Annotated in this window: 45 protein-coding genes, 1 other RNA gene and 1 pseudogene (1 of these 47 running past the window's edge); 12 read left to right on the top strand and 35 right to left on the bottom strand. The window is 44.7% G+C overall.

Annotation, left to right across the window (positions count from 1 at the left end):
* The 3 genes in view from BHV83_RS01265 to BHV83_RS01255 are tightly spaced (at most 34 nt apart) and all read left to right on the top strand, a layout consistent with a single transcriptional unit that may run on beyond the window.
* On the top strand, positions 1–1,806 hold the 3' portion of the coding sequence (locus BHV83_RS01265; RefSeq protein WP_181987541.1) for a SusC/RagA family TonB-linked outer membrane protein. 1,389 nt of this gene lie to the left of the window's left edge; the window shows 1,806 of its 3,195 coding nt (coding positions 1,390–3,195); its start codon lies off the left edge, out of view; it ends in the stop codon at positions 1,804–1,806.
* A gap of 13 nt (positions 1,807–1,819) precedes the next feature.
* The gene (locus BHV83_RS01260) at positions 1,820–3,331 is read left to right on the top strand and encodes a RagB/SusD family nutrient uptake outer membrane protein (RefSeq protein WP_005865202.1); all 1,512 of its coding nucleotides are present in this window, start codon (positions 1,820–1,822) and stop codon (positions 3,329–3,331) included.
* 34 nt (positions 3,332–3,365) lie between these two features.
* Positions 3,366–4,922 (top strand): M81 family metallopeptidase, encoded by a 1,557-nt coding sequence (locus BHV83_RS01255; RefSeq protein ID WP_005865200.1) that lies wholly within the window; start codon positions 3,366–3,368, stop codon positions 4,920–4,922.
* Positions 4,923–5,041: 119 nt separating this feature from the next.
* Here BHV83_RS01255 and metH read toward each other — a convergent pair whose 3' ends face one another.
* The 19 genes and pseudogenes from metH to BHV83_RS01160 form a co-directional block, all read right to left on the bottom strand.
* Positions 5,042–8,734, bottom strand: coding sequence for a methionine synthase (metH, locus tag BHV83_RS01250; RefSeq protein ID WP_005865197.1), 3,693 nt, complete (start codon positions 8,732–8,734; stop codon positions 5,042–5,044).
* On the bottom strand, positions 8,727–9,686 hold the full coding sequence (locus BHV83_RS01245) for a nucleoside recognition domain-containing protein (protein ID WP_005855462.1): 960 nt from the start codon (positions 9,684–9,686) through the stop codon (positions 8,727–8,729). The genes metH and BHV83_RS01245 overlap by 8 nt, the downstream gene beginning before the upstream one ends.
* Before the next feature lie 6 nt (positions 9,687–9,692).
* Positions 9,693–10,154 carry an SsrA-binding protein SmpB gene (smpB, locus tag BHV83_RS01240; protein ID WP_005855460.1) on the bottom strand — a complete coding sequence of 154 codons (462 nt, stop codon included), beginning with the start codon at positions 10,152–10,154 and terminating at the stop codon, positions 9,693–9,695.
* Between the two features lie 14 nt (positions 10,155–10,168).
* Entirely contained in the window at positions 10,169–10,735 is a 567-nt protein-coding gene (locus tag BHV83_RS01235) for a YIP1 family protein (RefSeq protein WP_087346671.1), read from the bottom strand.
* A gap of 33 nt (positions 10,736–10,768) precedes the next feature.
* Positions 10,769–11,518, bottom strand: coding sequence for a BFO_2992 family lipoprotein (locus BHV83_RS01230; RefSeq protein WP_121961072.1), 750 nt, complete (start codon positions 11,516–11,518; stop codon positions 10,769–10,771).
* Positions 11,519–11,523: 5 nt separating this feature from the next.
* On the bottom strand, positions 11,524–12,285 hold the full coding sequence (locus tag BHV83_RS01225) for a BFO_2992 family lipoprotein (protein ID WP_048927726.1): 762 nt from the start codon (positions 12,283–12,285) through the stop codon (positions 11,524–11,526).
* 128 nt (positions 12,286–12,413) lie between these two features.
* Entirely contained in the window at positions 12,414–13,187 is a 774-nt protein-coding gene (locus tag BHV83_RS01220) for a BFO_2992 family lipoprotein (RefSeq protein WP_286755552.1), read from the bottom strand.
* A 55-nt stretch (positions 13,188–13,242) separates the two neighbouring features.
* Positions 13,243–14,511, bottom strand: coding sequence for a porin family protein (locus BHV83_RS01215; protein ID WP_005865185.1), 1,269 nt, complete (start codon positions 14,509–14,511; stop codon positions 13,243–13,245).
* A 6-nt stretch (positions 14,512–14,517) separates the two neighbouring features.
* The gene (locus BHV83_RS01210; protein WP_005865183.1) at positions 14,518–15,045 is read right to left on the bottom strand and encodes an RNA polymerase sigma factor; all 528 of its coding nucleotides are present in this window, start codon (positions 15,043–15,045) and stop codon (positions 14,518–14,520) included.
* A 168-nt stretch (positions 15,046–15,213) separates the two neighbouring features.
* Positions 15,214–15,564 carry a cation transporter gene (locus tag BHV83_RS01205; protein WP_286755550.1) on the bottom strand — a complete coding sequence of 117 codons (351 nt, stop codon included), beginning with the start codon at positions 15,562–15,564 and terminating at the stop codon, positions 15,214–15,216.
* Between the two features lie 165 nt (positions 15,565–15,729).
* Positions 15,730–17,967 (bottom strand): TonB-dependent receptor plug domain-containing protein, encoded by a 2,238-nt coding sequence (locus BHV83_RS01200; protein WP_022193095.1) that lies wholly within the window; start codon positions 17,965–17,967, stop codon positions 15,730–15,732.
* A gap of 113 nt (positions 17,968–18,080) precedes the next feature.
* Positions 18,081–18,509, bottom strand: a complete 429-nt coding sequence (locus tag BHV83_RS01195; RefSeq protein WP_008771636.1) for a hypothetical protein — start codon at positions 18,507–18,509, stop codon at positions 18,081–18,083.
* Positions 18,510–18,554: 45 nt separating this feature from the next.
* On the bottom strand, positions 18,555–20,042 hold the full coding sequence (locus BHV83_RS01190) for a glycoside hydrolase family 10-like protein (protein ID WP_022193094.1): 1,488 nt from the start codon (positions 20,040–20,042) through the stop codon (positions 18,555–18,557).
* Between the two features lie 12 nt (positions 20,043–20,054).
* Positions 20,055–20,831, bottom strand: a complete 777-nt coding sequence (locus BHV83_RS01185) for a glycerophosphodiester phosphodiesterase (RefSeq protein WP_009017543.1) — start codon at positions 20,829–20,831, stop codon at positions 20,055–20,057.
* A gap of 111 nt (positions 20,832–20,942) precedes the next feature.
* A complete protein-coding gene (trxB, locus tag BHV83_RS01180; protein WP_005865171.1) occupies positions 20,943–21,896 on the bottom strand; it encodes a thioredoxin-disulfide reductase in 954 nt (317 codons plus the stop codon).
* A gap of 37 nt (positions 21,897–21,933) precedes the next feature.
* Positions 21,934–22,608: an outer membrane lipoprotein periplasmic chaperone LolA1 gene (lolA1, locus tag BHV83_RS01175; protein WP_022193093.1), complete on the bottom strand. Its 675-nt coding sequence runs from the start codon at positions 22,606–22,608 to the stop codon at positions 21,934–21,936.
* A 2-nt stretch (positions 22,609–22,610) separates the two neighbouring features.
* Positions 22,611–25,139: an FtsK/SpoIIIE family DNA translocase gene (locus BHV83_RS01170; RefSeq protein WP_022193092.1), complete on the bottom strand. Its 2,529-nt coding sequence runs from the start codon at positions 25,137–25,139 to the stop codon at positions 22,611–22,613.
* A 156-nt stretch (positions 25,140–25,295) separates the two neighbouring features.
* Positions 25,296–26,816: pseudogene (locus BHV83_RS01165) on the bottom strand (4Fe-4S dicluster domain-containing protein).
* Between the two features lie 21 nt (positions 26,817–26,837).
* On the bottom strand, positions 26,838–28,223 hold the full coding sequence (locus BHV83_RS01160; protein WP_005865158.1) for an aldo/keto reductase: 1,386 nt from the start codon (positions 28,221–28,223) through the stop codon (positions 26,838–26,840).
* A gap of 211 nt (positions 28,224–28,434) precedes the next feature.
* Here BHV83_RS01160 and BHV83_RS01155 point away from each other — a divergent pair, with 211 nt between their 5' ends.
* From BHV83_RS01155 to BHV83_RS01145, 3 genes are read left to right on the top strand one after another with little or no spacing between them, the layout of a single operon-like run.
* The gene (locus BHV83_RS01155) at positions 28,435–28,983 is read left to right on the top strand and encodes a DUF5063 domain-containing protein (protein WP_005865156.1); all 549 of its coding nucleotides are present in this window, start codon (positions 28,435–28,437) and stop codon (positions 28,981–28,983) included.
* On the top strand, positions 28,980–29,561 hold the full coding sequence (locus BHV83_RS01150; RefSeq protein ID WP_005855416.1) for a 3'-5' exonuclease: 582 nt from the start codon (positions 28,980–28,982) through the stop codon (positions 29,559–29,561). The genes BHV83_RS01155 and BHV83_RS01150 overlap by 4 nt, the downstream gene beginning before the upstream one ends.
* On the top strand, positions 29,562–30,746 hold the full coding sequence (locus BHV83_RS01145) for a class I SAM-dependent rRNA methyltransferase (RefSeq protein WP_005865154.1): 1,185 nt from the start codon (positions 29,562–29,564) through the stop codon (positions 30,744–30,746).
* 41 nt (positions 30,747–30,787) lie between these two features.
* Here the strand turns inward: BHV83_RS01145 and BHV83_RS01140 are convergent, their stop codons facing one another.
* From BHV83_RS01140 to BHV83_RS01125, 4 genes are all read right to left on the bottom strand, one after another.
* Complete coding sequence (locus BHV83_RS01140) at positions 30,788–31,168, bottom strand: HepT-like ribonuclease domain-containing protein (RefSeq protein WP_170104864.1); 381 nt, start codon at positions 31,166–31,168, stop codon at positions 30,788–30,790.
* A complete protein-coding gene (locus BHV83_RS01135) occupies positions 31,161–31,454 on the bottom strand; it encodes a nucleotidyltransferase family protein (protein WP_048927716.1) in 294 nt (97 codons plus the stop codon). Before BHV83_RS01135 ends, BHV83_RS01140 begins: the two co-directional genes overlap by 8 nt.
* 89 nt (positions 31,455–31,543) lie before the next feature.
* Complete coding sequence (locus BHV83_RS01130) at positions 31,544–33,169, bottom strand: RagB/SusD family nutrient uptake outer membrane protein (RefSeq protein WP_286755530.1); 1,626 nt, start codon at positions 33,167–33,169, stop codon at positions 31,544–31,546.
* Positions 33,170–33,181: 12 nt separating this feature from the next.
* Positions 33,182–35,959 carry a SusC/RagA family TonB-linked outer membrane protein gene (locus tag BHV83_RS01125; RefSeq protein ID WP_286755528.1) on the bottom strand — a complete coding sequence of 926 codons (2,778 nt, stop codon included), beginning with the start codon at positions 35,957–35,959 and terminating at the stop codon, positions 33,182–33,184.
* A gap of 272 nt (positions 35,960–36,231) precedes the next feature.
* Here BHV83_RS01125 and mdh point away from each other — a divergent pair, with 272 nt between their 5' ends.
* Positions 36,232–37,173: a malate dehydrogenase gene (gene mdh / locus BHV83_RS01120; RefSeq protein WP_286755527.1), complete on the top strand. Its 942-nt coding sequence runs from the start codon at positions 36,232–36,234 to the stop codon at positions 37,171–37,173.
* Positions 37,174–37,443: 270 nt separating this feature from the next.
* Here mdh and BHV83_RS01115 read toward each other — a convergent pair whose 3' ends face one another.
* From BHV83_RS01115 to BHV83_RS01095, 5 genes are all read right to left on the bottom strand, one after another.
* Positions 37,444–37,905: a hypothetical protein gene (locus BHV83_RS01115; RefSeq protein WP_286755525.1), complete on the bottom strand. Its 462-nt coding sequence runs from the start codon at positions 37,903–37,905 to the stop codon at positions 37,444–37,446.
* Positions 37,906–38,088: 183 nt separating this feature from the next.
* On the bottom strand, positions 38,089–38,856 hold the full coding sequence (gene lpxA / locus BHV83_RS01110) for an acyl-ACP--UDP-N-acetylglucosamine O-acyltransferase (protein WP_008780868.1): 768 nt from the start codon (positions 38,854–38,856) through the stop codon (positions 38,089–38,091).
* A 23-nt stretch (positions 38,857–38,879) separates the two neighbouring features.
* Positions 38,880–40,271 (bottom strand): TolC family protein, encoded by a 1,392-nt coding sequence (locus BHV83_RS01105; protein WP_286755522.1) that lies wholly within the window; start codon positions 40,269–40,271, stop codon positions 38,880–38,882.
* A 3-nt stretch (positions 40,272–40,274) separates the two neighbouring features.
* Positions 40,275–43,496 (bottom strand): efflux RND transporter permease subunit, encoded by a 3,222-nt coding sequence (locus BHV83_RS01100; RefSeq protein WP_057327087.1) that lies wholly within the window; start codon positions 43,494–43,496, stop codon positions 40,275–40,277.
* 53 nt (positions 43,497–43,549) lie between these two features.
* Positions 43,550–44,761, bottom strand: a complete 1,212-nt coding sequence (locus BHV83_RS01095; RefSeq protein WP_057327086.1) for an efflux RND transporter periplasmic adaptor subunit — start codon at positions 44,759–44,761, stop codon at positions 43,550–43,552.
* Between the two features lie 300 nt (positions 44,762–45,061).
* Between BHV83_RS01095 and BHV83_RS01090 the strand changes: the two genes are divergently transcribed.
* The 4 genes from BHV83_RS01090 to uxuA all read left to right on the top strand — a co-directional run bounded on the left by BHV83_RS01090 (position 45,062) and on the right by uxuA (position 48,857).
* The gene (locus BHV83_RS01090; protein WP_008780866.1) at positions 45,062–45,688 is read left to right on the top strand and encodes a DUF7847 domain-containing protein; all 627 of its coding nucleotides are present in this window, start codon (positions 45,062–45,064) and stop codon (positions 45,686–45,688) included.
* 34 nt (positions 45,689–45,722) lie between these two features.
* Positions 45,723–46,784, top strand: coding sequence for a LacI family DNA-binding transcriptional regulator (locus tag BHV83_RS01085; protein WP_008780865.1), 1,062 nt, complete (start codon positions 45,723–45,725; stop codon positions 46,782–46,784).
* A complete protein-coding gene (locus BHV83_RS01080) occupies positions 46,784–47,596 on the top strand; it encodes an SDR family oxidoreductase (protein ID WP_270645809.1) in 813 nt (270 codons plus the stop codon). Before BHV83_RS01085 ends, BHV83_RS01080 begins: the two co-directional genes overlap by 1 nt.
* An 82-nt stretch (positions 47,597–47,678) precedes the next feature.
* On the top strand, positions 47,679–48,857 hold the full coding sequence (gene uxuA, locus BHV83_RS01075; RefSeq protein WP_005855384.1) for a mannonate dehydratase: 1,179 nt from the start codon (positions 47,679–47,681) through the stop codon (positions 48,855–48,857).
* Positions 48,858–49,035: 178 nt separating this feature from the next.
* Here uxuA and BHV83_RS01070 read toward each other — a convergent pair whose 3' ends face one another.
* The 4 genes from BHV83_RS01070 to BHV83_RS01055 all read right to left on the bottom strand — a co-directional run bounded on the left by BHV83_RS01070 (position 49,036) and on the right by BHV83_RS01055 (position 52,348).
* Positions 49,036–50,334, bottom strand: a complete 1,299-nt coding sequence (locus BHV83_RS01070; RefSeq protein ID WP_008780864.1) for a TRAP transporter large permease — start codon at positions 50,332–50,334, stop codon at positions 49,036–49,038.
* 12 nt (positions 50,335–50,346) lie between these two features.
* Positions 50,347–50,817, bottom strand: a complete 471-nt coding sequence (locus BHV83_RS01065; RefSeq protein ID WP_048927709.1) for a TRAP transporter small permease — start codon at positions 50,815–50,817, stop codon at positions 50,347–50,349.
* Entirely contained in the window at positions 50,801–51,796 is a 996-nt protein-coding gene (locus BHV83_RS01060) for a TRAP transporter substrate-binding protein (protein ID WP_005855377.1), read from the bottom strand. The genes BHV83_RS01065 and BHV83_RS01060 overlap by 17 nt, the downstream gene beginning before the upstream one ends.
* Before the next feature lie 249 nt (positions 51,797–52,045).
* The gene (locus tag BHV83_RS01055; RefSeq protein WP_005865121.1) at positions 52,046–52,348 is read right to left on the bottom strand and encodes a helix-turn-helix transcriptional regulator; all 303 of its coding nucleotides are present in this window, start codon (positions 52,346–52,348) and stop codon (positions 52,046–52,048) included.
* Between the two features lie 423 nt (positions 52,349–52,771).
* On the opposite strand from BHV83_RS01055, the gene BHV83_RS01050 reads away from it, so the two are divergent.
* Positions 52,772–53,593 carry a M23 family metallopeptidase gene (locus BHV83_RS01050; RefSeq protein WP_008771615.1) on the top strand — a complete coding sequence of 274 codons (822 nt, stop codon included), beginning with the start codon at positions 52,772–52,774 and terminating at the stop codon, positions 53,591–53,593.
* Between the two features lie 40 nt (positions 53,594–53,633).
* Here the strand turns inward: BHV83_RS01050 and ssrA are convergent.
* From ssrA to BHV83_RS01035, 3 genes are all read right to left on the bottom strand, one after another.
* Positions 53,634–54,006: a transfer-messenger RNA gene (gene ssrA / locus BHV83_RS01045) on the bottom strand.
* A gap of 84 nt (positions 54,007–54,090) precedes the next feature.
* A complete protein-coding gene (gene bglX / locus BHV83_RS01040; protein WP_158532507.1) occupies positions 54,091–56,403 on the bottom strand; it encodes a beta-glucosidase BglX in 2,313 nt (770 codons plus the stop codon).
* Between the two features lie 206 nt (positions 56,404–56,609).
* Positions 56,610–57,491 (bottom strand): alpha/beta hydrolase, encoded by an 882-nt coding sequence (locus BHV83_RS01035; protein ID WP_005865072.1) that lies wholly within the window; start codon positions 57,489–57,491, stop codon positions 56,610–56,612.
* Between the last annotated feature and the right edge of the window lie 180 nt (positions 57,492–57,671).

Below are 57,671 nucleotides of genomic sequence, written 5' to 3'. Positions count from 1 at the left end.
AATCAACGGGAGAAACTTGCTTTCATCGGCAATATGTATGGGGAATGGCAGATTATAAAAGGATTGAAGTTCAAGAGTAGCTTCGGAGCGGAAATCAGAAGGGTAGACAATAAAACCTTCTCGCCTGTCTATGAGGTATCCTCAAGCCAAAGAAATTTAGAGAGTAGTTTATCGAAGTCGCAGACCAAAGGGCATTACTATACGTTCGAGAATACCCTTTCGTATGAGAAAACGTTTGCCGAGAAGCACTCCATATCCGCTCTCGTAGGTTATACCAATGAATGGGGTAAGCAGGAAACCTTGAGCGTAAATGCGAGAGATCTTATCGGAGAGTCGGATAACCTGCATTATATAGACGCTACGCTGGACAAGAACAAGACCACGGCCAGCAATAGCGCTACGGAATATGGTTTGATGTCTTATCTGGGCCGCCTACACTACGATTACAATAACAAATACCTTATTACAGCCACTTTCCGGCGAGACGGCTCCTCTAAATTCTCTTCCAAGAATCGCTGGGGTAACTTCCCCTCGTTCGCTCTAGGTTGGAGAATCGACAACGAACCGTTCTTCCAGAAATTGAACGCCGAATGGGTTTCCTCCTTGAAACTCCGCGGGGGTTGGGGACAGATCGGAAATCAGAATATCACCAATTATGTGGATCGTAGTTTGCTGTCATTGAGTACGCAATACGGTGCTTTATTCGGAGCGAGAGAGAATGAGACCTTGTATCAAGGTATTGCCGTGAGCAGATTGGGCAATCCGGATATTAAATGGGAGACCACGGAATCTCTGAATATCGGTCTTGACGCAAGCTTCTTTAACACCCGCATGGTCTTCAGCTTCGAGTATTATTACAAGACAACGAAGGACATGCTGCTGGCCGCTCCTATGCCTATCTATATGGGATATGCCAGCAACACCTACACCAATATCGGCGAGGCGAACAACCGCGGTATCGAGATGAATCTCGAGTGGAGAGACAAGACCGAAAGCGGTTTCGAATACAACGTGGGAGTAAATATGTCGACCATCCGTAACCGCATGACGAAATTGAATGGTGGCACACCAATCTCCGATGGACCATTCCGAAACGGAAGCATGTACCTCACCTATACGAATGAAGGTATGCCTATCGGCGCGTTCTGGGGCTATAAGACAGACGGGCTTATCCAAACACAGGAACAGTTGAATGCCGTTAAGCGGGCGGATTTCCAACCTAATGCCGAATTGGGCGATGTATTGTTCGTAGATACGAATGGCGATGGCAAGTTAGACTCAAGTGATAGATGCATGATCGGTAATCCTATTCCGGATATCATATACGGTATCAACATGGGTATGGCGTGGAAAGGCTTCGACCTCAATTTGCAGTTTGGTGGAACAATCGGTAATCAGATATTCAACGCGATGCGTTATTACACCTACTTCCCGAACGATATAACGAACAAGGATAGAGCGTTAATGAACTATTGGACGCCAAATAATACAAATACGGACATCCCTCGCCTGACGGCTACGGACGTAAACGACAATGACCGCTTCTCGGACATGTACGTAGAAAACGGGACTTATTTCCGCTTGAGAAACGCCCAGCTAGGTTATACCCTGCCCGCTTCTCTCACGCAGAGGATAAAACTACAAAAAGTACGTTTTTATGTAAGCGGCCAGAACTTGTTTACGATATCCAGTTACTCGGGTATGGATCCGGAAGTGGGTCAGTCCAGCTCTTTGTCTAGAGGCATAGATTACGGTATCTATCCTCAGAACATTTCATTCACCGGAGGTATTAATGTTACTTTTTAAAATTTATAATGTCATGTTTAAAAACAAATATATCATAGGAATCGTACTAGCGATTTTAACAGGATTCAGCAGTTGTGCAGATTTGGATTTAGCTCCGTTAGGAAGTCCGGAGGCTGGAGAGATATCAGAGGAAAGACAAGCTTTCTTGCGTCTGACCGCTGTCTATTCCGTCATGAAGGACTTCCGTTACACATGGTCAATGCAATGTTTCGGCGACGTGTTGTCGAATGACGCGACCTACAGCGGTTCTTCGAACGACGCACAAACCTTCACGTTGCTGGAGAATTATCAGTATCAAGCGGATCATACCGAGATCTTGAACAAATATCGGTATTCTTACCAATGTATTAATAAGGCCAATTTGTTTATACGGGATATGGAAATGGCAGACGATGCCCTATTCTCGAAATATAACAGGGAACAGATGATCGGTGAGGCCAAGTTTATTCGCGCCTATACTTATTTCGAGCTTGTGAAAACCTTTGGTGGTGTTCCTTGCTATACGGGAGTCTTGGATCTCGATCATGAGAGACTCGGACGTGCGTCTGTCGAAGAGATATACTCGGTTATCGAGCAAGACCTAAACGATGCGGTTAGCGTATTACCTAAGAAAAGTGAGGTGGCTAACTACGAGTCAAGCTATGCGGGAAGGATTACCAAAGGCGCGGCCATCGCCATGCAAACACGTATTTATCTGTATGAGAAAAAATACGATGAGGTAAAAAAGGCATTCGAGAAATTCCAGAATGAGTGCGGGGGTGAGTATAGCTTGGTCGCTCCGGAGGATTACGCTTGGCAATTCTCACTGGACGGCGAGCACTGCTCTTCTTCAATCCTTGAAGTAAATATGTATACCTCCACAACCCAAAGCGGGTATGGCGTTAATAACGGCAACCGTCACGTGCTGATGTCTATGCCCCGAAACATGACGATCGGCTTCGGTTGCGCACAACCTACACAGGCCTTGGCAGACGCTTATGATGCCGAGGGGGATATCATACGAAAGAAGACCACTCTCCTTTCCACGGAAGAGGCCATAGAGATCGAGACCGCGGCCAAAGGCGATGTGGCACCCGTTACGGACGACCGAACCGGTTGGTACAATCGCAAACTATATCTCGCGCCCGGGCAAAGAGAGGAGAATCGGGGAAATAATCAACCCACGAACCTCAGGCTTATCCGCCTCGCGGAGGTATATTTGAACTATGCCGAGGCTTGCTATTTCAGCGGCGATATCGCTAATGCGCAAAAGTATCTGAATGAGGTAAGAAGCCATGTCAACTTGGCTCCTAAAAACCATACAGGAAGCCAATTGTTTGAAGACATCATGAACGAGCGTCATCTGGAGTTTGGAATGGAAGGTTTCCGGTTCTTTGACGTGGTACGTGTAGGATGGGGCGAGAAAGTATTTAACGGAACCAAGAAGGCGGAATTTGGAGCTAAGACTCCTTTCAGCGCCGGTGCGGAAGTATTGCCTATACCTCAAACCGAGATTGATATTAGTGACGGTTTAATAACTAATTAATAAGGAAATAACAATTCGCAAAAATCATAATAGTATGAATAGGAATTTAGTATTGCTCGGAATCTGTCTCTTGGCCGTATCGTTCGTTGGAGAGGTCTTTGGACAGAAGAAAAAACCTCGTATCGGTATTGCCGGTATACAGATAGAAAACAGCGTGTTCGTCCCGAATAGGCAGCCGCTCGTAGGACACCCCGTAAGAATGCCGGACTATCTCAGCCCAGACTCCGCAATGGGACAGGCGGCCACTTGGCTTCCCACGCAGATTGGCTATGGCGGTGGAAGAGGCCCCGTGACAAAAGAATCGTACGACGCATTTGTGGAAAAAACATTGGAGATGATCAAGGCCAATATGCCCTATGACGCTTTCTGGTTTTATAACCACGGAGCTTGTAGCGTGGAAGGCGTAGCCGATCCCGAGGGCGAATTCATGGAGAAGGTGCGTAGCTTGATCGGAAACGATGTCTTGACTACCACCACGATGGACCTTCACGGAAATACGTCTTGGTTGGTAGCTCTCAACTCCGATTTGATTACGACTTATCGTCAAGCACCGCATGCGGATTCTCGCGAATCACATCGGCGAGGGGTCGTCAATTTGTTGGAACGTCTTGAGTCGGGGAAAGGACGTCCGGCATACAAGGCATGGGTTGCTGTTCCTGTCCTAGTTTCCGGCGAATGGTCGAGTACCCGTGTCGAGCCTGCGAAATCGCTGTACGCATTGGTTCCCGAGGTTGAAGCCATGCCCGGAGTGATAGACGCAGGGATCTGGATCGGTTATGTTTGGGGAGACAACCCACGGAACCAAGGAACCGTGATGGTTTACGGTGACGATGAGGAACAGGTAAAAGCCGGGGCGAAGAAACTCGCCCAGAAATTCTGGGATGTCCGTAAGCAGTTCTCGCTGGAAGCTCCGGGATATTCGCTCGAGAAATGTATCGATTTGGCAATAGCAAGCAAAAAGAAGCCTTTCTTTATCAGTGATATGGGAGATAATCCCGGCGGAGGCGGCTCAGGCGAGGTCACTTGGACTTTGGCGAGACTCTTGAAGCGTCCGGAATTCCAGACTGATAAGGGAAAGAGCGTTCTTTATTGCTCCATCCCGGGAGAAGAAGTGGTTAAGCAGGCACGTAAGGTCGGCGTAGGCGGACACGTAGAAGGCATGGTAGGTGCCATGGTCGATAATTCCTACGAAGGTCCCGTGAAATTGTCGGGTACCGTGGTTTATGTGAGTCCGGAAGAAGACAAGAACGCGGAATCATGGAGACGGAAAAGAGATATCGCTATCGTAAAGACCGGAAGCGTTTATGTGGTAGTAGGCACATCGTCTCCCACTCCAAACCTAGAGGGTTCAGGAATTGACCCGAAGGAAATGGATATCGTAATGGTTAAACAGGGTTACCTTGTAACCCAATGGTACAATATACAAGCGGATTGGGTGATGGCTTTTACAAGGGGAGGCGTGGATCAGGACTTCAAGAAGCTTCCCTATAAGAATATCGTGAGACCGATGTTCCCGATCGATCCAGACATGGCTGATCCGGAATTGAACGTTATCATGGTTCCTTCCGCCAAGCATTACTATGGCAGATAGATCGTATTGATCGATTTTTTACTGCAATGCCTATGCAGTGTTACTGCAATAGGTGTTGCAGTATTACTGCACAGGCATTGCAGCATCACTGCAACCCGGGTTGCAGTGATGCTACTAAATTATCCTATATTCCTACTCAATAACTTTCGGACTTGCTCCTCCGTTAAATTCCGGCGGCTCGCATAATCTCTCATCTGCTCCTCATCGATAGAACCGATCATGAAATATTGAGAAGAGGGATGGGCAATATAAATCCCACTAACCGAAGCCGTAGGATACATGGCACCATTCTCGGTTAACGAAACACCAATTCGCGACATATCGAGCAATCCATCCAATGTGAAATTCAATAATTGATCCGGTAGAGAAGGGTAACCGATAGCCGGACGGATTCCTTGGTATTTCACCTTGTAAAGATCCGGGATAGACAAGGATTCGTCTTTAGCATATCCCCAATATTCTTTACGTACTTTCTCATGAAGATATTCGGCTGTAGCTTCCGCTAGGCGATCGGTCAAGGTTTGCAGCAACATTGAATTATAGGTATCGCCTTCTTCCTCAAATTTATCCTTCAAACAATCAGCGCCAGCTCCAGCGGTAACGACAAACGCCCCTACATAATCAGTTCGCTCCTCGGAAACCGGTATTACATAATCGGAAAGACATTTATAAATATTTTCCTCTTTTTTTACTTGCTGACGTAATAAAGGCAGCGCTATATCACCCATTCGGATCGTATCCCCTTCACTATTCGCTGAGAAAAATCCGTAAATCGCTTTACAATATTCAACCTTCATATTGACCAGCCGATCCAATAACCTAACAGCATCCTTGTATAATTGCATCGCCTCGGTAGCCTTCGCACGATCTTTTTCCGGGAATCCGGCCAACCAAGAGGCACGACAAGAATCGCAACCATGTATCTGGGAGATTTCCGAGAAACGGCCATTCAATTTCCATGCGCTAAAAAAGAAGGTCCAGTGGATATAAGGAATCACTTCTTCCAAGGGGATATAAGGGATAACATGTACCCCCATCCGGGCCGGAACAACCGGTGTATACCCGGTCCAATCTATTTCTATCGGATGCTTACGAGCCTCTGAAAGAGAAGCCAAGGTCTCTTTCTTCTGCCCTAAAGAGGCACGCAAGGCTTCTTGTTCTTGTTCCAACTCCCTGATATAAGCGTCACGGGTATCTGGATTCAATAGTTTGGCGGCGATCAACGGATTCTGTGAGGCATCCAGCACATGAATCACCGGATAATCATAATGCGGAGCGATCTTCACCGCCGTATGCAATTTGGAGGTCGTAGCGCCACCCACCATCATAGGAATCGTAAGTCCCGCTTTCTGCATCTCGTCCGCAACATGCGCCATCTCTTCTAAAGAAGGGGTTATCAGGCCGGATAAGCAAACCAGATCCGGTTTCTCCTCGATCGCTTTCTTTATGATCACATCTGCGGGAACCATTACCCCTAAATCAATCACCTCGTAGTTATTACAAGACAATACGATAGAGACGATATTCTTACCGATATCATGTACATCCCCTTTTACCGTAGCGAAAATCACTTTACCGGCCTTCGCAGAGCCGGAAGCTTTCTTTTCAGATTCAATGGCCGGTTGTAAAATAGCCACGGCCTTTTTCATCGTACGTGCGGTCTTCACGACTTGAGGGAGAAACATCTTTCCGGCACCGAATAACTCGCCGACCTTATTCATTCCGCTCATTAACGGACCGTCAATTATATCCACGGCATGCGAATAAGTCCGCAAGGCTTCTTGTAAATCATCCTCCAAATAGTCTCCGATCCCTTTAATTAAGGCATGCTCCAAACGCTCCTTCAATGAAAGCTCACGCCAAGCCTCATGCTTCTCCGGAGTTTCTCCGGAAGCTTGAACATGTAAATTTTGAGCATAAGTAATTAATTCCTCGGCAGCTTCCGGACGGCGTGCCAAGATCACGTCTTCCAACAAGGTACGGAACTCCGGCTCTATATCCTCATAAAGTACGGAGGTAGACGGATTCACGATACCCATATCCATCCCCTTCCCAATCGCATGATATAGAAATACGGAATGCATAGCCTCGCGTACATGATTGTTCCCCCGGAAAGAGAAAGATAAATTACTTACACCACCACTCACCTTCGCACCCGGCAAGTTCTTCTTGATCCATTCAACGGCACGGATAAACGCCAGACCATAGCCATTATGTTCCTCCATACCGGTAGCGATCGCCAATACGTTCGGGTCAAAAATAATATCTTGGAGATTGAAATCGATCTTCTCGATCAATAGGCGATAGGCCCGTTCACAAATCTCAATCTTTCTTTCATAGGTATCCGCCTGCCCCTTCTCGTCGAAAGCCATCACGACCGCAGCCGCACCCAGTTGCTTAATACGGGCGGCATGTTTAAGGAAGACCTCCTCTCCTTCTTTCAAGGAGATGGAATTCACGATGCTCTTTCCTTGCACGCACATCAAGCCTTCCTCGATCACTTCCCATTTAGAAGAATCGATCATGACGGGTACACGGGCAATATCCGGTTCGGAGGCGATCAAGTTTAAGAATGTCTTCATTTCTTTCACGGCATCCAACATACCATCGTCCATATTGATATCGATCACTTGGGCGCCATCCTCCACTTGCTTACGAGCGATCGTCAACGCTTCCTCATAACTGCCTTCTTTTATCAAGCGTAAGAATTTCCGAGAACCGGCCACATTACAACGCTCTCCCACGTTCACGAAATTATTCTCCGGTTTCACCTCCAGCAGTTCCAAGCCCGACAGCCACAGGCAATCCGGTTTCAAAGCCGGGATATGCGGTTTAGCTCCTTTCACCAACTCCGGATACCGGGAGATATGCGCTGGAGTCGTTCCGCAACAGCCTCCGATAATGTTCACTAATCCCTCTTCCACAAAAGGCTTCACATGTTGGGCCATTTTATCCGGCGTCTCGTCATAGGTACCAAAACTATTCGGCAATCCGGCGTTCGGATAAGCGCTGATATAATAGGGGGCATACTTCGCCAACTCTTGTAAATAGGGCTTCATATCCGCCGCTCCGAAAGAGCAGTTTAAGCCAACCGAAACAATATGTGTATGCTGTATGGAAGCTAAGAAGGCCAATAAAGTCTGTCCGGAAAATGTTCGTCCACCTTGCGCAGACAAAGTCAAAGACAACATAATCGGCAGGTCTTTTTCTTTCTCTTTCAACACGACCTCAGCCGCTTCCAATCCCGCTTTTACGTTCAACGTATCGAAAGTAGTCTCGAAAAGGATGATATCCACCCCGCCATCAACAAGTCCCTCGACTTGCTCCTTGTAGGCATTATACAAATCTTTATAAGTTACGGCACGATAAGCGGGATCGCTTACATCCGGACTCATGGAAGCTGTCTTATTGGTAGGACCGATCGATCCGGCCACGAAGATCGTACGATCCGGATGCTCTGCCATATAGGTATCCGCCACTTCCCTCGACAATCGGCCGGCGGCCAGATTTATCTCACGTACATAGGCCTCCATCGCATAATCTGCCATGGAAATAGCATTCGCATTAAACGTATTCGTAGCGAAGATATCCGCTCCCGCATCCAAATACTGACGATGAATAGACTGGATTACATCCGGGCGGGTGATACACAATAAATCATTGTTCCCCTTCAACTGTCCCGGAAAATCGGCGAAACGTTCGCCTCGGTAATCTTGTTCGTTTAGTTTGAAACTTTGGATCATGGTACCCATACCACCATCCAAGATCAAAATGCGCTCATTCAAGAGTCGCAGAAATCGTTCCTTATTCATAAATATGTTTTACCTTTCTTGCGTACATATAACTATATCCCCGGAGGATCCATACCACAGCGATGGCGAAAAACAGACGGGTAGGCACCACCCAAAGAACGGGTACCCCTATCGCGGCAAAGATGATCGTATCTTCCAACAGGGAATGGCACACGGCCAAATGATGGTTCAGCAAGTTGCCGTCACCGTAAGACAACTTCCTCTGCTCCATTTGCTCTACCATAATAGCCCCGCCATAAGCCAGTCCGACCACATTACCTACCAACCACAAAAAAGCGGCATCTTGAGGCAAGCCAAATAATCGCATCAGCGGAGAAAAGACCGAGGACAATCCTTTCATTAGATTAAACTCTTCCAATATATAATGAAGGATCATTAAAGCCGTAACAATTATCAAAATAGAAATCACCACCTTCATCGAGCTGGTAAACCAAAGTACGAATACTTCCAACCAATTATCGCATACAGCCGCACTTTGAGCGATCCCGACCTGTCCCCATCCTTCATGGGGCATTACCCAATTCAAAGAAAAGGCGATCACGAAACTCATGATCAAACGGAGCAGCGTCATCTCCCAGAAAGAAGACCCGGTCTTTGCCTGTACGGAGGATTCTACCATTAGATTATGGGAAGTAAGGCACATCAATGCCAATATCGTAGCTTCACGGACTCCTAAAGACATCGAGGTGATCAAAGCGATCGGAGCATATAATGGGGAGAATATACTGGTTATAAAAACAATGGCTGTCTCCCCCGGCAGACCCACCAACGAGAACACGGGCACTAACCAATCCGAGATCTGACCTAATATTCCGGAATATTGCAATATACGGACCAATAAAGAAATAGGCAAAATAATCTTTAGCAGCCATAAACACGTCTTGCCTGCTTTAGGCAGAGCTTTCAGGATACATCCCCAAACCCTACCGATCACGCCTTGCCCTGTTTCCATCTCGACTTATCGTTTGAAAGCCCGATCCATCTCCCGTCGGTCGTCACGTTCCCGGATGGAGTCTCGCTTATCATATTCCTTTTTACCTCGTGCGATCGCGACGACTACTTTCGCCAATCCTTTCTCATTGATAAACAAACGAGTGGGAACGATCGTAAAACCACTGGCACGAACGGCGCCCTCGATCTTTCGTAATTCCTTTTTGGTAAGAAGTAATTTCCGGTCCCGCCGTGCGTTGTGATTATTGTACGTACCGTAAAAATATTCGGCGATGTACATATTCTTCACCCACAGTTCCCCTTTTTCCACGATACAAAACGTATCTACCAAACTCGCCTTCCCTAAACGGATCGATTTAATCTCCGTTCCGGTCAGTACGATCCCGGCCGTAAAAGTGTCGAGCAACTCGTAGTCGAACGTCGCCCGCTTATTCTTTATCTGTATGTTATTACTAATCTTCTCTTTCATCTTGTGTTATTCTGTCAAAAACTCAAACCGGGCATCAGCATCGATAACAAAATCTCGATAACTACCGGAGTCAGTAATATTATGGCGGTTGTAAATCCTACGAACTTCAAGCGGATCTTCTCCTCGACTCCCATATAAGGACCAGCGCCTTCCCAAACAATATAAAATGTATAAAGGATAAATATCCGCAAGAAGAAAAACTCGGGAAGCAACATCAATACGATATTCAAAGCGAACATCAACGACGAGGAATACCCGACGAAGCGCAACCACAGTTTCAAATCCTTCTCCCGTTTAAATATACCTTGCCATATCTCGTTCATCAGATAAGCCCCGAGGTAAAAACCACCGAACGAGGACACCAATGTCCGGATAGACGACTTCAAGGCCAGCTCTAAATCAAACTCCTTCCGCGTAAACAATACGCCCAGAAAAGCCGCGACAGTAACGAAGCCGATCAAAGGATACACGAATCGGGATAAGAACTCCTCCTGCTTCTCTCCTTTTTTCGCTAACAAGACCCACGCCTTCGCCGGCTGTGAGATGATAGCGATTACCCACCTAAATATCTCCTTATACATCTCTGTTTACTTTTAAATAGCAAAAGTATATATTTAATTCGTAAAACGCAACGTAAATACGTCGGTAGCCCCCCAAACACATGCGGTTGTATCCGCATTATAGCGTTCGGCATAATTTATTTTAAAGTTTATCTCATTTTGCCCCTCCCTGCTCTCTATCGCTTTGGCTTGGTCCAAAAACTTATCGATCGTAAAAGCGGTCGTATTGATCCATTTAGTGGAATCGCCGGTACCCCCCTCTTGGGTTACCCGGAGATATAGGTTATAGATCCGTTGTCCGTCATCATCTTTTTCCACCTCCTGATCAGGGTTATAGGATAAATTGAAAATATCCTTTTGGTCTACCTGATGATTTACATGTTGGGTTTGCAAGAAGAAACGTCCTTCCAAATAAATACTTTTCTTAAAGTCCAGCGTAACCAGACGCTCCTTGTCCAATACAACCGTAGTATCAGTCAATGTCTCATGCAAAGGCCATACAGCGACCGAATCATACTTATAAATCTCAGCGTTGTAAACACCATTGCCCAATTCCTCGCTAAAATTCGTCTTGAAATCAACCACACAGCAGTCGCCATCTTTCAAATCCGTCCGATTCTCAAACTCAGAGGAAGAGACGATAAAGATCTCCCCTTGATCATCCGCCGTGTAGATACATCGCATAGGATTCTCACGTATCACTCCTACTCGATGATAATTGATGGAATTACTTCCATCCCCCATACAAGAGGTCATTAAGAAAAATAAGGATAAAAATAAGCCGTATAAAATTCGCTTTCTCATCTTCTTTAGTTTATAAGTAAAGGATCTGTTACTCCCCATGTAAACTGGGTACTATCTTTCGGATTAATTTGATCGATATAATGAATCCGAACATACATATCCGCGTCGCGTCCACCTTGTTCTCGCATATCCTTGATAAAATTCGCCAGATTAAAGGCATTGATAACCGCGATAGCCTCCTCTGCCTTATCCTCCGGCTTTCCGGTCGTAGCGGCAGCCCGTAAATATAAGGAATAAATTGATTTCCGATTTTCAACAACTGGTTGTTGAGTCGGATCATAAGTCAGTTGCCAATTTAAAGCCCGGTCTTTTGTTGTCCAACAGGCGGAAGGCAAAAACAAATAATCTTCCAATTTGACGTACAGAACAGAGTCGTTCGGATTAACCGCAAGTATCGGTTGCTCATTTGTCAATAGTTTATGCGTATCCGTAAGAGGACTCTCAGCGTTTTGCTGGTTAACGGCGGTTTCCCCTTGTATCGTCACCGTATAATACCCTTTTTGTTCCGCACCCGTATTTTCCGGCAAGCTAGGATCATAATCAAAACTCACCAACAAGCATTTACCCTCTGAGTATGAGCTCAGCTTCGTCGCATAGATCCAACCGAACCGGGTATTAGCCATCATCAACGCGCTATCTCCATGTTGACGAACCACAGCGGCGGTCGTTCCCGGATTATAGACGTTATTTATGTCTTTTAGGCAAGAGGTAAACAGACCCATGATAACCGCCACCCAGACAAAACCTATTAAATTCTTGTATCTCATTTCACAATACTCCTCTTAAAGTACGCAAAGATACGATCTTTACCCATATACATAAAAAAAACGGCAAAAAAATAGGGCGTATCGATAATCTTCTTATCGGTACGCCCTCAACTTCTATACTAATTTCTTTATGAGTTTTTCACGACTTGGAATAGAACGGTATAAGAAGCCCATTTCAAATCCGTACTATCTTTTTCATTAATCGTATTTAGATAATTGACCTTAAGATTAAAAGACTTTGAATCTTTATTAGCCTCAGCGCTATTCACAGACTCCAATACAGACTTAACATTAAACGCACGGACTTCTCCTATGGATGATGCAGCAGAACCTGTTCCGTCCGCTACTTTAGCGACACGCAAGAACAAGTCATATGTCGGGACATTATCCACCATAGTAGGCTCCTTTGAACGATCCCAATATAAAGTATAAGAATTTTTCTGATCCTTAAACATATCCATTGTTATAAAGAAGAATAAATAACCGTCTACATACACCCCATAGTCGCCATTGCTAAATAGGTTTTTTACAGGTATCTCATTCTGAAGTAAGCTGGCCGAATCTGGCACATTATAAAAGACTGGCTGTCCTTTTGTTATCTCATCTGCCACAGAGATTGTCGCTGTTAAATAACCATTTGTCGCCGCATTCGCATTCTCCGGAGAATTTAGGTCTAATTCATAGTTGATCAAGTAACAAGCTCCGTCAACTACTTGTGCCGATAAAGACGGAGAGTATAATGCTCCCATATTTGTATTCAGTACCGTTTTATATGTCTTTTCAGAAAGACCTGCGACACCAAAGCCGGCACGAGTCACCGTATTATTCGATTCTCCAAGACAAGAGGTCAACAACAATAATGACGCAGCCGCCGATGCTCCAATTAATTTAAATGCTTTCATAATTCAATTTTTCTATTTTTAAGTATTTGTATTTACACTGTTAATCTATCGAGTATTAAAAACCAAAACGAAATCCGAACTGAAGGCTCATGTTAAACGGCTTCTCCGAATGGATGGTTTCGATCTCGCTACCATTATCAAAATAATAGCTGGCTCCCACCTCAGCGAAAGCGCTTACAAAACGGATAATCGGATAACTTACACCCGCACGGGCATTTACAGACCATAGCCATTCTTTCATTCGAATATGTTCGCTTTGCTTTGCGATCTCTACCTCATCCGAGAATAATTTCATTCTACGTTTGCCTGCGACATTCACTTCCGCCATACCTCCGGCAGAGGCGTAAAACATAAAACGATTCCATTCCGCGATCTTATAAGTCAATGATAATGGAATTCCTATAAAATGCAATCGCTGATCATTCTCTATATGATACGTATTATTCGTACTCCACTCCGATCTTAAGTAAGAATAAGTTAATCCAGTCTGCAAAGAAAAACGATTATTCAAATAACGACTAATTGAGATCCCCACCCCAATAGGCGTCTTATGATGAATATCCGTCTTAGCAGGATCTTTCTTCTCCGCATCGAACGAATTTAAGCTCATCAGATTCTCACTCTTAAGCACGCTGCTATTCGTCACATACTGAGGGACCAGATTATCAGCGCCCATAGAAAGACCTCCACCTCCCATACCGAACCCCCATTTCCGGGACGCAGTCTTCTCCGGCTTCTTTTTAGCAACAGGAGTAGCATCCGCGACAAGTACATCATTCTTGAGAACAACTATCTCATCATTATTCCTTTCAACCTCCGGCTCAACGGTATCTTTCTCATTCGCCGGTATATCAGCAGACATTACCTCCGACTCAGAAATAGGCCGATCCTCTGCGCTCTCTACATTTTGCCGGAACGCTGCCATCCTAGCCTTAGCTCCCACTTTAACCGCTCCAGATGCCGCTTTTGCCTTCACGACCGCAGCAGCAGGAATAGTCGCTAATACGGGTGCTTGCTCCATCGTTTTCTCTACCGGAACAACCGGGGTATCCACGGATGTCGACTCTTGTGAAGACTGTATTTCTTGGGCTATAGGTAGATCTTCCATCTCCCTGTCATATAAATAGATACCACCCGATACGACCAATAAGGAGATCACGGCGGCGGCAACCCAGTAGCGAAGCGTACGACGCAAAGGAACCGGAGCCTTTCCGGGCAATCGATCGGCTATAGCCTCCCAGTCGCCGGGTAGCGTATCCATCTCGAAATCCTCTAGCTTCGATCGGATCGCGTCATCCCATATATCTCTTTCCTTTTTACTCATCTTATCTCAATACAATGCGTTAATTCTACGTTGTAATAACTGCTTGGCACGGGTATATTGGGAACGGGAAGTACTCTCTGTTATGTTCAACATCTCACTGATCTCCTTATGAGAATATCCCTCTATCGCGAACATATTGAATACGGTACGGAAGCCAACCGGCAACTCCTTCACTAGATTCATCAACTCAGCCGCCGACATGTCCGAGATAGCCGAACTATCGGGTTGAATCAGTTCCGCCGTATTGTCAAGATCGGTCGCTTCACGCAACACATCCGACTTTCGCAGATATTCCAACGCACAATTAACAAAGATCTTCCGCATCCACCCCTCAAATGAACCACTCCCTGTATAGGAATCCATACTGGTAAAGATTTTCACGAAGCCATCCTGCAACAAATCACGAGCCGTTTCCCTGTCGTTCACATAACGAAGGCAAACTCCCATCATTTTTCGGGAATACGCATCATAAAGCTCTTTTTGAGCTCGTCTCTCCCCCTTCCGACAACCCTCTATCAGTTGTAGCTCATTCATTCAGTCGTGCCTTGAACGTCTCCCTTCTGGAGACTGTACAATATTAGGATGTAAATAATTAAACAAACGCTGCATTCCGTAGAAAAATTATTTCATAAACAGGGCGGACACTCCGGCCCGCCCTCACGGAACATCTGCAAAGATAAGATGTTCTTATGAATTTCCATGTTAATGAGCGTGAGTATGCTCACTTTTTTTCGCCGGAGGTACCGGACAGCCGGTGCCATTATCTACCGGAACCGCTTCCATACCGATCTTTTTGAAGGCCGCGGCCAAGCGGGTCTTCGAAGTCTTATCCGTCTTGTAAGTCACAATGGCCGTACGGGTGCTCAGATCACATTTCAAGTCGGTCACTCCTTTCTCGAAAGCGATATTTTTCTCGATCTTCTTGATACAGTGATCACAATCCATCGCTTCGATAAAGAATGTCACAGAGTCCTTCTTCTTTTTCGCTTCTTGGGCGAATGTCATCGATACCGTACATACGGCACAAAATAGCAACATAATTAATCGTCTCATAATCAATTGTTTTTTTTAATATTAACAGTTCTAATTATCCATTCATATCTACCAAAAGAAAAGCACCACTATAGGCATCGGGCTACACGTATATAGGCGTAGGGGCACACCAGTATACGCATAGGCCTACACGTATATACGTACGGGCTTATACGTATATACGTGTCAATCCCTGCTTATATTAAAGCGGATACCCGCATAAATTTTCCGTCCATGCACCGGTCCCCACACCATAGATCCATCGAAGTTATCCCCTCTGGGATTGCTGGCATCGATAATCGGATTCGGTTGTTTGTAATTAAACAGGTTCTCCGCTCCCACGTAAATAGACCATTGACGGAAATATTTCGTAATCTGCGCATTCACAACCGTATAAGCCTTAAAATTCGGCTCCCATAACGGATTAGACGCATCCGGTGTCGGCATACGACCGCCTCCATTAAACTGGCCGGTCAAATCAAACTGCCATTTTTTCAACGGGGTTTGATAAGAAGCGGTCAATAAACCTTTATAATCACTAACCAACGGCTTTTTCAATCGATGCGCCACACCCTCCTCATTCCGGTAATCGGTCTTCGCGTCCGTATAACGATAAGCGGCCGTTAACGTAAATCCCCGGAAAAAAGGATAGGAAGCCTCCACTTGGAAGCTATTCGAATAGGAACGCCCATCCAGATTGTAGAAACGAACCGCATGAGGATCACTATCCATATCCACCACGATTTGCTTCAAGAAATCGGTATAATACCATTCCCCGCTCAAGCTCAGTTCCTTCCCGAACAAAGGTATATAAAATGACAGATTCAGACCGGTATTCCACGCTTCTTCTTGATCCAGATTGTCGGCGATATACATTTTTCGACTACTGGATAACAAAAAGTTGTTCTCTGCCAGCACATTCGCTGTCCGGAATCCTTTACCTGCCGAAGCCCGGATATGGAACCAGTCAAAAGGATTATATTTAATATGTACACGAGGGGTTACAAAGAAATCATACAACGTACTATAATCCGCACGTACACCCGCCAATAAGATCAGTTTATCATTCAGATTGAACGTATATTGGGCATAAGCTCCCGGCACGACTTCCGTACGGTCATAGGCATGACGGACCGACTCTCCTCCCGCATATTGAACCAGATTCTCGTCGAAACCATCATAGTTCATACTTAATCCGGTACTCAAGCTATGCATCGGCGTAAACTCCTTTTCATACAGCAAACTGGCATATACATTATTCTGATATACATTATAGGGCGTACGGTCATATCTTGATTTTTGCTCATGATAAGAACCGGAAAGTATCAATGCCACGCTCTCTACCTTTTCCTTATCGATAATATAGGCCTGCTTCGTAAATAATTCGGCCCGGTTCGTATTTAAATGAATCCGATACGGGTCGGTGAAATCATGGTGTTTCGTATCCTGCCCACCGGTACGGCTCTCATGCAGATAGCGAACTCCGTATTGAGCCACGTATTTATCCAATTTATGATACCAACGATTCATTACGTTCACCTGTTCCCTTAGCGGCGTATCGAGAAAACCATCGTCATTACCGTCATGTTGCATTTTATCATTCGAGTAGTGTACCAATAAACCGGTAGAGAGCTTGTCGTTGATATGCCAAGAAGCATCCGCATTCCCTTCATAACGTCCGGCATCACTAGCGAACACATTAGCAGAGAAAATATCCGCCGTAGGGGGCTTCTTGAATTCCACGTTGATTTGTCCGGCCAACGCCTCATACCCATTCTTAACCGAAGAGGTTCCTTTAGACACCTGAATACTTTCCATCCAAGCTCCCGGAACATAATCCAAGCCATATAAGGAAGCGGCCCCCCGGAAATTCGGGTAATTCTCGGTCAACATTTGTACGTAGGTTCCCGCCAATCCCAACAGCTTAATTTGCCGGGCACCTGTAGCCGCATCCGAGTACGATACATCGACAGACGGATTTGTCTCAAAGCTCTCCGCCAGATTACAGCAGGCCGCACGGCAAATCTCATCGTACGTAATTTTCTGAGTTTGCAATACGCTCGTACGGGAAGCGATGGTTCCCATCTTGCGCTCACTAACCACGACCTCATCCAAGGCGATCTCACCTTTTAAGAAAATCTGCATAGCATCGTCCTTCTCATCCACAGGGGTGACCTCAGTCATATAACCGATATAGCTAACCACCAGATTCTTGGAGTCACCTTTTCGTTCTAACTCGAAATTTCCATCCACATCGGACGTGGTTCCATTTTGGGTTCCTTCCCAATATACATTTGCACCGATAATAGGTTGTTTGTTTTCATCACATACACGTCCTTTCACTTTCTTGCCGGAATCCTCGGCCCAAGTCAAAGTAAAAGTCAAACAGGGCAGTAAAAATATCAGATATAATTGTCTTAACATGATAGTTGTTATTTGATTGAATCGTTAAATACAGTTTCCGCAGGGATAGAGCATCCCCTACCTTAAAAAACCAAAGGGTATTCAGCGAGCAGCTTCCACCCTCACGAATACAATCAAATCAAAAGCGTAGTCAATAAAGAAAGGTACACACGAGGACAGGCTACGGGAGGACCTGTCACCCTAATCTCATAGGAATCAGCAAATAAGGAAGCGATTTGTAAACTCTCGAAAATAGAGGAGAAGAGCAAATCATGTACGACTGGTTGCAGATCCGGTACTTGTATATTTACAGAATTCCAATCAAAATCAACCCGTTCAATGCCACAGCCGTTCATGCCACAACACTCCACCGTATTATTCGCAAGATTATCACGACTATGATCATGTCCATGAATCTCACAGCACTTAGCTTCCAATAAAGCCTCCACTCCCTCTTTCTCGCAAACGCCACAACAATAAGATACGAAATTAACCCCCGCTCCCCCATAAAAGATTAAGGAAGCAAGAATTACAAGAAACAAGGATGTGGCAAATCGTCTCATATGCCGCAAAAATAAGCAAAAAAACTCGAAATCAAAATACCCCCTTTACTTGATAAATTTAGACAGGTAATAATAGGTATCCGGAGAAGGTTCACTCTCTATCCGGTAACGGGTGGAAGCCGTTACAGAAAATGTATACCCACGTTCAGACTCTACATCGATAGGAAGAAAAAGCTCGTTGCCATAAATATTTGTAGCTAATATGGATTTTGCCGAAGCCGTATCGATCGAATCTGTCAATGAATAATAAACGGTATAAGTTAAGTCCTGCTTTTCCGACACAGGTTTCTCCCAAGTTAAGTGCAACTCATCGTCCAAACGTTCCACTTTGATCCCCTCCGGTGCGGCAGGTACCGAATCATTCAGCCAAGTCAATGGAGGCAATTGGGCCGGATATTTATAGTAATTGTCTCTCAACTCTTTATAAAGTCCCTTGTCATTATACAGGACATTTCCACAACGAAAGAACGCACAGCCGGCTCCTCCGTAATAACGGCTATAATCGATCTGGTCCGTTATATCATTCACGGCCCAGTCCGCCTCACTCTTATCCATTCGATAAGCTCCCAAGCCGGGTACGACCAAACGCCCGTTACAATTATCCACCCAATTATCCACGAAAGGAAAGAAATTCTTATGCAGGTAATACATCATCGGAACAATCATATCTTGTTTACCTTGTTGCATCCACATCTTAGGGTCTTGGAAGACACTTTCGTAAGCGGTCCAACCCGCATTAGGTACCCGTTCAATACGATTATATTTCCCGAGTGGCGAACTGCTAACCTGCACCCAAGGTTTCGTTTGCTTTACCCAATCGTAAATACGGTAAACCATCCGGTTGATATTCTCCCTACGCCAGTCTGCCAGAGACTTTTTCTTACCGGATCTATTATACAGCGTTTTATCCGGGAATGTTTTCGCCTCTTCGGGATAGCGGATATAATCAAAATGGATGCCATCTATATCGTAGCCATTCACGATCTCCTTGACCAAGGATAAAATATAATCGGCGGTCTCCGGTACGCCGGGGTCCAAATACCACTCTCCATTATGCCGTTTGCAAAGTTCTGGTTTCTTTTTAACCACGGAAAGCTTTCCTTGCTCCTTCACGCTTTTTTCCGTTCCCAACGGGAAAGTCACGAACCACGCATGGCATTCCATTCCTCGCTTATGGCATTCATCAACGACAAAAGCGAGCGGATCATATCCCGGTAATACCCCATACTTACCAGAGAATGTCTTAGTGGCCGGTTCGATAGCCGAACGATAAATCACGTCTCCCCTCAAGCGAGCCTGAATGAAGACCATATTAAAATTCGCTTCTTGAAGCCGGTCCAAGATATCAAGCAATGCCTGTTGCTGGGCTTTTCGTCCCGCCTCGGTAGTAGCCGGTTTATGAGGCCAATCCAGACCATAAACCGTAGTCAACCAAACCGCACGAATTTCCTTTTTGGGAGGCTCTACCGCTTGTAACAGACAAAAAACGGGTAAAGCCAGCGACAGGATAAGCAACAGACAAAACTTTCTCATCTTTATAATGCCTTATTGAGCCCGCGAATGTAGTATTTTTTGAGTCTCTTCCGGTAAATCAGTCGTAATAAAATCGACTCCCATATCGATCATCTCTTCCATTAATTTAGGGTCATCTACGGTCCAGACATTCGAAGTCATGCCTAGGACTTTACAATCCTTCACCCAATCCGGATGAGATTGCAAGACTTTATAATGGTAGTCTAATCCTGTAAAACCAAGCTCTTTCAATTCCATCGGGGATAATTCTCCATTCAGATAAGAAACCTCAGATTTCGGACATAGACGGATGAATTCTTTACAAGCATCCATATTAAAAGATATATAATCCGTACGTTTCGCTAATTTCATACGCTTCACCATATCTACAACAGCTTTAGCAGCCTCACGGTTGCGTTCCGGGGTCTCATGAGCTTTCAGTTCTAAAATTAACCGGACATTCTTCAATTTCTTCGCACGTTTCAAATATTGCTCTAAAGTAGGGAGCTTTTCGCCGTTGCTCAATTGCAAATCTTTCAATTCATCATAAGTACAGGATTGAATATGTTTTCCTTGGATATCATTATCATGGAATATTACCAGCACATTGTCCGCCGTAAGATGTACGTCGAATTCCGAGCCATAGGCACCAATCTCGCTGGCACGTTCCAAAGAACGGATAGAGTTCTGAGCAGAGCCCTCCGTTTTCCAATACCCCCGATGGGCGATCACTTTCGTGTTATCCTTTGCCGCTACCATTCCTGCCATCATCAGGCAAAGTAGCAAAAGAAGAGTAGATTTTAAATTCATGGAAATTAAATTAGTTGACAAATGACAAGTGACAGTTGATAGTTGACAAGTGACAGTTGACAGTTAAATACCGCTTGTCGCAACTGTCAACTATCAATTGTCAACTGTCAACTATTTTCCGATCTCTGATAAATAACGTTCAGCCTCGATAGCAGCCTTACAACCACTTCCCGCAGCGGTAATAGCTTGACGATAATGGGGATCAGCGACATCTCCAGCGGCAAACACACCCGGAACTTTCGTTCGGGGAGTTCCCGGAACTGTCTCGATATAACCGATCTCGTCCGTATCTATCCATGGCTTGAAGATATCCGAATTAGGTTTATGGCCAATCGCCAAGAAGAAACCATCGATAGCGATATCCACTTTCTCCTCATCCGGCTCTCCCATACGTTTTACCAAATGAGCACCTTCCACGCCATTCTCACCAAATAAACCCAGGGTGTTATGTTCGAAAAGCACCGTGATATTCGGAGTCTTGAAAACACGTTCTTGCATTACTTTTGAAGCACGCAAATAGGGTTTACGCACGATCAAGTAAACCTGCTTCGCCAAACCAGCCAAGTAAATCGCTTCCTCACAGGCCGTATCCCCACCACCTACTACCGCTACCGTCTTTTTACGATAGAAGAAACCATCGCAAGTAGCGCAAGCGGATACACCCATACCCGCATATTTATGCTCATCCGGAAGACCCAGATACTTCGCGGAAGCACCCGTAGCGATAATCAAAGTCTCCGTCTCGATCACTTTCTCACCATCAATCGTAATTTTATAAGGAGCCTCGCCCAAATCAGCGGCGGTAGCGATACCGAAACGGATATCCGCACCAAAACGGACGGCTTGTTTTTTTAAATCTTCCATTAACTCAGGACCGGTTATACCGTCCGGATATCCCGGGAAATTCTCCACCTCCGTAGTTGTCGTTAATTGTCCCCCCGGCTGTATTCCTTCATAAAGCACCGGAGATAAATTCGCACGGGAAGCATAAATCGCTGCCGTATAACCTGCTGGACCCGAGCCTATAATAAGGCAACGTACTTTCTCATTCACTGAATCGCTCATAGTATCTAAGTATTAATTATCAATTTTCAATTCTCTATTATCGAAGGTCTATCACCTCTACGTCCGGATAATCCCCTTCGTTAAAAACAAAAAAACGATCCGGTTGGTTTATACCTGTTTTCAATTGGCTGATCTGGATCGTACTGCTAACGCCGTTTTTAGAAGTAACCGTGATACGAGCCGGGAAATTTGAATATTTCTCGATTTGCAACTCCACTTTCACGATATCCCCTTTTTTCTTCGGTGTCAATTCCACATCGTAAGCGGCTTTTCCGTTCGGTGCCGTACTCTCGCCTTTATAAGCCGCCGTGAATCCCTTCTTATAACTATTTAATAAAAGAGCGGGATTTGTAAATTGCAACTCTTCTCCCGTAGGATTCGTCACGTTCACCTCATCGTTCCGTTCCACATACGTCCATTGCGTCGTACCATTAAACCAAATAAGCGCATCCGGCGTGACTAATGTAAACTTATCACCTTTCATCTGGATGGTTCCCTCAAAACTCTCTCCCGCATTCTGACCGGCAGAACGGGTAAACATCGTAAAAGAAGCGCTTATCCCGTTCGAATTCTCATAAGCAGCGGCCGCCTTCCCCAAGATATCATTCGCATTCTGGGCATGCGCCCCCACTCCTAACCCCAACAGGAAGCACAAGAATAATCCGACAAACGCGATACACCGCCACACTCTTATTTTATGTTCTCTTCTCATATTTATTTCAAAGCATTTAATACTTGCTCCAACGAATACTCATCTTGCACCAATACTTGACGGGCCTTACTTCCCTCAAACGGGCCAACAATACCGGCAGCCTCCAATTGATCCATCAAACGTCCGGCACGATTATAACCGATAGCAAATTTACGCTGGATCAAAGAAGTAGAACCTTGTTGCTGAATCACGATCAAACGAGCCGCCTCGTCAAATAAGGGATCTCGATCTGATAAATCGACTGCTCCCGAAGTTGATGCCTCCCCACCTTCCGGCACATAGTCCGGAAGCAAATAAGCGGTTTGGAAACCAGTCTGCTCACCGATATAATCCACGATATCCTCCACCTCGGGCGTATCTACGAAAGCGCACTGCACACGAACCGGCTCTTGTCCCGCCACGACAATCAACATATCGCCCCGTCCGATCAAACGGTTAGCGCCCGGAGCATCCAGAATCGTACGTGAATCGATCATAGAAGCAACCTTAAAGGCAATACGGCTCGGAAAGTTACTCTTGATCGTACCGGTAATCACCTTTGTATCCGGGCGTTGCGTAGCCAAGATCATATGGATACCTACCGCACGGGCCTTCGCCGCAATACGAGAGATAGGCAACTCGATCTCACGTCCGGCCACCGCGATCAAGTCGGCAAACTCATCCACTACCGCCACGATATAGGGTAAGAAGCGATGTCCCTTCTGCGGGTTCAACCGCCGTTCGATAAACTTAGCGTTGTATTCCTTTATATTACGAACATTCGCGTTCACCAGTAAACGGTACCGGTCTTCCATCTCGATCACCAACGAGTTCAATGTAGCGACAGCGTCAGCTGGCTCCGTAACGATCGGCTTCTCCGCATTCGGAAGTTTCGCCAGATAATGACGTTCTATCTTGGAATAGATACTAAACTCAACCATTTTCGGGTCTACCATCACGAATTTCAACTCCGATGGATGCTTCTTATATAATAAGGAAGTGATGATCGCATTTAGACCGACAGACTTACCTTGTCCCGTAGCACCGGCTACCAATAGATGCGGTGTCTTACAAAGATCGAACATGAACACCTCGTTCGTAATCGTCTTACCCATCGCCACAGGCAACTCATACTTACCCTCAATGAATCGGCGTGAAGCGATAACAGATTGCATCGATACCGTCTGAGGATTCTTATTCGGCACCTCGATACCGATCGTTCCCTTTCCGGGCATCGGGGCGATAATACGGATCTGCAAAGCGGATAAACTCAAGGCGATATCATCCTCCAAGTTCTTGATCTTAGAAATACGGACACCCGCCTCGGGTACAATCTCATAAAGCGTAACCGTAGGTCCGACTGTCGCTTTGATCGAAGCGATCTTTATATTGAAATCTTCCAAGGCTTGCTTGATCAAGCGTTGGTTTTCCGCCAATTCGTCCCGATTGATCTCCATGCTCCCACTATCATACGCTTTCAGCAAGTCCAAGGTAGGGAATACATAACGGGAAAGATCCAAACGGGGATCATACGTACCCAAGGCCGAGGCATCGTAGGTCTCATCATTACCAGCGGCAACTTCCACCGTGAATCCGGCATCCTCCTCATCCCCTAATTCCGGGGTATTTATCTCCTCTGTCTTTTCGTTTATCGGATCATCGTCACCTTTTGCGATCGTAACGACTAAATCATCAGCAGCAGCGACCTCTTCCTCCTCATATTCTGGTACTGTTTTACGGTTTTCTTTCGCTTCGGCCTTCAACAATTCAGCCTCCGTATCAAACTCTTCGTAATCATCCATTTCCGGTTGTTCATCCGGTTGCTCTACGACAGGCTTAGAGCGAGGAATTACAATATCCTCTTTTTCCGTCTGATCCACTTCAACCTCATCTTCTCGGCCTTCACGTTTCAAACGATTTTTCACCCAACCTAAAGAGAACATACGCTGCAAGAACGGAATAGTCTTCTTACTGGTAAAAATAGCGATGATTAAGAATGAGCCTAATAAAAGCAAGATCGTTCCGGGAATTCCGATATTGGTAATAAACATCTCCGAGATGTAATATCCGTGTTGACCGCCTAGATAAATAAACGTATCCTCATATCCCTTGATAAATATGAAAGCAAAAAACACAGATCCCCAGATCAACGCCGAAGCACTGAACAAGAAACGTCTCAACAAGGATACTTTATTTAAATTCATGAGTTTCGCCCCAACCGATCCCAAGAAAAAGAGGATCATAAAAGAAGAGATGCCAAACCAACGGTTCATCAACAGATCAGACAAATACGCCCCGCGTACGCCCGTCCAATTCTCTACCGATCCTCGATTGGTCAACAAATCCCCTAAAGGAACATTCTCTATTTTACTTTGATCGGCGGCTCCTGTAAAGAAAAACGAAATCAAGGCAAGCCCTACGTAAATGGTTAGTATAGAGATAATCAAACCTGTAATGAAACGGGTCCGTTCATTTGTAAAAAAAGTCTTCAAGGCTGCGAACCAGCTCGGCTCTGTATGATTTTGCTTCGTTGTTGTTGTCTTCTTTGCCATAAATAGTTTCTCAATAATTCTTTTATAACACGCAAATGTACATAGAAAAATCGAGTCTGACGAACCTTTGAAAAAAAGACGTACGTGTTTTCTGAAAAACATGTACATGTTTTCGCAGAAACACGTACATGTTTTTAGGGATAGATTTTAACGGCATTAAATAGATCTGTGCATCTCATGCCCTTCCACATAGATCGCGCTATAAGGACGAGACGGACAAAGATGCTCGCAAGCACCACAACCAATACAAGTTTCCGTATTGATCACCGGGATCTTTAACGACTTTGGATCTGCCGGATCTTTCGCCACCATCTGGATCGATTTTGTCGGGCAATGGCGTTCACAATTACCACAACTCATACCGTCCGTATTGACAATACAAAGATCTCTTACCCATACGGCATGACCGATCTGTATAGCAGATTTGTCTTCTTTCGTAATAGGTTTGATCGCTCCCGTCGGGCAAACCTCCGAACATTTCACACATTCCGGACGGCAATACCCTCTATCGAATGCCATCTTCGGCTGCATCAGTTTCATCAGATCCGTAGACGGGCGCAGGACATGATTCTCGCAGACAGATACACAAAGCTGACACCCCGTGCAATGTTGCGCCAGATTCCCGATACTCAAAGCTCCGGGAGGAACCAATGGCGCCAAACGATTCGGCTCTTTACGTTCTTTAATCGGCGCAAAGCCTCCGTCTTTCTTCATCTCCACATAATCCTCCAGTTTTTTCTGCTGAGCATGCAAAACGGAAGACATGGCTACCAATGCCGTAGCCGACAAGGCTCGACGGCGGGAAACATCCGTAGTGTCCTTCGTTAAGGATTCTTTTACCGAAGTAGCTTTATCAGCCTTGCGTGCCCTCGTATACGAAATCGCGCCTTGACGGCAATTATCCAAGCAGTCCATACAAGTCACGCAACGGCTATAATCGATCGCATGATTCTTAGAATCGATACAGGAAGCCTTGCATTTACGTGCGCATAATCCGCAACCATTACATTTATCGGTATCAATGCGAGGTTTAAGTAAAGCATACTTCGACAAAAAACCGAGAACCGTACCTACCGGACAGATCGTATTACAATACGTACGTCCATTTCTCCAAGCTAAAATCGCCAATATGACAAAGCTCAGAATAGCGATTCCCATCGTAGCCAGACTACGCACCCATACGTCCACCGAATAGAAAGCGTAACTATCCATACGTTCCGCGAAATAGGCCAATAGATTGTTGCCCTCTTGATAGATTGGCGCAAATAAATTAGAAGCGATACGCCCATAAGCGCTATAAGGCGAAATCAACGCTACCAAGGAACCGACACCAGCAATACAAGCCACTATAAAAACAACCAAGGTACCATAACGTACCCACTTCAATGCGGGAGAATAGGAAAAGCGGTATTTCTTCCGTTTACAAGCAAACCACGAAATAATATCTTGCAATACCCCTAAAGGGCAGATAACGGAGCAATATACACGCCCCAATAAAAGAGTCTAGATTACCAACCCTACCACAACACCGACATTCAAAGCCAACAACGCAGGCCAAAACTGTATCTTTGCCAACCATCCGAACCAAGTGTGAATCGTACCCGTGAAATCAAGAAATAACAGGGTTATCAGCACAAAGCAAAAGGTGGCGGCGAATATTCTTATTTTTCGTAACATAATTTTCCGTTTGTTTAAAGGTTAACCATTCACTTTCAACTCTTCCACGAATTTATCGATACGCTGCATCTCTTTGGGGATATCGATACCCTGCGGACAATGAGGATTACATTGCTCACACCCTGTACAATGGTTCGCTTGACGCAACTTTGGGACACTCCGGTCATAACCGACTAAGAAGGCACGACGAGCTTTCGCGTAATTTTCGTCTTGCGCACTTTTCGGAACATTTCCTTCGTTCACACATTTATTATAATGTAAAAGAATGCCCGGAATATCCAACGCATATGGACAAGGCATACAATATTTGCAATCATTGCAAGGTATTGTCGGATATTTCATCATAAGCTGGGCCGTCTCTTCCAAAAAGTCTTTCTCCTCGTCCGTTACCGGAATAAGCGGGGAATAGGTACGGATATTATCTTGCAAATGCTCCATATACGTCATGCCGCTTAACACCGTCAAGACCCCATCCGGAGAGCCGGCGAAACGAAAAGCCCATGAAGCCACGCTATTCTCAGGCCGTTGCTGTTTCAAACGAGCAACGATATGATCCGGAACATTCGATAAGCGACCTCCTAATAGCGGTTCCATGATAACCGCCGGAATACCTCGCTTCTCTAATTCGCCATACAGATAATCAGCGTTTACGTTACGCCCCGAGGCATGTTTCCAGTCCAGATAATTCAGCTGGATCTGAACGAAATCCCATTTCACGCCCATATCCAACACATAATCAAACACTTTTACATCCCCATGAAAAGACCAACCTAGGTTACGGATACGTCCCGCTTCCCGTTCTTTCACCAAGAAATCAAGCATTCCATTATTTATATAGCGGTCATTGAAAAGCTCGATACCATTCCCCCCACCGATAGAGTGAAGCAAATAATAATCCAGATAATCGGTTTGCAAATCACGGAACGACTGCCGATACATCGCCAACGAGTTTTCTCTCGTATAGTTCTGGAAGTTTGACAGTTTAGTGGCCAAATAATAGGAGTTCCTAGGATGGCGTGCCAATGCGATACCGGTCGCTTTCTCGGACATACCTTGTACATAAACAGGAGAAGTATCAAAGTAATTCACCCCATGTTCTATCGCATAATCCACTAAACGATTCACGGCTTCTTGATCAATCTGGTCTTTACCGTCCGATCCTTGTTTCAAGGGCCAACGCATACAACCATATCCTAAAATAGAAACCTTATCGCCATTCGTAGGATGTTGGCGATAGGTCATTTTATCGGTAGGAACCTCACCTAACGCCACAGCCGCCCCCGGCTCATTCTTGGGAGCGCAACCGTAAAGCGCCGCCGAAGAGGCGACAGCCCCACCCCCAAATACCTTCAAGAATTTACGGCGATTCATCTCTTGAGGGTTCTCATTCTTTCCACATGAACTCATAACTCGATCGGTTTTTTTATCCTAATTAGTATATCCAACATTAGTCTATCATTAACATTCCTTCTATTAATTGCACAAAAATAATAAAACAGGAAATATATAGGAGAGCAATCCCCGACTAAAAAGAATATTCGGGACTTTATCACGAAAAAAACGGATTTTTGTTGTATTTTTGCGAATTGTTATCAAGAATGATTAGACGAACAGGCACATGGAAAAAGAAGAAAATCCGATATACGAGCGCAACACGCTAGAATTTGTTACGGTAGCACTGGAATATTGTACCTTTGTTGAGACCGCCGGAAATACCGGGCTTTTCGACTTCGTAGATAAGGCGACAAAACTCCTGCCTCTATTATACTTAAAGGCCAGCCTGTTGCCCGAAGTGGAATCTGAAGAGGAAACCGAACTCGAGCTTTCCGTTTCAGAAGACATGTACGAGTCGGTTCGTTCACGGATAGCCGGTTTGCTTGGCGAACGAGATTCCTATTTGGAAACATTTCATGCGGATATGCGGTATAGCGATACTCCTATCGCAGCGTTTATTTCCGAGAACTTGGCTGATGTCTATCAAGATACAGGAAATTTCGTATCTTTATTCCGTCAAGGAAACGAGGAAGTTATGCAAGAGGCTATCGCTTTGTGCCGCACGAACTTCCAAGAATACTGGGGACAGCAATTATTGAATGCCTTGAAAGCGTTGCACGCTGTGCGTTACAGTGGTGATGAGGATTTGGAAAAGAATGAAGAGGAAGAATGATACAACAATTTATACATACAATTGCTAAAGAGGAAATAGCGAAACTTACCGTAGAGGAATTCAAGGGACGTATCATTACGATCCTTAGTAAAGAGGAGGCAGACAAGGCCGTAGAGTACTTGCTGCGTTTTCCGATCGTCGGTTTTGACACGGAGACCCGTCCCAGCTTTAAGAAAGGACAGCGTTACAAGATCTCATTGATGCAGATATCAACGGATGATACTTGTTTCTTGTTCCGCTTGAATCATATCGGTATACCGGAATCTCTGGAGAAATTCCTGAAAAGCAGTTCGACCTTAAAGATCGGGTTATCTTTACGGGATGATTTCGGGGCGATACGGAAGCGTTCGGATATAGAACCCGCCAATTTCCTTGATTTACAGAATTACGTAGGCCAGTTCGGCATCGAGGATGCCAGCCTGCAAAAGATATATGCGATACTTTTCCAAAAAAAGATATCAAAAGGACAACGCCTCACGAATTGGGAGGCGGATGTATTGACAGACTCACAAAAGAAATATGCGGCCCTCGATGCTTGGGCCTGCCTAAGAATATATAATTTATTGAATCAAGCATAAATGGAGTATTGTAAAGTTTTTCTCAAGCCTAAGAAAGAAGAATCGCTATTGCGTTTCCATCCATGGGTATTTTCCGGAGCGATCCAATCTGTTGAAGGCGACCCGGAAGAGGGTGACTTGGTAGAGGTATACGGAGCGAACCAGCGTTTTTTGGCGATCGGCCATTACCAAATCGGCAGTATCGCCGTACGTGTGTTATCTTTCACCCCAATCGCCATCGACGATGCTTTTTGGGTTGAACGTATCCGTATCGCTTACGAACTCAGAAAGACCTTGCGGCTGGCTGGGGTAGAAAATAATAATACGTTCCGCCTGATTCACGGCGAAGGCGATAACTTACCGGGATTGGTGATCGATATGTATGCGCATACGGCGGTTATGCAAGCACATTCGGTAGGAATGCATTATGCCCGTCATCAGATCGCGGAGGCTTTGAAAGCGGTATTGGGCGATACTTTACAAAACATCTACTATAAATCGGAAGCGACTTTACCTTATAAAGCGAATTTAGGTAGCGAAGATGGTTACTTATTCGGAGGCGAAGTGGAAGATATCGCTATAGAAAACGGACTGAAATTCTGTGTAGACTGGCAGAAAGGCCAAAAGACAGGTTTCTTCGTGGATCAACGGGAGAATCGCTCTTTGTTGGAGTATTACGCAAAAGATCGCTCCGTATTGAATATGTTCTGTTATACGGGCGGTTTCTCTTTCTATGCGATGAGAGGAGGCGCTAAGGTGGTTCATTCCGTAGATAGTTCGGCGAAAGCGATTTCTTTGACGAAAAAGAATGTCGAGTTGAATTTCCCGGGAGATCCCCGTCATGAGGCATATGCGGAAGACGCGTTTAAGTATTTGGAAAAAATGGGAAGTAATTATGATTTAATCATATTGGACCCTCCTGCGTTCGCTAAACATAAGAATGTACTACGTAACGCCTTACAAGGGTATCGCAAATTAAACGCGATCGCTTTCGAGAAGATCAAGCCGGGAGGAATCTTGTTTACCTTCTCCTGCTCACAGGTTGTCAGCAAGGAAAACTTCCGTTTAGCTGTATTTAGCGCCGCCGCCCAATCCGGCCGTAGCGTTCGTATCTTGCATCAATTAACCCAACCCGCAGACCATCCGGTGAATATCTACCATCCGGAAGGTGAATATTTAAAGGGATTGGTATTGTATATAGAGTAAAATAGATATTAAGGGTGAGAAATTGAATATTATTTTCACCCTTAATTTATTGTCTCTAAATCCATTTTCATTTGCCGAATTATTTTCAAAAGAGAAATTAAGTCTTTATTCACAACCGCAAAGATCTCTTCCTCATCAATACGATGATACTCATGAGCTATAATATCCCTTAATCCCATAATAGCAGTCCAAGGTATATCTGTATATTTTATTAAATAACTATGATTAGTTTTATTATCAATAGTCTTGACACTTTCTCCAATAAAAACCAACTGCATACAGATGCCACTTAAAATGAACATACCATCTTGACTCAAAAGGAAATCATCCGGACAATTTATCTCCCCCGATTTACTCTGTATTAAGAGAATCGAATTTTCTATTCGATCTAACAATGAGCCAATCCGTACCTTATCAAACATAAATCAAATCATTTTCGATATTTTGTCCAAATACACTATCAACAAGTTGTTTGCGAAGACGAATGATATCGACTCTACATCCAAACAAAGACTCTAACTCTTGTTTCATTCGGCTACGTAATAATAGATTAGCTTCCCCTTCGTAAGCAATATCTACGTCACTCTCCTCTGTTTGTTCATTTCGCACGACTGAACCAAAAAGGGCCATACGAACAATGCCATAATCTTTAGCCTTATTTTGAAAATAGCCACGTAGCAATTCTATACACTCTTTTTGTGATCTCATAGACAAACGTTTTACTTTTTACACAAAGAAAAATAAAATCTTCCTATATTCCAAATTATTACATAATTGATAAATACAATCCAAATCTACTAATATCCCGGATTCTGTATCAAATTAGGATTCAAGGAACGGACTTTATCGGGAATTGGGAAAACGGTGGTATAGCCATTCGATTCATGGGGCAATTGAGGGCGATCCGTATAAGGGCGGGTAAACTTTCCAAAACGTACCAAATCCTGCCTCCTCCAGCCTTCCCAAGCCAATTCCAGTTGACGCTCAGCCAAAATATTTTCTAATGTCGCCTTACGAGACAACATTCCCACACGGAAACGAACGGCATTCAACTCTTCATCCCCATTCTCTCCATTACGCACTTTCGCTTCCGATCTCATTAACAAGACATCCGCATAACGGAATAATACGATATCATTATCCGATAGCTTTCCATCTTTCGTCCCCATCTTATCGATCTCGTATTTCTTCATGCGGGCACCCGCCGTTTTCTCGGCAGGCAACCTAGACAAATCCAACCTAACCTCTAGAGGTAAATATACCAAAGGAGTCCCATTATCTAACCGAATCGTATCACCATTGAGGTCAAACATCGTATCGGCGTAATAATTCTCATAAAACCGGGTATCGACCGAGTCCGTCCCATACGCAAATACCCGAAGGGCCTCTATCGTTGCGCAAGAGCCGTTCTCTCCCCCCAATCCATATGCTTTGGCATGATTATAGTGGCGGGAGCGGAAAAGATATTGCATTTGGTTCGTATATAAGTTCTTATCCATCGGAATCGTGAAAATATTCTCTCCGGACGATTCATTAAATACAGAAAAATTATCCGCATAGTTCTGAGATAAGCTATAGTTTAAGTCCGTTATTGAATCACAGTACGCCACAACCGTTTGCCAAGCGTTCAACTTCCTCTCGCCTACCCTAAAATAGATTTCCCGTCCATTCGGACGCAGACCATCCGTCCAGTCGTTATCCGTAAACACTTCTGCGTTTAAAGCCAACTTCGCCAATAAGAAATAAACAACCGGTCTCGTAATCCTTCCATAATAATCGCCGGGCGAATTACTATGCGCCGTACTCAATAACAAAAGGGATTCTTGTAATTCTTTTACAACAAAATCAAAGACCTCTTTCCGGTCACTCTGCCGCACGTCTTTCACCGGAATGGAAGAAGATACGATAAGAGGGACACGGCCAAACATATCGACTAAATAATAATAATACATCGCACGCAAGGCACGAACCTCCGCCTCATACCGATCTAAATCGTTATAATCCGTTTTTTGCCGCAACTCGCCTAATATCTCTAAAGATTGATTGCTTAATACGATTACTTTATACAGATATTCCCAAGTAGCTTGGATAGCGTCACTATTCGTTCCCCACTTATGCAAGAAGAGACCTTGCCAGAAACCACCGTCATACCAGTCGCCGCCACGAGTCGGGAGCATGGCCTCGTCAGTCGTAAAGGTATTCAAGTCGTAGACACCCCGGTACGTTCCCTGCAATCCTTGGCTATCGCTATAACCTCCGATATAATTATATAAGGAAGCAACCGTATTTAGATAGACATTCTGAGGGGTATCGTACGCATCCTCCGGATAAAGCTGATCACGAGGGTCCTCTTTCAGATAGCCATCGCACGACGATAACATCAAACCCGCAAATATATAGGATAAAATAGAAAGCTTTCTCATACGAACACCTTTTTAAAAATTAAAACTCAACCCCATCGTATAGGAACGAACCACCGGATAAGATCGCTTATCGTCTATACCTAACGTATTATTTACGATAGAGCTATTTATCATCGGAGTCAATCCCGAATAACCTGTAATTGTCGCCAAATTATTTACGGAAACCGAAAGCCGTACGTTTCTTACATATTTCCTTAAATTACCAAGAGGCACGTTCCAACCCAACGTCAAATAATCAAAATTGATATAATCCCCTTTCTCCAACCAATAATCCGTAGCCGTCTGATCTTGGATATTCCGGGATGGGGCTTCTCGCAACACGTTATAATCCGGGAATATATCCATATTCATATAAGTTAGCGATGTTCCATTATAAATCTTATGCCCAAAGGCTCCGTTAATCTGTACTGATAGATCGAATTGTTTATACCGGAAACTGATGTTCGAGCCTAAAAGCGTTTTCGGCATGGCTTGTCCCGCAATATAACGATCCTCACCATCCTCCAAACTCACCCCGTTTCCATTCAAGTCCTCAATCTCATACTTATAGCCGCCGTTCCCATCGGAAACCAAACCTGTACATTTCGGTAAATAAAAAATACCCAAAGGCTGTCCGACCATTTGATAAACGATATGATTATACCCTCCATGGAAACCAGCCCCATTTAAATCCGAGATGCTGGTATATTCCGGGGCGGACATATATTCCCCTTTATAGTAACCGCTCAAGGAGAGCAATTTATTCCGTTGGAAAGTTACGTTTACGTTTATATTCAATTCCATATCTTTCGTACGCAAGGGCGTGACGCCAATACCCAATTCCACACCACTATTCCGCATCGACCCCAGATTCGCCAACATTTTATTATAAGCGAAAGGCGGAACGCTTACATCGTATAAATACAACATATCATCCGTCTTGGAATTATAATAATCTACGGCGAGAATAAAACGATTGTCGAAAAACCCGGCATCGATACCAGCATTGAACGTACGTTTTACCTCCCATTTCAAGTCCGGATTCGCATTACGGATCGTACCCAAGGTAACGGTGGGCGCACCATTTACGGAAACAACCCCATTAGGCTTCATCAATCGCAAAGAATTGTAAGAATCGATCGCGTCTTGATTACCGGAAAGGCCATATCCCGAACGAATCTTTAAATTCCTTACCCACGAGATACCTTCCATAAACTCCTCTTCGGTCAACACCCAAGCGACAGAAGCCGAAGGGAAAAAACCCCATTTATTATTGGCCCCCACTTTCGAAGAGGCATCCGCTCGGGCATTCACGGTAGCGATATACTTTCCATCATAAATATAATTCACACGTCCAAGGAAAGAAGCCAGATGAGGAGCCTCATAGTAAGAACCGGTCCCCTCCCATAAACGTACCGCACCTGCCTGTAAATTATCATAACCAAAACGATCGGTACTGAAATTCGTCGCAGTCGTATAAAAACCTCTCGTTATCATTTTCTGAGCTTCCGCCAATCCCAATACATTTAGCTGATGCAAACCAAAGTCTTTTTTATAGGCCAACATGAAATCTCCCAATAAAGATTCTGTTTTCCGCTCCCCCCGATAAGCCTGCCCATGTGCCCAAACCGAAGTAGGGAGGTATTGGGCGTTATCTACTACATTATAGGTATACGAACCGAAAGCCGTAAACATTAAATGCTTACTCAAGTTAAAAACCAGTTTTAAGTGCGTATTTATATGAGCATTCGAATCATCATCCTTCACCTCCAACCAAGCCAAAGGATTCGTGATCTGGCTAGCGTTAGTTATTTGATCCCAGCTACCCGTCTCCATATTCTTATGATTCGGAAATGTCGGGTTGAAAGTAGCGGCGGAATAGAACATCTTCTGTACGTCATTTAAATAAGCATTTTTCAGCAAGGAACCAAATATGCCTAAATCAAAGACTAGAAGATCATTGAACGCATGCTGTGTAATATTCAACTTGGTCGTAAAATTACGTGAGTTCGTATTTCGGATAACCCCTTCCCTTTCCACAAATCCCAAGGAGGCACGATAACTGGAAGTCTCTGAACCACCCCCAAAAGCGATATGATGATTCTGCACCAACCCCAACCGGGTGACCTCATCCTGAAAGTCCGTATTATTCCCTAAATCTAAAATACCGATATTACGTTCCTCCGCCAGTTTCCGGAAACCATTCGCCGATAACATATCCAAACTTTTATAAGCCGCTTCCACACCGAAACTCCCATCATAACTGATACTAAAAGCTCCCTGCCGCCCTTTCTTTGTCGTTACCTCGATAACACCGGAAGCGCCACGAGAACCATATTGAGCAGTCTCCGAGGCATCTTTCAAGATCGTGAAGTTCTCGATATCCGCCGGATAGATCGAGCTAAGCAAATTAAGATCGGCAAAAACCCCATCAATAATCACCAACGGATCATTACCTCCCGTTAAGGAAGTTGTACCCCGGACCCGGACGGCAGCCAAGGCAGCGGCGCTATTTCCTCCAACCGGGATACTAACGCCGGATACCCTTCCCCGAAGAGCGTCCAAGGGTGTAGAGATCAATCCCTCATTCATCCCCCCTTCATTCACCCGATTTACGGAACCGGATAAAGTACTACGATTGCCCGTAGCATATCCGACAGTGATCAACTCATCTATCAAATTGGAATCCGACAAGAGAGGCTTGATCGTATCCGGCAGAAGCGGTAGCTCCTGACCGTAGCCGTAAGAGAAAGACAAGGCCCCGCAGAGAAACAAAAACAGGACTTTTCGGATATATATAAGAACTTTCATAAGTACGTTGGATTTAAGATTAATAACCCATGTAAATAAAACTTCCCTCGGTTAAGTTTTGTTCGCACCCAAGATACAACATTTCCTCAAGATCTTAAAAATAAAAGCGTACCAAGTTGTCAAGAAGCCTCGACAAGGCTTTAGCGATATTTAATAATGTCCCTCAAAAATATATACGGAAATATTTCTTTATTCCGTAATAGATTGTACCTTTGCCATCGTTAAAAAACATAGCGTATTATTAAGTAATAACATACTAAAACTTATTTATTATGTCAAAAGTAACAGTTGTTGGTGCCGGAAATGTAGGCGCTACTTGCGCAAATGTTCTTGCCTTCAATGAAGTGGCAGACGAAGTTGTAATGCTAGACGTAAAGGAAGGCGTATCCGAAGGTAAAGCGATGGATATGATGCAGACCGCTCAATTGCTAGGTTTCGATACTAAGGTTGTAGGTTGCACAAACGATTATGAGAAGACAGCTAACTCTGACGTTGTAGTTATCACTTCTGGTATTCCTCGTAAACCGGGTATGACTCGCGAAGAACTGATCGGTGTTAACGCTGGTATCGTTAAGAGCGTAGCTCAAAACATCTTGAAATACTCTCCGAACGCAATCTTGGTAGTTATCTCTAACCCGATGGATACAATGACTTATTTGTCATTGAAGTCTTTAGGCTTGCCGAAGAACCGTATCATCGGTATGGGTGGTGCTTTGGATAGCTCTCGTTTCAAATATTTCTTGTCTCAGGCTCTAGGCTGTAACGCTAACGAGGTTGAGGGTATGGTAATCGGTGGTCACGGTGACACTACAATGATTCCGTTGGCTCGCTTGGCTACTTACAAAGGTATCCCTGTTAGCAAATTGTTAAGCGCAGAGAAATTGCAAGAGGTTGTTGCTTCCACAATGGTTGGTGGCGCTACATTAACTAAATTGTTAGGTACTTCTGCTTGGTATGCACCGGGTGCTGCTGGAGCATTCGTTGTTGAGTCTATCATCCACAACCAAGGCAAGATGGTTCCTTGCTCTGTTTACTTGGAAGGTGAGTACGGTGAATCTGATCTTTGCATCGGTGTTCCAGTTATCCTTGGCAAGAACGGTATCGAGAAGATCGTTGAGTTGGAATTGACAGCTGAGGAGAAAGAGTTGTTCGCTAAGAGCGTTGCCGCTGTTCATAAGACTAACGAGGCTTTGAAAGAAGTGGGTGCACTTTAATTTGAATTTCTATTAAAGCGATAAAAGAGGCTGGTCCTTCGGGGTTGGCCTCTTTCTTTTTATGTGGATACGGACAGTTACGACGGAACGAAGATAATATTCGTATTTTTCAATCTCTGAAGATACATACGTATCTCCATTGATTTATTTCAAAAGATCACGGTAAAGCATTTATGACAAAAGTACAGTTTTTGTTTGAATATGAAAAGCCTTCACTAGTTCAATACGAGCTTCACTAAGTTTATTCGTTTCATCCCAAACCGGTAATCACTACTTCAACTTTCCAGCCTCATTCAATACTTTCAGGAAGTTGCTCCAAGCTTTCTCTATCTTTTGCATGTTTTCGTCCCTTTCCTCTTGGTTCCTTACCTCATTTTGTAGAACATCTACAACAGGATATCCATCATATAAATAATATCTCTGATAATCCCCTAATAAGACTGGGGCATTATAGATAACGGAACTTATCGAAGAGATACTGCCTACCGTGAAGTGACCGTTTCCAGCTATCCGGAATTCAACCTTCTCATTGCCTCGCACGTCTTGCTTGATAGAAATATTCTTCTCGAAAACGATTTCTTTTGTAACTGAATTAAAAGATTTGATATCATCCGGGACTTTGATCACTTGTCCGGTAGTAGCCGTATCAAAATTTTCCTCATCATTATCGCAAGCGCAATAACCGATGAGAAATACAGAGATGATAAGATATAATAAAAATGACTTTTTCATATTAAACCTCCTTTATTGGATTTCATTGTGTGTTGTCTTATTAGTAAGACACTTAAAAAGAGACAAATGCTGCACGTTTACCATTATTTAACAAACATTATTAACCAAACCGTCCTTCCATTACATAAAAAAGCCGGAGGAAATGATTTCCTTCGGCTTTTACCTATCGTTTGTTATTGGTATTTATTTGACAATACCTAATTTAGACTCACCAACGAAATCTATAATATGTTGGATCTCCTTACTCATCGGAACCTGATCCTTGATCATTAACAAGGCATCCGTAAGGCTGCTGTTTCCTTGGAAGATGATCCGGTACGCATGACTGATGTGCTTGATAACCTTTTCACTGAATCCCTCATGAGACATGATGAAAGAGTTCACGCCATAATACGTGGTAGGCTCTTGAGCCGCTACGATAAAAGGAGGTATATCCTTACGGAAACGACAGCCGGTTTGAATCATCGCCCAAGCCCCAACCCGGGATCCTTGGCTCATCAATACATTGCCTCCGAAGATCACATAATCTTCCAAGATACAATTTCCGGAAATCTTACTACCATAGCCGAATACACTACGGTTTCCGATCCGCGTATCATGAGAAACATGGACCCCCTCATGCAAGAAATTACCATTACCGATACTAGTACGTCCTTCCGCTGTCGAGGAACGGTTAATCACCACATTCTCACGGATCACGTTGTCATCTCCGATTACGGCGATCGTATCACCTCCCTTATAAAAGAAATCCTGAGGCTCAGCAGCGATAACAGCCCCGTTAAATACACGGTTGCGATTTCCCATGCGTGTACCGCTCATCAAGCTGGCATGAGGCATGATCTCGCAATCATCCCCGATCTCCACGTTCTTATCAATGTACGCAAAAGGATGAATCGTAACGTTCTTCCCGATCTTTGCGCTTGAATCTACATATGCTAATGGACTAATCATAACTTTACTACATTTAAAGGTTATTATTCTCTACCACCACCGATGGCACTGTATAAACTGACAACCGCTTGCATACGTTGCACATTGTCGGACACTTCCGTCAACTGAGCACTCAAAAGGCTCTGCTGTGCGGAAAGGATTTCCAAATAAGTAGATTGAGCCGACTGGAACAAGGCGCTGGTATAAGCCACCGCTTTCTCTAGCTGCTCGATCTGCGCTCTATCTTGGACAAGCTTCTTGCTCGTGGCATCATACTGATGTAAAGCATCACTCACCTCCTTACCTGCTTCCAGAATTGTCTGCTGATAATTCATTTGAGCGATCTTCTCTTCTGCCTTAGATACCTTCAAGTTAGCGACCAACTTACCATTGTTGAAGATCGGTTGGGCCAACGAAGCCAAAGCTTGAAACATAAATTGGCCCGGATTGGCGACAGAGATGCCTGAACCATTCGTCCAGCCTGCTGTCGCCGTGATATTCAATCCCGGATAAAAAGCGGCACGGGCTTTGTTCGTCGTATAATAGGCACTAGCAAGTGTCATCTCTGCGATCTTCACGTCCGGACGATTCTCCAACAATTGCAAAGGCACACCCACCATGATATCCTCCGGCATTACTTGTTCCTCCAAAGTACCCCGATCAATCTGTTGAGGGGCCTTAGCCAATAACACGGACAATGAGTTTTCCACGCTACGCACCTGGCTCTCCAACTCGATCAACGAGCCGGAAACCTGATGGTAAGCCGCACGCATTTGCGTCACGGCAGCCTCGGTAGCCATACCCGCTATCTTCATAGCCTCCATGACACGAACATTCTCTTTATAGATATCAACCGTCTTAGCGGTAATTTCCACCTGCCGATCAAGCATCAACAAGGAATAATAAGTATTCGCTATACCACCGATCAATTGAGAGCGCACGGCCTGTCTTGAATACTGGCTCTGTAAGTAGGAGGCTTTTTGGCCACGGCTCGCGTTCAAGAGCTTTCCGAATAGGTCAACCTCCCAGCTAGCGGCCAAAGGCGTTGAGTAAGCCTTTACGTATTCGCTATTTCCAATCGATGTAATCGTCCCTTGGGGAGCGAAATTAATAGAAGGCAAGAAAGACAGACGGGCGGAAGTCAACAATACTTTCGCTTCCTCTACCCGAAGAACGGCTGCCTGCATATCTACATTATTGGCTAATCCCTCCTCAATTAACGCCTGTAACTTCGGATCACGAAAAACTTCCTTCCAAGGAAGGTTTCCCATATTGGTCGTATCCGCGGAGGCTAATGTATCAGTCTCGGAAACCGGATCACGATAAATTCCCGTCGCATCGATGGAATCCGGACGCTCGTATGCCTTATAGATATGGCAACTGCTTAACAAAGCAGTCGCACATACCATATATATAATTTGTTTCTTCATTGTCATCTCTTATTTTATTTTAGCGTACTGTTCTATTTCCGTACTCATATCGCTGTTATCCAAATCTTCCCATTCGATCGGCTTGAATTTCTCCTGTAAGTACTGGAATACCACGAACAAAACCGGAACAATAAAGATCTGGAAGATCATACCGATGAACATACCGCCGATAGCCGCTGTACCCAATGTACGGTTACCGTGCGCTCCTACTCCGAACGCGAACATCATAGGCAACAATCCGACCACCATCGCCAATGAGGTCATCAAGATCGGACGCAAACGGGCGGCGGCTCCTAATACGGCAGCCCATGTGATACTCATACCCATACGACGACGTTCCAAAGCGAACTCTACGATCAAGATAGCGTTCTTCGCCAACAAACCTACCAACATGATCAAGGCGATCTGCATATAGATATTGTTAGACATGGTTCCTACGATCATCTTCAACGCCGGGATATTTCCCAAAGCGGCCCAACCTTGGACGAACAAAAAGCTACCCATCAAACCGAACGGCACGGAGAGCAATACGGACAAAGGAAGGATGTAACTCTCATACTGCGCGCTCAACAGCAAGTAAACGAATACGAAACACAACAAGAAGATCAAAGCCGTCGTGCTGCCACTCGTACTTGCCTCCTCACGTGCCATACCACCTAACTCATAGTCGAAACCTGCCGGAAGCGTTGTCTTAGCCACCTCGTCAATCGCTTTCAACGCCTGACCACTGGTATAACCATCCGCCGGGGCAACCATGACCTTGATGGCGGTATACATATTGAAACGGCTGATGATATCCGGGCCATATACCTTCTTCATCGTAATGAACTGGGAAATCGGAGCCATATCGTTACCACTCTTTACCTTGATGTTCTTCATGGACTCCATATTCTTACGCAAATCGGGATCCGCTTGCACCATTACACGGTACATCTTACCGAAACGGTTGAAGTTAGAGGCATATAAACCACCATAATATCCCTGCAAGGTAGACAAGATGTCCTTCGGACTGATACCGGCTTTCTTACAAGCGGCAGCGTCGATATCGATCTCATATTGCGGGAAGTTCGGGTTAAACGTAGTTTGAGCGGACTTGATCTCCGGACGTGCCGTCAAAGCAGCCATATATTCCTTGGAGATATCAAAGAAACGATCCAAATTACCTCCGGTCTTATCCTGCATATTCAACTCAATATCACTGGACGCTGAGTAACCGGGGATCATAGGAGGCGTAAAGAACAATACTTGAGCGTCCTTTACGATCTTTTGGGCACGCATGAACAAGCTACCATATACGATATCGGAATTTTGCATCATAGAACGCTCCTCCCAATCTTTCAGCTTGATGATGAATGAACCGTAAGAAGGTCCCTGACCACCGATGAAACTAAAACCGACAACCGCCGTACGAGACTCAACGGCCGGATCGGCAGCGATCAAGCTATCCACCTTATTCATTACCTCAAAGGTACGCTCCTGGGAAGTTCCCGGGGGTAACGTAACGGCACCCATAATCGTACCCGTGTCCTCGTTCGGCACCATACCCGTAGGAGTAACCTGCATCAAGAACACCAATAACGCAATACATGCGGCAACAATACCGAATGAAAGCCATTTCTTCTGAATGAAGAATACGATACTTTTCTTGTATTTAGCCAACAAAGAATCATAAGCCGCATTAAACGAAGTATGGAATCGGGAAACGAAGGTCGTTTTCTTTTCCTTATGTTCCGTATCGTGTGGTTTCAGGAATATCGCACACAAGGCGGGACTCAATGTCAAGGCGTTCAAAGCGGACAAACCGATAGCGATCGCCATCGTCAGACCAAACTGGCGATAGAACGTACCGGCCGTACCTCCCATGAAACTTACGGGAATAAACACGGACATCATGACCAACGTAATGGAGACGATAGCGCCACCCAACTCACTCATGGCATCGATAGAAGCGAGTTTCGCCGACTTGTACCCTTGGTCCAACTTGGCATGGACACCCTCGACGACGACGATCGCATCATCGACCACAATAGCGATGGCAAGCACCATAGCACAAAGAGTCAACAAGTTGATACTAAATCCGATCAAGGATAACATAAAGAAGGTACCGATCAAGGCAACCGGGATAGCGATAGCCGGAATCAACGTAGAACGCAAATCCTGCAAGAACACATATACCACGATAAACACCAATACGAACGCCTCCAACAAAGTCTTAATTACCTCATGGATAGAAGCGAACAAGAAGTCATTGGCATTCATGGAAACATTCACCTTCATTCCGGGAGGCATTGTCAACTGGGTTTCCTCCAGCAAGGTTTCAATGTTACTAATTGTTTCCGTAGCGTTGGTTCCCGGCATCTGGTAAACGATACAGGTAACGGCGTCGTGACCATTTACACGGTTGATAAAGTTGTAAGTCAAACGCCCCAACTCGATATCGGCGATATCTTTCAAACGCAAGACCTCACCATCCGGCAAAGCCTTTACAACAATCTGCTCAAACTCATTAGCCTCTTGCAAACGTCCTTTATAGCGGATCGTATATTGGAAAGACTGATTTCCTTGTTCGCCGAACGAACCCGGAGCGGCCTCAACGTTCTGTTCAGACAAGGCAACGGTTACGTCGCTCGGACTTAATTTATATTGGGCCATCACATCCGGCTTCAACCAAATACGCATGGAGTAGTCCGTACCCAACACGTTGGCATCACCGACACCCGGCACACGCTGGACTTCCGGGATCAAGTTAATCTTCGCGTAATTCTCAAGGAACTCTGAGTCATAACGATCATCTTCCGCATATACGGAGAAAACCAACAACATTGAGTTCTGACGTTTCTGGGTCGTCACACCAATCTGCGTTACCTCGGCAGGCAACAAACCTTGTGCCATAGATACACGGTTCTGCACATTGACAGCCGCCATATCCGGATCCGTTCCTTGCTTAAAATAAATGGAGATATCCGCAGAACCATTATTAGAGGCATTGGAACTCATATACATCATGTTCTCAACACCATTGATCTGGTCTTCCAAAGGTGCGATCACGCTATTCAATACCGTTTGCGCATTGGCACCCGTATAAGTTGCCCTTACCGAAACGGTTGGAGGGGCGATATCCGGATATTGGGTAACCGGCAAGGAAATCAAGCCTAGGAAACCCAAGATGACAATCAAGATGGAAATCACCGTAGAGAGCACCGGGCGGTTTATAAATCTATCTAATTTCATATCTTTCGTTTTTACTCGACAAAAGCGAATATTTGTCTTATTCTATATACCTATTAATTAAAAGCAGTCTGCAAATTACCGTCATGCTGGTCTTTCAAGGCCTGCTCGAATTTTGCCTTTTGCTGCTCACGAGTAATCGGCTGGATTTCCTGGCCGTCTTTCAAGATCTGTACGCCTTCCACGACAATCTTGTCACCGGACTTCAAGCCTCCCGTCACTAAATAATTTTTGCCATCATTCAAATTGGAAACCTTGATCTCGGTATTCTTCACGGTATTATCAGGCTGCAATACAAATACGAATTTCTTGTCCTGGATTTCCACGGTAGCCGATTGAGGGATCGTAATGATATTGTTCATCGTATATGGGAAGATGATATTACCAGTACCACCGCTTCGTAAGACATTTCCCTCGTTAGAGAAAATAGCACGCATGCTTACAGAACCGGTAGATTGATCGATAACACCGCTCACGGCATCAATCTTACCCTCATGATGGTACGTAGAGCCATCCGCCAATTGCAGTCTTACGGCCGGCATCTTCTCTAATTGCTCTTTCAAGGTACCACCGGCTTTCGTCAATGCCAATAACTCCTTTTCCGTCATAGAGAAATACACATACATATCACCGATCTCAGATACGGTAGTCAGCGGTTGAGCGATCGAAGCGCTTACCAAGCTACCTACACGATACGGGAATGTACCGACAACACCGTTCGAGGGACTTGTAACCGTACAGAAAGATAAGTTCTGGTTAGCGCTCACCAATTGAGCCTCTGCCTGCGCCAAGCTCGCTTTTGCCGACATCAGCTGGTTCACGGCAGTCTGATACTCGAAATCACTGATGATTTTCTGATCAAACAAAGTTTTCTTATTCCTCTCGGTCAATGTTAAAGTGCTTACGTTTGCCTTCGCCATCTCTACCGCGGCCTTAGCCTGACCTACCGCAGCAGCGTACTGCGTAGGATCAATTTGGAACAACGCCTGTCCTTTACGAACCGTAGCTCCCTCATCCACACATAATTTCACGATAAATCCAGAAACTTGAGGACGGACTTCGATATCCTGCGTACCTTTGATGGTAGCCGGATAGGATGTTGTTTGGTCGCTAGTCGTTGAATTGACCGCCATCACAGCGAACTCAGCATCCCCTAATTTCATACCACTCTGACTGTTTCCACAGGCAGTTAATAAAGACATACCAACCGCAAACAATGCGATCTGCCTTAACTGAGTAATCGTAATTTTCAGCATTCGTTTATCCATATTTGTATATAATTATATATTCAAGGCTGTTTTTCAGTTACCTTTTCTTTCTAACCCAAGTGGAGATCTTTCACATCTATTCACACAATAGGGTCTTTACTCGTCGTTTCATCCTACAAATGTAGAAACTTTTTACACGATTTCTGTTTCCTACTTATCTTTTTCACCTAAATTAATAGCACTTAAAAGGAAGCGCCTGTTGAAATACATCTCTTTTGGTTTCAAACGAAAATAAAATTGTTTTTTTCAACAATATATTTTACATTTGTGTCCACACACAATAAACAAATATTATATATTATGGAGCCTAAATTTATAATATCAGAAGTATTCAGTACCGCATGGAAGGGAACGAAGTCGCAGCTATGGATATTAGCCGGATTATTAATCGGATATTGTATCTTGTCTTTCACGCTGACAGCGTTCGCGATGCCCATGCAAAGTTCTATTATCGGTAAAATCATCGTAAACGTGATCAGTGCGTTATTCTCCATTATTTTCTCCTTAGGATATATGAAAAATATATTTCAGGCGTTGGATGGGGAAGAACCTCAGTTTTCCGCATATGGACAACAGACAAAGAATATCATCACCTACTTTCTAGCGAGTCTTATCACGGGATTTGTCGTATTGGCGGGTTTCTTATTTTTTATCATCCCCGGTATTTATCTGGCATTGCGCCTTCAGTTCTTCCAAGCCTTTATTATCGAGGAAAACGCCGGGATTATCGAGTCTTTGCATAAAAGCTGGGAGATAACGAAAGGACAAGTATTGCCTCTGTTCATTCTGGCGTTGGTTATGATCGGGATCCTGATATTAGGATGTATTTTGTTCGGTATCGGAATTTTCGTCGCCGTTCCTCTTATCTATATGATGTATGGCTACGTTTTCCGTAAATTGAACACTCCTCTTCAAATACTCGAATAAGCAGAGAGGACGAATACACACTACAATCTATACCATGAATAAAAATTACAGGATAAAAGATATCGCCGAATTATCCGGCGTATCAACCGGTACGGTAGACCGCATTTTACATGAGCGGGGAAAGGTATCGGAGGACGCACGGAAAAAGGTGGAGAAAGTCTTAAAAGAAATTGACTATCAACCAAATTTGATAGCCCGTTCTTTAGCGTTGAAGAAAAAATATCATTTCATCGCTTTGATCCCTTCTTTCCATGAAGGGGAATACTGGGCGAAACTAAGCCAAGGGATAGAGAAAGCGGAACGGGAATTGTTTAGCTATAATATAGACGTCGAGCAAATCTATTTTGACCAATACGATAGCAACAGTTTCGACGAATTAATCCCGAAGATTGAGACCGCGGATTGTCAAGGGGTTATCATCGCTACATTATTCAAGCAAAGTGTCTTGACCTTGACCCAGCGGCTAGACCAGAAAGATATTCCTTATATATTAATCGATTCTTTTATCGACCACACGAATTGTATCTCTTACTACGGAACGCATTCATATGATTCGGGGTATATAGCGGGACGCCTTTTATTCGAGCAAATCCGTGAAGAGGACGATCTAGTGATTTTCCGTTTCACCCGTAAGGGGGATTCATGTTCTACGCAAGTGCAGAAGCGAGAGGAAGGATTCCGGGATTATCTCGCCAATACCTCATTCAAGGGAAAGATTCATTTGCTGCATGTGCACGCGGATGACCGAGAAGAGAATACGAGACTACTGAATACTTTCTTCGACAAATATCCTCAAGTAAGAATCGGTATCATCTTTAATTCGAGGGCCCATTTCCTTGGAGATTATCTAAGTAGCGAACGGCCGGACTATCCTTTCAAGCTTCTTGGCTACGACGTGATAGAACCGAACGTCCGTTATCTGGAAAACGGCTTGATCACGCATTTGATCGCCCAGCGCCCCGAGGTACAAGGATATCATTGTATCAAGGCACTTTTCAGGCATTTGATCCTTAAGGAGAAAATTGAGCCTGTCAATTATATGCCGATCGATATCTTGGTAAAGGAAAATATACAATACTACAATAATTATATCTGATGAACTCCTTATTTAGCATAAAAGAGAAAGTGATTTTGTTGACCGGAGGCTATGGTATATTAGGAGCCTGCATGGCCAAACACTTGGCGAGAGAAGGCGCGTATGTCGTAATCCTCGGACGAAACGAGCAAAAAGGATCTGCCTTGGTCAATGAGATTAAAGCGGAAGGGGGCGAGGCCTTATTCTTGGTTTCAAACGTACTGGATAAAGCCTTGCTGGAGCAAAACAAGCAAGAGATATTGAAAGCATATGGGAAGATTGATGTTTTAGTCAATTTGGCGGGTGGTAACCAAGCCGGAGCGACGATTCCTCCCGACAAGACGATCTTTGATCTGGATATCGATGCTTTCCGGACGGTCGTGGACCTGAACTTATTCGGGACCGTACTGCCGACAATGGTCTTCGCCGAGGTCATGGTGGGGCAAGGGAAAGGAAGCATTATTAACATCTCGTCCGAATCATCCCTACGCCCATTGACTCGTGTGGTTGGCTATGGATGCGCGAAAGCCGCTATCAACAATTTCACGCAATACATGGCCGGGGAGCTGGCGATTAAATTCGGAGAGGGCCTGCGAGTGAACGCCATGGCACCGGGATTCTTCCTTACCGAGCAGAACCGGGCATTGATGAGCAATCCGGATGGATCACCTAGTGATCGTTGCAACACGATCGTCGCGCACACGCCGTTCCGCCGCTTAGGAAAACCGGAGGAGTTACTCGGTACTTTACAATGGCTGGCGAGCGACGCCTCCGCATTCGTAACCGGTACCGTGATCCCCATAGACGGAGGTTTCGACGCTTTCTCCATCTAAATAATGTGCCAATGTGCCAACCAGCCATGCATCAAACCGCATTGGCATATTGGCACATTGATAAATTTAAAAATTATTCATTATGTATCTATGTGAGCAAACTTGGCGTTGGTACGGACCGAATGATCCTGTCAGCCTTTGGGACATCCGTCAGGCGGGTGCCACCGGTATCGTAAATGCGTTGCACCATATCCCGAACGGGGAAGTTTGGACTACGGAAGAGATTCAAAAGCGGAAAGCCTTGATCGAATCCGCCGGATTACGGTGGAGTGTGGTTGAGAGTGTGCCCGTACACGAGCATATCAAGACGCAAACCGGGGATTTTCAAACCTATATAGAGAACTACAAACAAAGCATCCGTAATCTGGGAGCTTGCGATATCCGGGTAGTTACTTACAACTTCATGCCGGTATTGGACTGGACTCGTACCGATTTGGCTTATACGATGCCGGATGGTTCCAAAGCCTTGCGCTTTGAACGCGCGGCTTTTATGGCGTTCGACTTATTTATATTGAAACGACCGGCGGCGGAAGCCGAATATACGGAGGCGGACAAGGCGAAAGCCAAGGCACGCTATGACGCTATGAGCGAGGAAGACCGCCAGCTGTTGGTTCGCAATATGATCGCCGGACTACCCGGCTCGGAAGAGACTTTTACGATCGAGCAGTTTAGGGAAGCGTTAGACCGTTATAAAGATATCGACGCGGAGAGACTTCGCTCGAACCTGATCTATTTCTTACGGGAAATAGCTCCCGTGGCGGACGAGGCCGGTGTCAAGCTCGTTATACATCCGGATGATCCCCCCTATTCCATTCTCGGGCTTCCCCGTATCTTGAGCACGGAAGATGATTTCCGGAAGTTAATAGAGGCCGTGCCGAATCCAAGCAACGGGCTTTGCCTATGCACAGGTTCTTTCGGTGTCAGAAGTGATAACGACTTGGCCGGGATCATGGAACGTTACGGGGATCGGATCGATTTCGTTCATTTCCGCAGCACGCAACGAGACTCGGAGGGTAATTTCTTCGAGGCGAACCATCTGGAGGGCGATGTGGATATGTACGGTGTCATGAAAGCCTTACTGGAATTGCAACAACGCCGCCAATGCTCCATCGCCATGCGACCGGATCATGGACATCAAATGATAGACGACCTAAAGAAGAAAACCAACCCGGGCTACTCCTGCATCGGACGTTTACGGGGTCTGGCCGAGCTACGGGGATTGGAGATGGGTATCGCCTTATCCCTGTTCAAAGGACATTAAAAAGACAGCGTCTTACAGTTAGCACAGTACTGTGTACAAAGTACCGCAGTACTGTGGCTAAAGTACTACAGTACTCTGTACGAAGTATTGCGGTACTCAGCACGTAAGTACTGGAATACTTCGTACACAGTACTGCCCTATTTATAGCACAAGGCTACCTCGACCCTATGGGGGAACATCACAAACCGAACAACCGGGGAATCAATAAGCTTAAATCCGGCAAGAAGGCCACCAAGAACAAGACAATAACCATCGCCGCAAACATCGGCAGCAACGGACGGATCACCTGATCGATCTTTGTCCCCGCTACGCTACATCCGATAAACAATACCGAACCCACCGGTGGCGTACATAATCCCACACAAAGGTTCAATACCATCATGATCCCGAAATGTACCGGGTCCATCCCCAATTGCCCCGTCGCTATCGGCAGGAAGATCGGGGTAAAGATCAAGACAGCGGGCGTCATGTCCATAAAGATCCCGACAATCAATAGGATCACGTTTATAAGTATCAAGATGACCACCGGATTGTCGCTTATACTTAGCAAAGCGGCACTTACCGTCTGAGGAATATTCTCATAACTCATGATCCAAGACAAACCCGTACAAGTCGCCACCAGAAGAAGGACGATGGCCGTAGTCTTGGCCGATCGCAATAATACTTGCGGCAATTTAGCCCAAGTAAGTTCCTTATAGATAAAAGAGAGGATTAACGCATACAATACAGCGATCGCCGAAGCCTCGGTCGCCGTAAACAGTCCCGCCAAGATTCCTCCGATCACGATCACCAATAGCATCAAACTAGGGATAGCCCTGAAAAATACCCTTGTCGCCTCCGAGAACGGAACACGTACGCCAACCGGATACCCCTTTCGTGCGGCAAACATAGCGGCTACGATCATGATCGCCACTCCCGTAAGAATTCCCGGTAGATAACCAGCCATAAACAAGGCGGATACAGAGACTCCACCACTCGCCAAGGAATAGACGATCAAGACATTACTCGGAGGTATCGTCATGCCGGTAGTGGCGGAAGAGATATTTACGGCGGCACTGAAATTCGGATCGTAACCGGCCTTTTTCATCTCCGGTGTCATAATACTCCCGATAGCAGAGGCAGCGGCGGCGGCAGAGCCACTGATCGCCCCGAATAACATATTCGCCACGACATTGACCACCGCCAGTCCTCCGGGCAACCGTCCGACCAGCACTTTAGCGAAATCGATCAAGCGCAAGGCGATACCTCCGCTATTCATGATATTCCCCGCCAATATAAAAAACGGGATCGCCAACAGAGCGAAACTGTCCAGACCCGAAGCCATACGCATCGCATAAGTCGTAAGGGCGGGAAGCGAGTCTATATTCACGAGCATCGTCAATATACCCGCCACACCGATGCTATACGCTACCGGAACCCCGACCACCAGCAGGAAAAAGAAACTTATCACTAATACGAGTATACCTATAATATCCATATCATCAGTCTTTTAAGAATTAGAGGAACGAAATAAGGTGATCGCGTTATCTATCGCATAATAAGCGGTAAGCAATCCCCCTAGCGGCAATGCCAAATACACATATCCTAAATTAATCTCTAAGGAAGCCGAAGTAACTCCCAAATGAAAACGAGTGTATACCAGCCAAGCCCCTCCTACGATCAATACAAATACAGCGAATAAAAATACGATCAAGAAGATAAACAATCGCAAGAGCTTTCTGCGGGAAGGACGCATATGTTGAAGCAATAAATCGATCGCTAGATGCTCATTTTTACCGGATACATAAGCGGCCCCCAACAATCCCACCCAGATCAATAAATATCCGGCCAATTCATCCGTCACGGAACTCGGGGAAACCAGAATATACCGGCTTAATACCTGCCATAGCACATCCACGACCAAGAAAGCCATCAAGAAAATCAACGATAGCTCCAATCCTTTATCAATTATCTTTCTCATGGGTATTCTGTATTTGATCAATTAAATCATGAAAAACCGGATCATTCTTAAACCGCTCGATCATCGGGGCGGCGGCATCCATAAACGGCTGCTTATCCGGGTAAATAATCTCTACGCCATGCGCTTCCATCTCCTCTAGCGATTGCTTCTCTTGCTCCGCCCAAAGTTTCCGTTGATAAATAGCGGCGGCGTCAGCGGCCTGTCGCAGCCAATTACGTTCTTGTTCCGTCAGCTTCTGCCAAGTAGCCAAGCTAATGATGATCACGTCCGGACACATCGTGTGCTCATTGACTGAATAGTATTTTACCACCTCATGATGGAACGCTGTTGTCACGGAAGGCGTATTATTCTCGGCCCCATCCACGACATTACTTTGTAAGGCCGTATACAATTCACCCCAATCCACGGGAGTAGCCGAACCACCGAATGTCTTCATCATCTCCACGGCTATCGGGCTCTTTTGCACACGGATCTTCAGTCCTTTCAGATCCTCGGGAGTACGAATCTGCTTGTTTACCGTATAAAAGCTACGGGCCCCCGAGTCAAAATAAGCGAGTCCCCTAAACCAATAAGGTTCCGTTGATCCCAATATCTGTTTACCTACCGAACCATCCAACACCTCGAAAAACTGCTCACGGGAACGGAATAGATAAGGTATGCCAAATACCTTAAACGGATCGGCAAATCCTTCCAACGCGGCGGAGGAAACTTTCGTGATATCGAGACTTCCTATTTGAAGCAACTCTATACATTGATTTTCGGACCCCAATTGAGCGGAAGAATAAATATCCATGCTCATCTTTCCTCCGGACAACTCTTTCAGACGCTCGTTCATATAGAGCAATCCTAAATGGACGGAATGGCTGGGGGGCAATCCGTGCGCCAGTTTCAGCACCCTTACTTCCTTTACCCCTTCCTTACAGGAGAAGGAGAAAGATACGCACATCAGGAATAGCAGGGCGGTCTTTAGAACTTTCATATTAGAAATGTTAACAATTCGTTGTTTATCGACAAATATAAAGGAAATAATCGAATTGTGCACGTACACAGAAGAAAAAAGTGGCCGCTTTCTTCCTGCCTATATTCACATACGGAACAAGAAGAGCACGGCCTTGATTTAACCTATTTCTCTAATGTTATGATGAAACATCGAGACGGTCAAATGTAGAAACAATCAAAGTGACCGGTCTTATATCGACCGTGATCTTATTTCACGAAAGCGTGAAACTTATTCACGCCTTTTCTCTAACAGCCATTTACGGATCTCCTCTATATCTTCCTTGTCCGCTTCTATAGTGATTGAATATCGCCGGGGTTCGTCCGCTAAATACACCTCCCGCAAGAAATCATAGGCTAAGACTTCCGATATACGCAGTAACAAATCCACATCGATACTGCTTCGCTTAAATATCTTATAAATATTGGTACGTTCATAATGCAACGCATGGGCAAAATCGGAAACCGAAAGTCCCCGCTCTTCCATTTTCTCTTTTATTAACGAACCGATATGTATCTCCTTTTGTTCTTTCATATACAAAAGCCGTTTTTAAGGTAATCTTATCTCATAAATAAACCCACATCTGAGAAAAGGTGTGTTACACTTTACCTTAAACCCGTCAAACTGCGGCACGACCAAATGCCTTGTACACAACAGAAATAAGGCAAAGGAACACACCAAATACAGGTGTATTCGCATTGTCTATTTCTCTGTGTACTTTAAATTGGTCGTTTTCAGTTTAGAGAAATGCCAGCAAATACAATATCGTCATCCTCCCTGACCAAAGAGACAAACTAGTCCCCTCAATCATCGTATAATATCTCCATTTTACCTTTACAAAGGTAGGCAAATTCAACTATCAGAAAAAACACAAAGAATAAAAAGAAGTATAAACATATCGGAAATATAGGCCATTGAAAGAGGCTTTTTTATACTTTTGTGGTAAAACAATATCTAATGGCATCTAAAATACACAATGGAATACTCATTCTTACGCTAATTTTATTTGCGTCTTGCCGTACGCAAAAGCCTGCTCCACGCCCGGCCCCTCCCGAAACTGTGGATTTCCCTACGGCAAATATTCCTCTTCCCGTCGTGGATTTCAATTTCATGTTGCCGGAAGCTCCGGAGCTAGCGGTTTGTCATTCTCCTAGAAAAGATATCACGGAAGCCTTTACGCCCCGTGATAAAAGCCAGATAGCGATCAAGGACCCCAAGCTATTCGATGAGAATAACACGGAAATTATTGATTTATCCTTGATCCCCGCCGGGGAATACGCATTTCCCCTTCCTAATGGAAACGTGATCTCTCCTTACGGGGGAAGGAGAAGACATCATTCCGGAGTAGATATCAAAACTTGTGCCAACGATACGATCGTGTCTGCTTTCGATGGTATTGTCAGGATGGCGAAACCATTCGCCGCCTATGGCAACGTTATCGTTGTTCGCCATTATAATGGACTGGAAACGATCTATAGCCACAACTCCAAGAACTTGGTTAAACCCGGAGATCGTGTTCTCGCCGGACAACCGATCGCCTTAACCGGACGTACTGGCAGGGCTACTACCGAGCATTTACATTTTGAGACTCGTATAAACGGAGTTCATTTCAATCCGAATATCGTCTTCAACATGGCTAAAAGGAAATTACGTTCAAAATGTCTGGTTTGTACCCAGAAAGGTAATAACGTAATCGTCAAATCGGTTGATATATTACCCCATCAAAAGGCTGGTCCATACGTACCGCCACCTCCTTATAAATGGGTTTACAATGAATGAAAAAAGGCCTTACGGACAATCCGTAAGGCCTTTTTTCATTCCGTGGAGATGGAGAGATTCGAACTCTCGTCCAAACGAGGAATTAATTTGCTTTCTACATGTTTATCTTCGCCTTCATTGTCGGGGAAGAGCAAGACCGAAGCCACCCACTCATCCCTTATCCTCTAAAGTTTCGCCTGAGACCCGAGGCTTATCTCAAACTATCTCCGATATTGCTGCACCACCTGATCGGAACGCTTCGGAGCCACAGCATCCGGGTGATGTCACGTCCCCGCAACTTTTGCAGGGATTAAGCGCGAGAGCGTAATTATTTTCGCCAGTTAATTGTTCGTTGTCTGAGATTTAAGTGCAAGCCAACCACGCACTACATGCTTACAAACCACTTCTACCCGCTGTCAAAACCGGTCATCCCCATGGTTTTGTAATATTTCTTTTGGCAAAGATACATATAATTTCGAATTTAGCAAAGACCCATAACTGATTCCTTCCGATTAGGATTATTTTAATGTAAACGAAGCTGTTTTCACCTCTTTACTATTTCCACCGATCATTACCTGAAACTCACCCGGCTCAGCGACATAATCTAAGGTTGAATCGTAGAATTTCAACATATCCACATCAATATCAAAGGTTACTTTCTTGCTTTCTCCCGCTTTTAACGCAACTCGCTTGAATCCTTTCAATTCTTGGACCGGAGGGGTTATGCTGCGTACGATATCACGTAAATAAAGCTGTACGATTTCCTCTCCATCCTGAGCCCCGGTATTGGTAACAATCACGGATGCTTGAATTTTTCCATTTGCATCCATAGAATTCATATTCAAAGATACATCGCCATACGTATAAGTCGTATAGCTCAAGCCGTAACCAAATGGATAAAGAGGCTCATTCAACACATCTATATAATTGGAGACATAACGAGTGTACCAAGCATCGGGAGACATAGGGCGTCCTGTCATCTTATGATTATAATAGATCGGACATTGGCCTGTTACACGAGGAAAAGACATGGTTAACTTCCCTGTCGGAGAAACCTTTCCGGTCAAGACATCGGCAATAGCCGCTCCTGCTTCCGTACCACCGAACCATACGTTCAAGATCGCATTCACCTGCTTTTCCTCGGATTGTAATACCAAAGGTCTTCCGGTAAAAAGTACCATTACGATCGGCTTTCCTGTCTTTTGGATAGCATCCAGTAATTTTTTCTGCGTTTGCGGCATTTCAAGGATGGCTCTACTAGCGCCTTCTCCACTCATATCTATCGATTCACCCAAAGCAGCGATAATCACATCAGCGCCTTCCACCACTTTTAGGGCCTCGGCGATTAATTGTTCATCGCTTCTATCATCCCGGGTTGAACGATTTTGATCCGTAAAGTTCGCTTCATAAACGGGATCATCGACTAGATTGCTGCCTTTTGCAAAAACAACCTCTACTCCATTTCCCAAAGATTCCTGTAAATCCTCTACCAATCCATGATAAGATTTAGTCTGCTCATCATATTTCCACGATCCAGCCATATTCGCCTTGCTATCCGCTAAAGGACCGACTACAGCGACCTTACGACATCCTTTAAGTGGAAGCAGATTATTATCATTTTTAAGTAACACGAAAGACTCCGCCGCAATACGACGGGCCGCAGATACATTATTTACCGACAAGAACTCTTTGGCGGCTCTTTTCGGATTACAATATTTATATGGATCATGGAACAATCCCAATTGATATTTTGCGATTAGTATTCTCCGGCAAGCAGAGTCAATCTCAGCCTCTGTTATTTTCCCTTCTTCCAATGATTTCTTTAATACGGCATGATAACAGTCCGCTATCATATCCATATCGACACCCGCCTTTAGCGCCTTGACTCCGACTTCCTGACTATTACCTATTCCATGGTTTACCATCTCCGCTATTGCCGTAAAATCAGACACGACAAAGCCGTTAAATCCCCATTGTTTACGCAATACGTCATTAAGAAGCCAAGTATTTCCGGTCGCGGGGATACTTTCAAATTCGTTGAATGAAGTCATGATACTTCCTACTCCTGCTTCTACAGCAGCTTGATAAGGACGCATGTAATAATTCATGGCAGTCACACGGCTCATATCTACCGTATTATAATCCCGGCCAGCCTCGGCCGCTCCATAAAGCGCATAATGCTTTACACATGCCATAAGAGTCGTATCAGCCGATAAATCATTGCCTTGATAACCACGCACCCATGCTTGAGCCATTATACCTCCAAGAAACGGATCCTCGCCCGCTCCTTCCTTTACTCGTCCCCACCGGGCATCATGAGATATATCGACCATCGGGCTATATGTCCAACAGATACCATCAGCACCAACTTCCTTTGCGGAAATTCGAGCGACCTCTTCTATATTCTCCGGTTTCCAACTACACGAAAGACCTAGAGGAATGGGAAAAACGGTTTTATAACCATTACAAATATCAGCGCCAACAATTATAGGAATCCCCAATCGACTTTCTTTAACCGCAACTTCTTGTAACTGCCGGATCGCATCGACACCGAATATATTAAATATACCACCAACCTCTCCTCGTACAATACGACTGGCTATCTCACTCTTTTTAGGATTTGGCATTACGTTTCCATAACTAGGAAGATTCAATTGACCGATTTTCTCATCAACGGTCATTCGACTCATCAGACCATTTATAAATTCATCCGCACTTTTCTGTTCAATCTCAGCTCTTGTGATTCTCTCACTTTTTTCTCTCGCTATCGAACAAACAGGCACTATACATGCCATTGAAATAAATAAAACTGAACTTTTAAGGAATTTCATAACTTAGCTTTTTTACTTCAAAAAAAGCCCGAATAACAGAGAACAGCAATAAACTCACTACTTCAAAGATACGATATGCTATAGAACACGCTTTCCCGGACTACGCTTTTACTACGTTTACCATCAATAATAAACTAGTAATAAATAAATTGCGCAATCGATTTAAGAATCTACTCCGCAAGTCTCCAGAAAAGATATCTGGAGTTCTATTCGATCAGACCGATCTCACGAAACCAATCTTCAGCCCGATCCGGCCATTCATTTACAGACGCTCCCGTATCTCGTAACCCATATCCATGGCCACCTTGACTATATAAATGCATCCATGCCGGAACACCAGCTTCCTTTAAGGCATAATAATAGAAAATACTACTGTTGATATAAGATTTATCATCTTCCGCTTGAATTAACATGGTTGGAGGTGTGGCAGATGAAACCTTTAACTCTGGTGCCAATTGGAAATTCTCTCCATCTAAATAAGCAGGATAAACCAATAAACAATAGTCCGGACGACAACTTACTTTATCCGTAGCATCAATAGCCGGATAAGTACGTTTCAAAAAATTATTGCTAACCATGGCAGCTAAATGGCCACCAGCCGAGAATCCCATCACACCGATTCGCTTTGGATCTATATTCAAGTTCTCAGCGTTCGCTCGAACATAACCAATCGCACGCTGTACATCTTGCAAAGGAGCTTCGTGTTTTTCCAGTCCTTCCCGTCTTGGAACCCGGTATTTAAGTAAGACCGCAGTTATTCCAAGATTATTAAGCCATTCACAGACTTCATCACCTTCCAAATCATAAGCTAAAATATTGTAACCACCACCGGGACAGACAATCATAGCGGCACCCGAGGCCACTTCATCCGGAGCATGATATATAGTAATCGTTGGCTCACTCACATTCGTAATACGCAAAACACTCTCACCACCGGTTTTTCCACCATCCGTATCAGCTTTCTCTATTAATTTAATAGTTTCTCCCGGCGCCCCTTTTGGGAATAATAAAATCGGATTTTCTTGTGCCATAGACGTATTGATTAAACAAACCCCAATCAATAAAGGGAATATCCACTTCTTAACCATACAACACATTATTAAGTTATAGGGAGCGAATATATACATCTTATTTTATTTATCCAATCAGAATCGAATAAATAAAAACAGAAAAAGGAGTCACCCCTTACGGACTGACTCCTCTCCATCGGCTATCGCCTTCTTCAAGACGGCGGCTACCTACTCTTCCACTGTTACGCAGTACCATCG

The sequence above is a fragment of the Parabacteroides sp. merdae-related_45_40 genome, from assembly GCF_001915675.1.
The sequence above is the reverse complement of the archived record's forward strand: the minus strand, read 5'-3'. Positions and strand labels throughout refer to the sequence as shown.

What these genes read in the sequence shown, in the direction of transcription:
- BHV83_RS01260 (WP_005865202.1), top strand. Translation starts at nt 1,820, where the DNA reads ATGTTTAAAAACAAATATATCATAGGAATCGTACTAGCGATTTTAACA.
- BHV83_RS01255 (WP_005865200.1), top strand. Translation starts at nt 3,366, where the DNA reads ATGAATAGGAATTTAGTATTGCTCGGAATCTGTCTCTTGGCCGTATCG.
- metH (WP_005865197.1), bottom strand. Translation starts at nt 8,734, where the DNA reads ATGAATAAGGAACGATTTCTGCGACTCTTGAATGAGCGCATTTTGATC.
- BHV83_RS01245 (WP_005855462.1), bottom strand. Translation starts at nt 9,686, where the DNA reads ATGGAAACAGGGCAAGGCGTGATCGGTAGGGTTTGGGGATGTATCCTG.
- smpB (WP_005855460.1), bottom strand. Translation starts at nt 10,154, where the DNA reads ATGAAAGAGAAGATTAGTAATAACATACAGATAAAGAATAAGCGGGCG.
- BHV83_RS01235 (WP_087346671.1), bottom strand. Translation starts at nt 10,735, where the DNA reads ATGTATAAGGAGATATTTAGGTGGGTAATCGCTATCATCTCACAGCCG.
- BHV83_RS01230 (WP_121961072.1), bottom strand. Translation starts at nt 11,518, where the DNA reads ATGAGAAAGCGAATTTTATACGGCTTATTTTTATCCTTATTTTTCTTA.
- BHV83_RS01225 (WP_048927726.1), bottom strand. Translation starts at nt 12,285, where the DNA reads ATGAGATACAAGAATTTAATAGGTTTTGTCTGGGTGGCGGTTATCATG.
- BHV83_RS01220 (WP_286755552.1), bottom strand. Translation starts at nt 13,187, where the DNA reads ATGAAAGCATTTAAATTAATTGGAGCATCGGCGGCTGCGTCATTATTG.
- BHV83_RS01215 (WP_005865185.1), bottom strand. Translation starts at nt 14,511, where the DNA reads ATGAGTAAAAAGGAAAGAGATATATGGGATGACGCGATCCGATCGAAG.
- BHV83_RS01210 (WP_005865183.1), bottom strand. Translation starts at nt 15,045, where the DNA reads ATGAATGAGCTACAACTGATAGAGGGTTGTCGGAAGGGGGAGAGACGA.
- BHV83_RS01205 (WP_286755550.1), bottom strand. Translation starts at nt 15,564, where the DNA reads ATGAGACGATTAATTATGTTGCTATTTTGTGCCGTATGTACGGTATCG.
- BHV83_RS01200 (WP_022193095.1), bottom strand. Translation starts at nt 17,967, where the DNA reads ATGTTAAGACAATTATATCTGATATTTTTACTGCCCTGTTTGACTTTT.
- BHV83_RS01195 (WP_008771636.1), bottom strand. Translation starts at nt 18,509, where the DNA reads ATGAGACGATTTGCCACATCCTTGTTTCTTGTAATTCTTGCTTCCTTA.
- BHV83_RS01190 (WP_022193094.1), bottom strand. Translation starts at nt 20,042, where the DNA reads ATGAGAAAGTTTTGTCTGTTGCTTATCCTGTCGCTGGCTTTACCCGTT.
- BHV83_RS01185 (WP_009017543.1), bottom strand. Translation starts at nt 20,831, where the DNA reads ATGAATTTAAAATCTACTCTTCTTTTGCTACTTTGCCTGATGATGGCA.
- trxB (WP_005865171.1), bottom strand. Translation starts at nt 21,896, where the DNA reads ATGAGCGATTCAGTGAATGAGAAAGTACGTTGCCTTATTATAGGCTCG.
- lolA1 (WP_022193093.1), bottom strand. Translation starts at nt 22,608, where the DNA reads ATGAGAAGAGAACATAAAATAAGAGTGTGGCGGTGTATCGCGTTTGTC.
- BHV83_RS01170 (WP_022193092.1), bottom strand. Translation starts at nt 25,139, where the DNA reads ATGGCAAAGAAGACAACAACAACGAAGCAAAATCATACAGAGCCGAGC.
- BHV83_RS01160 (WP_005865158.1), bottom strand. Translation starts at nt 28,223, where the DNA reads ATGAGTTCATGTGGAAAGAATGAGAACCCTCAAGAGATGAATCGCCGT.
- BHV83_RS01155 (WP_005865156.1), top strand. Translation starts at nt 28,435, where the DNA reads ATGGAAAAAGAAGAAAATCCGATATACGAGCGCAACACGCTAGAATTT.
- BHV83_RS01150 (WP_005855416.1), top strand. Translation starts at nt 28,980, where the DNA reads ATGATACAACAATTTATACATACAATTGCTAAAGAGGAAATAGCGAAA.
- BHV83_RS01145 (WP_005865154.1), top strand. Translation starts at nt 29,562, where the DNA reads ATGGAGTATTGTAAAGTTTTTCTCAAGCCTAAGAAAGAAGAATCGCTA.
- BHV83_RS01140 (WP_170104864.1), bottom strand. Translation starts at nt 31,168, where the DNA reads ATGTTTGATAAGGTACGGATTGGCTCATTGTTAGATCGAATAGAAAAT.
- BHV83_RS01135 (WP_048927716.1), bottom strand. Translation starts at nt 31,454, where the DNA reads ATGAGATCACAAAAAGAGTGTATAGAATTGCTACGTGGCTATTTTCAA.
- BHV83_RS01130 (WP_286755530.1), bottom strand. Translation starts at nt 33,169, where the DNA reads ATGAGAAAGCTTTCTATTTTATCCTATATATTTGCGGGTTTGATGTTA.
- BHV83_RS01125 (WP_286755528.1), bottom strand. Translation starts at nt 35,959, where the DNA reads ATGAAAGTTCTTATATATATCCGAAAAGTCCTGTTTTTGTTTCTCTGC.
- mdh (WP_286755527.1), top strand. Translation starts at nt 36,232, where the DNA reads ATGTCAAAAGTAACAGTTGTTGGTGCCGGAAATGTAGGCGCTACTTGC.
- BHV83_RS01115 (WP_286755525.1), bottom strand. Translation starts at nt 37,905, where the DNA reads ATGAAAAAGTCATTTTTATTATATCTTATCATCTCTGTATTTCTCATC.
- lpxA (WP_008780868.1), bottom strand. Translation starts at nt 38,856, where the DNA reads ATGATTAGTCCATTAGCATATGTAGATTCAAGCGCAAAGATCGGGAAG.
- BHV83_RS01105 (WP_286755522.1), bottom strand. Translation starts at nt 40,271, where the DNA reads ATGACAATGAAGAAACAAATTATATATATGGTATGTGCGACTGCTTTG.
- BHV83_RS01100 (WP_057327087.1), bottom strand. Translation starts at nt 43,496, where the DNA reads ATGAAATTAGATAGATTTATAAACCGCCCGGTGCTCTCTACGGTGATT.
- BHV83_RS01095 (WP_057327086.1), bottom strand. Translation starts at nt 44,761, where the DNA reads ATGGATAAACGAATGCTGAAAATTACGATTACTCAGTTAAGGCAGATC.
- BHV83_RS01090 (WP_008780866.1), top strand. Translation starts at nt 45,062, where the DNA reads ATGGAGCCTAAATTTATAATATCAGAAGTATTCAGTACCGCATGGAAG.
- BHV83_RS01085 (WP_008780865.1), top strand. Translation starts at nt 45,723, where the DNA reads ATGAATAAAAATTACAGGATAAAAGATATCGCCGAATTATCCGGCGTA.
- BHV83_RS01080 (WP_270645809.1), top strand. Translation starts at nt 46,784, where the DNA reads ATGAACTCCTTATTTAGCATAAAAGAGAAAGTGATTTTGTTGACCGGA.
- uxuA (WP_005855384.1), top strand. Translation starts at nt 47,679, where the DNA reads ATGTATCTATGTGAGCAAACTTGGCGTTGGTACGGACCGAATGATCCT.
- BHV83_RS01070 (WP_008780864.1), bottom strand. Translation starts at nt 50,334, where the DNA reads ATGGATATTATAGGTATACTCGTATTAGTGATAAGTTTCTTTTTCCTG.
- BHV83_RS01065 (WP_048927709.1), bottom strand. Translation starts at nt 50,817, where the DNA reads ATGAGAAAGATAATTGATAAAGGATTGGAGCTATCGTTGATTTTCTTG.
- BHV83_RS01060 (WP_005855377.1), bottom strand. Translation starts at nt 51,796, where the DNA reads ATGAAAGTTCTAAAGACCGCCCTGCTATTCCTGATGTGCGTATCTTTC.
- BHV83_RS01055 (WP_005865121.1), bottom strand. Translation starts at nt 52,348, where the DNA reads ATGAAAGAACAAAAGGAGATACATATCGGTTCGTTAATAAAAGAGAAA.
- BHV83_RS01050 (WP_008771615.1), top strand. Translation starts at nt 52,772, where the DNA reads ATGGCATCTAAAATACACAATGGAATACTCATTCTTACGCTAATTTTA.
- bglX (WP_158532507.1), bottom strand. Translation starts at nt 56,403, where the DNA reads ATGAAATTCCTTAAAAGTTCAGTTTTATTTATTTCAATGGCATGTATA.
- BHV83_RS01035 (WP_005865072.1), bottom strand. Translation starts at nt 57,491, where the DNA reads ATGGTTAAGAAGTGGATATTCCCTTTATTGATTGGGGTTTGTTTAATC.